The sequence below is a fragment of the Allosphingosinicella sp. genome (assembly GCF_036402135.1).
Classification (GTDB): Bacteria; Pseudomonadota; Alphaproteobacteria; order Sphingomonadales; family Sphingomonadaceae; genus Allosphingosinicella.
On record NZ_DASWTN010000027.1, the window covers coordinates 1 to 49,369 of the forward strand.

A 49,369-nucleotide genomic window follows, 5' to 3' on the forward strand; every position below is an offset into this window, starting at 1 on the left:
TCCGAGCGCGCGCAGGCAAACAGGCCGCGCCAGTCCGCTCCGCGCCCGGCGCCGCGTACCGCACCGCGCCCGGCAACGCCTCAGGTCCAGCCGGAAGCCAACGCTTCCTTGCCAACGGACGCCGGTATTTACTAACTGCGCGTCAGTTCCCGCTCGTTACGACCGACCCAATTTGAAGGACCTTCGATGCGCGCTGAAGCGCAAGCCCATGTCGATCAGATAAAGTCGGCGCTCGATCTCATTCGCCGGTTCCTCGACTGGGACCGCGCTCTGCGCCGCCTGGATGAGCTCAACCAGCGGGTTGAGGATCCGACGCTCTGGGACGACGCCAAGCAGGCGCAGGAGGTGATGCGCGAACGGCGGCGGCTCGACGAAGCGATCGGCGCGGCCAACGCGATCCAGAAGGAATTGGACGACACTACCGAGCTTCTGGAAATGGCGGAGGCGGAAGGGGACGACACGCTTGCCGACGACGCGGTCAACGCGCTTGCGGAGCTCGCCCAGCGGGCGGAGCGGGACAAGGTTACGGCTCTACTCGCGGGCGAGGCCGACGCCAACGACACCTATATCGAGATCAATTCCGGCGCCGGCGGCACCGAAAGCAACGACTGGGCGGGCATGCTGCAGCGCATGTACCAGCGCTGGGCCGAGCGGCACGGCATGAAGGTCGAGCTGATCGATTATCATGCGGGTGAGCAGGCCGGCATCAAGTCGGCGACCCTGCTCCTCAAGGGCGAGAACGCTTACGGCTATGCCAAGACGGAAAGCGGCGTTCACCGCCTTGTCCGCATCAGCCCCTATGACAGCTCGGCGCGCCGGCACACGAGCTTCGCCTCCGTCTGGGTCTATCCGGTGATCGATGACAATATCGAGGTCGAATATAACGAGAGCGATCTTCGTATCGACACCTATCGCGCATCGGGGGCCGGCGGGCAGCATATCAACACGACCGATTCAGCGGTGCGCATCACGCACTTGCCCACCGGTATCGTCGTCCAGTGCCAGAATCAGCGTTCGCAGCATAAGAACAAGGCCGAAGCCTATAACCAGCTTCGCGCCCGCCTCTACGAACTCGAACTTCAGAAGCGCGAGGCCGAGGCGAATGCGACCGCCGCCAGCAAGACCGATATCGGCTGGGGCCATCAGATCCGCTCCTACGTGCTCCAGCCCTATCAGCTGGTGAAGGATCTTCGCACCGGCGTTACCTCGACGTCGCCGTCGGACGTGCTCGACGGCGACCTGGACCCCTTCATGGCCGCCGCTTTGTCCCAGCGCGTGACGGGCGAGAAGGTCGAAGTGGAAGATGTCGACTAAGGTCGCGCTCCTTCCGCTGCTCTTGCTCGCAGGCGCGTGCGAGGCGCAGCCGGAACAGTCGCCCTTTCCGGAGCCGAACCGCCCCGTCGCGCCGATCGTATCGGCGAGCTATTCCGAAGAAGACACGCGCGACAGCGTTCGGGAATTCGATACGGTCGTCCGCTTGGCGGAGATCAGGGAAGGCATGTTCGTCGCCGACGTCGGTGCAGGCGAAGGCTATTACACCGTGCGGCTCTCGCCCCTCGTCGGACGCCGCGGCCGCATTCTCGCACAGGATATCATTCCCGAGACCCTCAACGACCTCGTCCGCCGCGTCCAGCGCGAGAATTTGGAAAATGTCGGGGTGAAACTGGGCAAGCCGCACGATCCGCTGCTTCCGGCGGGCTCGCTCGACCGGATACTTCTCATCCATATGTATCACGAGGTGGAGCGGCCGAGCGAATTCCTGTGGCACCTGCGCGACGGCCTCAAACGGGACGGCAGCGTCATCGTCGTCGACGCCGACCGGCCGACGGAGCGGCACGGGACGCCGCCTCGCCTCCTCCTCTGCGAATTTTCGGCCATAGGATACCAGCTGGTCCGCTTCGAGCGGCTTCCGGATTCCGAATCCTATTTTGCGAAATTCGAGGCAACCGAGCCCAAGCCGGAGCCCAAGGACATTCCGTCCTGCCAAGCCTGAACTAGAGCAGCCCCAAAGCTTTCAGGCTGCGGCAGTCACCGTCCTTTCCCATGATCAGATGATCGTGAAGTTCGATGCCGAGATTGTCGGCCGTCGTCGCAAGAATGCGGGTTGCGTCCATGTCGGCACCGCTCGGCGTCGGATCGCCGCTCGGATGATTATGGGCGACGATGAGGCCCATGCTGCCGAAACGCAGCGCGTCAGCTATGATCCCGCGGACCGGCAGCTCGATCTCGTCCTCGCCGCCTGCTTCCCCTTCAGTGGTGGCGATCAGTCGCCGATCGATGTCGAGATGCAGCACCACCACTTTCTCTCCCTCCAGCCGCCCGAAGAGCGGCGCCAGCACATCGGCAGCATCCTTGGCGGTCCTGATAAACACGGCGGCGGTTCTGCCACTGCCGGTCATTGGCTTCAGTTCGGGACTGCTCCCTTACGGAGTGAACCGAATCCTCCGTTGTGGATGAAAGTCATGGCGCCCTTGGAATGCACTTCGCCTGCCGCCATAAGCTTGTCCCCATGCAGGCCTATCACGACCTCCTCCAGCGCATCCTCGACGAAGGTGTGGAGCAAAGCGACCGCACAGGCACCGGCACGCTCTCCGTATTCGGCCATCAGATGCGGTTCGACCTGTCGAAGGGCTTCCCGCTCGTCACCACCAAGAAGCTGCACCTCCGCTCGATCATCATCGAATTGCTCTGGTTCCTGAAGGGCGACACCAATGTGGCGTATCTCAAGGAGAACAAAGTCAGCATCTGGGACGAATGGGCGGACGAGAAGGGCGATCTCGGCCCCGTCTACGGCAAACAGTGGCGCGACTGGGAGGGGCCGGACGGCAGTCATATCGATCAGATTGCGAACCTCATCGCCCTCATCCGCCGCGATCCGTCCTCACGCCGCCAGATCGTCTCCGCCTGGAACCCGGCCGAGCTGCACAAGATGGCGCTCGCCCCCTGCCACTGCCTGTTCCAGACGCAGGTCGCGGGCGGCAAGCTCCACCTCCAGCTTTATCAGCGGAGCGCCGACGTCTTCCTCGGCGTGCCGTTCAACATCGCCAGCTACGCGCTCCTCACCCACATGCTCGCCCAGCAATGCGGGCTTCGGCCCGGCACCTTCGTCTGGACCGGCGGCGACTGCCATCTCTACTCAAACCATCTCGAGCAGGCCCGCCTCCAGCTAAGCCGCGATGCCCGCCCACTGCCGACGCTCACCATCAAGCGGAAGCCAGACGGCATCGACCAATATGCCTATGAGGATTTCGAGATCGCCGACTACGATCCGCACCCGCACATCGCCGCGCCGGTAGCGGTGTGAGCGAACGCCAGATCCAGATCGTCGTCGCCCGCGCCGACAACGGCGTAATCGGCAAGGACGGCAAGCTGCCCTGGCACCTTCCCGCGGACCTCAAGCACTTCAAGCGGCTGACGCTCGGCACGCCGATGATCATGGGCCGGAAGACGTTCGAGAGCCTACCCGGCCTGCTCCCCGATCGGCGGCACATCATCCTCACCCGTGACCGAAGCTGGTCGGCGCCGGGAGTGGAGGCGGTGCATTCAGTCGATGAGGCGCTTCAGCGGGCGCCGTCCAATAGCATTTCCGTTGTAGGCGGCGCCGAGATTTTCGCGCTGCTCATGCCGTGCGCCACCGACTTCTACCTCACCGAGGTTCATTGTGACGCGGACGGCGACACTTCAATGCCTGCGCCTGATTCTGCGGATTGGCGCGAAGTCTCCCGTGAGCATCATCTGGCGGCGGACGGCCGCCCCGCCTTCAGCTTCGTCCATTTTATTCGACGAAGGTAGGGGTATCTTCGACCAGCGTCCTTTCTTCGGCTCGCCAAGGAGATAAGATCGCGGCAATCTAAACTGCCGGGGGATGACATGCGACAGTGGGGTGATTGGCTCGACCTTCTTGGCCGGGCGCTGCTTGGGACAACCTTTATCTACTGGGGCGCGCGCAAGCTGGTGGACGTGCTCGGCATCGGTGCGCCGGATCAAGGCGGCTGGACCGGCTACATGGAGGCGAGGGGTGTTGCCGGCGAGCTTCTGCCTCTCGTGATCCTGACGGAATTGGGCGGCGGGCTGCTTCTGCTGATCGGTTTCAAGAACCGCTATGCGGCCATTGCTTTGGCCGGCTTCTGCATCCTTGCAAACTGGTTCTTCCACACCGGCTTCGACCTCCCGTCACCGGTGGGGCACTTCAATTGGGTCATCTTCATCAAGAACTTCGCCGTTGCCGGCGGCCTGCTCGTTCTCGCCGGACGCGGCGCGGGCGCTTACAGCCTGGATGGACGCGTGGGCGCCCGCGGCCGGGAGAGTGTAAATGCCTGATCCGGCTCGGCTCTTGCGGCTTGCCGCAATGCTTGCCGCGGCGATTGCCGCCTCCGCAAGCGTAGCGCAGACCGCCGAGATAGAGCCTCTCCGGTTCCCCGAGCGAAGCTACGATGCTTTTGTCTCCGACGAGGTGGCGAACGCGCCATTTCGAATGCCTGAGCCAGCCTTCCGCCTCGATGCTCCGCAAGATGACTGGGCGCTGCTTCACTCTGCGAAAATCGCCGTAAATCGCATCGCCTAGCGGTCGGATGGGAACAGGATAACCGGCTTTCTGATGCAGCCGTCGGATGGCCGCGGAAAGCGCCCGGTGCTCATCTGGGCCCGCGGCGGCATCGGCGACGTCGCTCAAGGCGAAGGGCAGTTCGTGCAAATGGCCGGCTGGGTGAGGCGCGGCTATATCGTCATCGGCTCCATTATCGCGGCGCGGCCGGCAGTGAAGGATCGGACGAATTCTCCGGCCGCGACCTAAACGATATCAAGGCGCTGCTGCCGATCATCAGGAGCATTCCGCAGGCGGACGCTGACGCCATATTCGCGCTCGGTTTTTCGCGGGGCGGAACCATGCTCTACCGCGCGGTGGCGGATGGCCTCCCGGTAAAAGCTTTCGCCACGGGCGGCGGAGTGACGGACCTTGCCGACGCGGCCGCCGGCGGCCCGACCTCGCCGAACGGTTCAAGGACATGATGCCCGATTATGCGGCGGAAGCTGCAAGTAATTTCTGTGCCCGCTCTGCCACCTGCTGGCCGGAAAGGCTGAAGGCGCCCTTGCTGCTCGCCAATGGCGGCGCCGATCCGGTCGTGCCGCCGCAGCAGGCGGTCGGCTTGGCACACTGCTGGAGCAGGCAAAACGCCCCTATCGCATCGCGATCATCGGCCAGGCGGATCACGGCTTTACCGGCTATCGGCGCCAGCTGTTCGACCTCGCCGACTTCTTCTTCCGGGAGCAAGGTGCCCGGCCAGTGCTCGCTTACGCCTTGAAAAAACGCCCGGCATCGGGCTAGCCCCGCCGCATGGAGCGGCTGGACGGCGGCTCGGCGGTTCCTGAAGCGTTGCGCGGGGGCATCGTCGCGCTCGGCAATTTCGATGGATTTCATGCGGGCCACCAGGCGGTGGTGGGCCGGGCGGTCGAGCGCGCCCGGGCAGAAGCGCGGCCGGTGCTGGTCGCGACCTTCGATCCGCATCCGGTGCGCTACTTTAAGCCCGACGTCCCGCCCTTCCGACTGACGACGCTCAATCAGCGCGAGCGGCTGTTCGGACAGGCGGACGCTGACGCGATGCTGGTCTTCCGTTTCGACGCCGAGCTCGCCAACCTCACCGCCGAAGAATTTGTCGAGCAGCGCCTCGTGCAGCTAATCGGCGCGGCCGGGGTCGTGACCGGCGAGGACTTTACCTTCGGCAAGGGCCGCGGCGGCAATGTCGAGGTGCTGGAAAGCCTTGGCGCAAAGCACGGCCTCAGCGTGGATGCGGTGGCGCCGGTCTGCGACGGCGAACCGGTTTCGTCCAGCCGCATCCGCGAGGCGCTACAGGACGGCGTTTGCGAGACCGCCGCCCGGCTCCTCACCCGCCCCTTCGCGATTGAGGGCATCGTCGAACATGGCGATCAGCGCGGGCGGGAAATGGGCTATCCGACCGCCAATCTCAGCCTCGGGAAATATCTGCGGCCGAAGTACGGTGTCTATGCCGTGCGCGGGCGCTTGGCGGACGGACGCGTGCTGGAGGGCGCCGCCAACCTCGGCGTCCGCCCAACCTTTGACCCGCCAAAGGAACTGCTTGAGCCTTATTTCTTCGACTTCTCCGGCGACCTCTACGGCCACACGATCGAGGTCGAGCTGATCTCCTACCTCCGCCCCGAACACAAGTTCGAGGATATGGGCGCGCTCTCAGCGCAAATGGCGGCCGACTGCGAGGAGGCGAAGCGCCGCCTTGCCGCCGCGCGCCCTGTCGCCTAAGTCCGCCGCCAAATGTCCAAAAAGCCCGATTACAAAGACACGGTCTTCCTGCCGAAGACCGATTTCCCGATGAAAGCCGGCCTCGCGCAGAAGGAGCCGGCCATTCTCGCGCGCTGGGAAGAGGCGGACCTTTACGGCCAGCTTCGCAAGACCCGCGCCGGACGCGACCGCTTCATCCTCCACGACGGCCCGCCCTACGCCAATGGCGACATTCATATGGGCCATGCGATGAACAAGATCCTGAAGGACATCGTCGTCCGCTCGGCGAGCCTCCGTGGCTTCGATGCGCCCTATGTGCCCGGCTGGGACTGCCACGGCCTCCCCATCGAATGGAAGGTCGAGGAGCAGTATCGGAAAAAGAAGCAGGATAAGGACGAGGTGCCGGTCGCCCAATTCCGCGCCGAATGCCGCGCCTATGCCGACAAATGGGTGGGCGTGCAGCGCGACCAGTTCAAGCGGCTCGGTGTCATGGGCGAGTGGGGCGACCCCTATCTCACCATGAAATATGAGAGCGAGGCCGCAATCGCCGCCGAGCTCCTGAAATTCGCCGAAACCGGCCAGCTCTACCGCGGCGCCAAGCCCGTCATGTGGAGCCCGGTCGAAAAGACGGCTCTGGCCGAGGCGGAGGTGGAATATGAGGATATCACCTCCACCCAGATCGACGTGGCGTTCGAGATTGTCGAAAGCCCCATCCCGGAGCTGGTCGGCGCATATGCGGTGATCTGGACGACCACGCCTTGGACGATCCCGGTCAATCAGGCGATCGCCTATGGACCCGAGATAGAATACGTTCTTCTCGAGGAAAGCGACGGTCGCCGCTTCTTGGTCGCCGACGAGCTGGATGCCGCCTTTGGAGCCCGTGTGGCCGGACAGCTAGGCCGCACCACAACTTATAACCAGCTTTGGCAAGGAACAGGCGCTGATCTTGCCGGCACCGTCGCCCGCCACCCGATGCATCATCTGGGCGGCTTCTTTGCCAAGCCGCGTCCGCTGCTGCCGGGTGATTTCGTCACCACCGATCAGGGCACCGGCCTCGTCCATATGGCGCCGGATCATGGCGAGGACGACTTCCTACTTTGTAGGGCGCACGGCATCGACACTGTCTTCGCGGTGGAAGGCGATGGGCGCTATCGCAAGGATTGGGCATGGCTCGGCGGACAGGGCAGCGTCATCAACGCCAAGTTCAACGCGCCGGACGGGCCGATCTGCAGCGATCTGCGAGAAGCGGGAGCGCTGCTCGCCGCCTCGACGGACTTCCAGCATAGCTACCCGCATAGCTGGCGGTCGAAGGCGAAGGTGATCTTCCGCGCCACGCCGCAATGGTTCATTCCGATGGACGCAGCCCGCGGTGTTTCTTCCGATGCTTCAGGCGGAGAGCGCGGCGCCGGCGACAACAGCTCCGCGATGACGCTGCGCGACACGGCCCTCGCGGCCATCGATGAGACCCGCTGGGTTCCGGAAAAGTCGAAGAATCGCATCCGCTCAATGCTCGAAGGCCGTCCCGACTGGGTGGTCAGCCGCCAGCGGGCGTGGGGCGTGCCTATTGCGCTCTATGTGAACCGGAAGACCGGCGACTATCTCAGCGACCCGAACGTCAACGCCCGCATCGTTGATGCCTTCAAGGCGGGCGGCGCGGATGCCTGGTTCACCGCTGACCATCAGGCCCTGCTCGGGGGCGAATACAGCCTTGCCGACTATGAGCCAGTGAACGACATTCTCGACGTGTGGTTCGACAGCGGCTCCACCCATGCCTACGTCGTCGAGCAGCGCTATGGCGAAGGCACGCGCGCCAACGTCTATGTCGAAGGGTCCGACCAGCATCGCGGCTGGTTCCAGTCCTCGCTGCTCGAAAGCTGCGGCACGCGCGGGCGTGCGCCGTACGAGGAGGTCCTGACCCACGGCTTTGCACTCGACCAGAACGGGCGCAAAATGTCGAAGTCCATCGGCAATGTCGTCGATCCGCTCGCCATCATCCGCGACAACGGGGCGGATATCCTCCGCCTTTGGGTCGCCTCGACCGACTATTTCGAGGATGTCCGCATCGGCAAGGAGGTGCTGGCCGGCACGTCCGACGCCTATCGCAAGCTCCGCAACACCTTCCGCTACCTGCTAGGCGCCTTGAGCGACTTCACGGATGCGGAACGCGTCTCGCCTGCTGAGATGCCCGAACTCGAACGCTGGGTGCTGCACCGCCTCGCCGAGCTCGACGCGGAGCTTCGCGAAGCGGCGGAAGGTTATGAGTTCAACCGCTACACGCGGGCGATCACCGCCTTTGCGAACGACGATCTTTCCGCCTTCTTTTTCGATATCCGCAAGGACAGCCTCTATTGCGACGCGCCGACGGAGCCGAAGCGCCGCGCCTATCGCACCGTCCTCGACATCGTCTTCCACGCACTCGTCCGCTGGGTAAGCCCCATCCTCTGCTTCACCGCCGAGGAAGTGTGGGCCAGCCGCTATCCTGAAGGCGGATCGGTGCACCTCGAAACCTGGCCGGAAGTCGATCCCTCTTGGGAAGATGAACCTCTCGGGCGAAAATGGTCTCATGTTCGCGATCTGAGGGAGACTGTCACCGAAGCCATCGAACCTTTGCGGAGAGAGAAGATCATACGATCGAGTCTTGAGGCAGACGTAGATGTACGTGTGAAGGACGCGACTCTGGCCGAACGCGCTCAGTCAATCGATTTCACCGAGCTTTGCATCGTATCCAGTGCGCGGGTGACAGGATTTGCTGACGACACTGTCGAGGCAACAAGGTTGGTGGACGTGAAGAAAACCTCCAAAGAAAAATGCGGCCGCTGCTGGCGGCATCTGCCGGAAGTGGTCGAGGACGGCGCCCTTTGCGCGCGCTGCGAGGAGGTTGTGAATGGTTGAGACCGCGTCCGCTCTGCCGGCCGAGCGAACCGAGGGCGCGAACCACCGCACCATGGCGCTGATCATCGCCGCGATCGTCTTCGCCGCCGATCAGCTTACCAAATGGGTGGTGATCTCTGTGCTCGGGCTTCAGCAGAAGCTGGTGATCGACCTTCTCCCCTTCTTCGACCTCCGTTGGGTCGAGAATCGAGGTGTGTCGATGGGTTTCCTCACTGCCGACAGCGACACCGGCCGCTGGCTGCTGGTGGCGATGACCGCCGCAATCTCGATCGGCGTCTTCTTCTGGCTGTGGCGCGAAAGGAACAAGGGTGATGCAGTCGCCCTCAGCCTCGTGCTCGGCGGCGCTCTCGGCAATATCGTCGACCGAGTCCGCTACGGCTATGTCGCGGACTTCGCCGATCTGCATTTCGGCGATTGGCGGCCATTTTTGATCTTCAATGTCGCCGACGCTGCCATTACCATCGGCGTTCTGCTATTGCTCGTCCGCGCGCTCCTGACGCGCGAGAAGAAGGAAGTGTAAAGATGCGTATCGCGAAACTGGGTCTGGCCGTGACGGCCGCATCGCTCGTTGCCGGCTGCACCGGCGGCGCCGGCCTCCTCGGACGGGAGCGCCCGGACGAGTTCGCCGTCGCCCGCAATGCGCCGCTCGTCATCCCGCCCGATTTCGCGCTGACGCCGCCCGCTCCGGGCACCGTCCAGCCGGTCGGCGCCGACAGCCGCGCACAGGCGATTGAGGCCCTGTTCGGCGGTCCCGCGCCGCGCAGCAGCGCCGAACAGCAGATTTTGGGCCAAGCCGAGCGCGACCGCGCCGTGCAGGGCGCCCGCTCGGTCGCCGGCGACCCGAACACGACTGTCGTAGACAAGGGTCAGACCACCTCTACGATCCTTGCCGTGCCGGAAGGCTCGGGCCAGGAAGCGCGGGTCACGACGCCGCAATAAGCGGCTGCGATTAGGGTTTTCTTAGCCATCGCGCCCTAATTTCGGGCGCGATGTCGCATCAGCAGCATAGTTTCGAGGATAATGTCGCTTCCGACGCGGGGCGCCACCTCGCGCGCCTCCGCCACGTGCTCGGCCTCGTCGAGCAGATTGCCGGCCGGGCCAGCGCCAGCGCGGAAGACGCGCTCGATGAAAATGCTCGGATCAGCAGCGCCTACGAAGCCGCACCGCCGATCGCGCAGCGCCGCTTCGACACTTTGGTCGCCGAAGCCTCCTGCTGGGCCTCGTCGGGCGTCGACGCGCTCGCTTCCGCCAAGGACCCGCGCAGCCAGCCCCGCATCGCCGCCGCCCGCCTCGCCGACGAACTGGACCATTCGATCCGCCAGATGCGGAAGGTGCTCGGCCTCTAGGCCGGATAGAAGGACAGCGCTGCCTCGAGGTCCGCGATCAGATCGTCAGGATCTTCAAGCCCGATACTAAGCCGCACCATCGGCCCCGCCTGCTCCAGCTTCGTGACGCTCCGGATTCGCTGCGGATCGACGGGGAGGACGAGGCTTTCATAGCCGCCCCAGCTATAGCCGAGGCCGAACAGTTTGAGGCTTTCGACCAGGCGGGTACGATCCGTATCGCTGCCGCCGTTAAGCTCGAACGAGAACAGGCCTGACGCGCCTTTTAAGTCGCGGGTCCAAAGCTCGTGGCCGGGGCAGTCAGACAAGGCGGGATGCCGCACCCGCGCCACCTGCGGCTGCTCCTTTAGCCAGCGCGCTACCTTGAGAGCGCTTTCCTGATGCTGCCGCAGGCGGACCGCGAGCGTGCGAAGCCCTCTAGAACCCAGCCACGCGTCGTCCGGACTGACGGCATGGCCGATGTCGAAGACGGCGGTCTGCAGGCGCCCATACCATTCGGCATTCGCGGTGACGGATCCGAGCATCAGGTCGGAATGCCCGCCGACATATTTGCTGCACGCCATGATCGACAGATCGACGCCCGCCGCCATAGCGGGGAAGAAGAGCGGCGTCGCCCAAGTATTGTCGAGCAGGGTGACGATCCCCCGCGCCTTCGCCACGCGGCAGATGGCGGGCACGTCCTGCACCTCAAGGGTGAGGGAGCCGGGGCTTTCGAGGAAGATAGCCCGCGTCTTCTCGCCGATCAGGGCTTCGATGCCCTCGCCGACCAGCGGATCGTAATAGCGCGTCGTGACGCCGCTGCGCTTCAGCAGCGTGTCGCAGAAGCGGCGGGTCGGACCGTAGACGCTGTCCACCATCAGCAGCTCGTCACCCGCCGAAAGGGCGGCGGTGAGCGCCGCCGTGACCGCGGCAAGGCCGGTCGGGAGCAGCGCCGTCCCCGCAGCCCCCGGCTCCAGCTCCGTCAACGCCTCGGCCAGCGCCCAATGCGTCTCCGTCCCCTGCAGGCCGTAGTTGTGGACGCCTATCTTGGGTGATGCGGCGCGCATGTCGGCAACGCTGTCGAAAAGGACGGTCGAGGCGCGGTTCACCGGCGGGTTGACCAGCCGCCCCCGCCATTCCCTGCGGCGGCCGCCATGGACGATTTGCGTGTTCTTCTTCACGCCGCTCCCGTCGCTTTCGGCGTAGAAGGATCGGAACCCCACTCCGCCCAGCTACCGTCGTAAAGCTTCACATCCTCCTTGCCGAGAAGATGCGCCCCGAACAGCAGGACGGCCGCAGTGACCCCGGACCCGCAGGTCGCCACCATTGGTCTGGACAGATCGACGCCCGCCTGCTCGAACGCGCTGCGAAGTGCGTCGCCGCGCTTCCAGCTATTGTCGGGGCTGAAAAGTTCGGTCTGCGGTAGGCTGCGCGATCCGGGAATGTGTCCGCCCATCACGCCAAGCCGAGGCTCTGCTTCCTCTCCGGTAAAGCGTGGCGCGGGGCGAGCATCGACGATCTCGTGCGCGTCCGAATGGACGATGCCGCTCACATAATCGAGATCGGCCACGACGCTTTGGTCCAGCATCGGCGAGAAATGCGCGTGCCGGATCTGCCGGGAGCCACTTTCCAGCGGACGGCCCTCGGCCTTCCACTTCTGAAGTCCGCCATCGAGCACCGCCACATAATGGGCGCCGAACGTGCGCAGCATCCACCAAGCGCGGGCGGCGCTGTGCAGCGGCGAATTATCGTAGACGACGAAGCGACTGCCGTCGCCGAGGCCCAAAGTCTGCATCCGGCTCGCGAACTTGGCCTCGGGCGGCAGCATGTGCGGCAGCGGGCTCGCGCTGTCGACGATCTCGTCCAAATCCATGAAGACGGCGCCCGGAATGTGCTCCGTCTCATATTCGACGCGTGCGTCGCGGCCGGAGCCTGGAAGAAAGATGGTGGCGTCGATTACGCGGAGGTCGGATGCGCCGAGCTCGCCCGCCAGCCATTCCGTGGAGACGAGCGAGTCCATCTTCTCCCTCAGTTCTTCGCGAAGCGGCGGAAGAAGCTTTGCTGCAGCCATTGCGGCCGCTCCGCCGCATCGGCGACGCGGAGCGTCAACTCGGCCACGAAATCGTTGAGCCGGATCGCATCCTCCCGCGCGACCGGCTGCGACAGGTCGTCCGACGGCGCGTGATAATGGGTCGAGCGCCATTTGCGCTCGATCTCCGCCTCAGGAGTATCCTTCGCAAAGCCGAACTTGAACGCGAGTGCCGGAATGCCCTGGCGGATAAAGCTGTATTGGTCGGACCGGGTGAAGCTGTTCCGCTCCGGGAAGGGGTCGGGGACCAGCGGCAGCCCCATCGATTGGCCAACCTCGGCTGCGGCGCCGCCGAGGCTGCTTTCTTCAGCGCCCAAGGCGATCACGCTCCTCAGCGGGAAGATCGGCAGCGCCATATCGAAATTAAGGTTGGCGACGATCGATCCGTTCGGCACCGTCGGCCTCTGCGCAAAGTAGCTGGAGCCGAGCAGGCCCTTCTCTTCCGCGGTCACGAACACGAACAGGATCGAACGCTTCGGCCGCACCCGCCGCGACTGCAAGGTGCGCGCGATGTCGAGGAGGGTCGAGACGCCCGCCGCATTGTCGAGCGCGCCGTTATAGAGCGGATCGCCGTTGATCGGCGCGCTCATGCCGAGATGGTCGAGATGCGCGGACAGGACGACATATTCGTTCCGGAGCGCCGGGTCGTTCCCGGGAAGCATCGCCACGACATTGTTGGAGCTGACCAGCTTCCGGCTGCTGACGACGCTCGCCCTGAGGGACTGGTTCAGCTCGAAGCGCGGCACGGCCTTCGAAGCATCCGAAAGCGCCGCGATCTCGGCGAAGCTCCGGCCGGAGCGAACGAAGAGCTTCTCCGTCTCCTCCGGATTGAAGCTCGCGAAGAAGAAGTCGCTCTTGAGGTCGCGGATCGAAGGATCGGCGAAATACATGCCGGTCTGCGTCACCTGCGCCATGCTGCGTGACCAGGGCACCTCAACCGCTTTTGGCGTGGTAAGCGTGATGACGCCAACCGCGCCCCGTTCCTCGAGCAGCCGCAGGCGCTCGCCGCGCGCATGCGACTTCAGCGCGCCCGATATGTCTGCCGGACCGCCGCCGACGACGACTGCGATCTTTCCTTTGAGGTCGATGCCCGCGAAATCGTCATGGCCCGCCTCCGGCAGATGCAGGCCGTAGCCGAGGAACACGAGGGGCGCCTCGACACGCTGGGGCCGGGTGCCGCTCCGCGTGCTGATGATAATGTCCTGCGGGATCCGAAGCGGCGATGCCGCGCCGCCCGCGACCAGCGCCGCGCTCGACTGCTCGGAAGCAACCGACTGCTCCTCAAACGCGACCGACTGGAAATAGCCATTGTCGCCTGCCGGCTTCAGTCCCGCCGCGGCGGCCTGCCGCACGACATAATCTGCAGCGCGCTGATATCCCGGCGTGCCGGTCAGCCGCCCTTCCATATCGTCGGCGGCGAGGACCGAGACATCCTGCCACCACAGCCCGGCGCGCTGCTCGGGCGTCAGCGGCGGCACCGTCGCGCAGGCGGAAAGAAAAGGAATAAGGACGAGGGGGAAAGACAGACGCATAGAGGCTCCTAGATCTTCAGGAGAATTCACCGGTTCCTGATGAAGTTCCGGACGTCGCGGCTCAGCTTCACCCGGTCGTCGTCGCGGACGTACATCATGTGGCCCGACCCATAATATTGATACTCGATCCGGTCCTGCGGAATACCAGTCCGGCTGAGCGCATATTCCGCCGCAAAGAAGGGCGTGGCGAAATCGTAATAGCCCTGGCCGACGAAGATGCGCATGCCGCTGTTTTCGCGCAGCGCCTTGCCGAGATAGGGCGTGACGTTGAGATAGGCATTGGCGTCGCGCCCGCCCGGTATCTGCCAGTCCCAGGGCTGCACGTTGCCAATCGTGACGTAGGAGCGGTCGCTCTTATACTTGAGAGCATCCCGGATGTGCGCGTTGACGGCGGCGGTATAGCCGGCATCGATGCCATAGAAGCTTGGATCATTGTCCGGCGTCTCGCCCGCATTGTCATAGTCACGGCCGGTATAGCGGCTATCGAGACGGCCGATCGTAAGACCGCGGTCGCGGAGCAGCTCCTTGTAGAAGCGCGCGGGTTCCACCCGAAGGTTCGCCTGGTCGAGATAGGCTTCGGAAAGGCCGGTGAAGCGGGCAAGCTCGCGCCGGATGCGGGCATGCTCTTCAGGGCTGATGTTCTGCCCCTTCAGAAGCGCGGATGCATAAGGACCGATCGCGAACTGGCGCGCCTCCTCGACGAAACCTTCGATAGAGCTCGCTTCCGCCTTTCCGTGAAAGAGTGCGGTCGCGGCCATTGAAGGTACGTTGAGGATCGGGCCCAGTTCATTCCCCTGTGTGTCGGCCCCGGCCGCGAAATCGAGCACCGTGGAAATGAGGATGATACCGTTCAGCGACACGTCATTATAGGCGCCTTCGAGTACGTTCACGACAGCTGCGGAGCGGGTCGTCCCGTAGCTTTCGCCGCCGAGATATTTGGGCGAGTTCCAGCGGCCGTTATCGTTGAGCCAGAGTCTGATGAACTGGGCCACGGATTGAGCGTCCTTAGTGACGCCCCAGAATTCCTTCGGCTCCGTTTTTCCGAGCGCATGGCTGAAGCCGGTTCCGACGGGATCGATGAAGACGAGGTCGGTGACGTCGAGCAGCGAGTCGGGGTTGTCGACCAGGGGGTAGGGCGGCGCGCCGTCGTCGGTGCCGTCGGACGGGATTGCCACCCGCTTCGGTCCGAACGCGCCCATGTGCAGCCAAACCGATCCGGAACCGGGGCCGCCGTTGAACAGGAATGTGACGGGGCGGTTCGGATCGCGCGGCTCCTTCACATAGCTGACCGAGAAGATCGCCGCGCGCGGCGTGCCGTCTTCGGCGCGAAGGAAGGTTTCGCCCGCGGTCGCCGTATAGTTGAGCCGCTGGCCGCCGAAGATGCCGCCGTGGCGGGTGACGGAGACATTCGGCTGCCGCGTCGGCGCCGCGGTCTCCTTTTCCTCGCTTTTGGGAGCGGGGGCAGTCTGGGCAATTGCGGACGTGGAAAGGCAGGCAATAAGAGCGGCAAGAACGGCGTTGCGCATAAGGCGGCTTATCTCCTTCGGACGGCCCAGCTATTGCACGCAGGTTCGCCCGATGGAATAGAGCCGCTTCCATGACGCCCAAGCATCTCGGCCAGACCAGCAGCCTTCCCGCTTCTCCTGAAGAGGCGGTACTCGATTACGTGCCGAACCCGCGGCTCGGCTCGCTCTATCTGGTGCGGTTCGCAGCGCCCGAATTCACCTCGCTCTGCCCGGTGACGAACCAGCCCGATTTCGCGCATCTGGTGATCGACTATGCGCCCGGCGAGACAATCGTGGAATCGAAGTCGCTGAAGCTCTTCCTCGGCTCGTTCCGCAACCATTGCGGCTTCCATGAGGATGTCACCGTGGGCATCGGCCAGCGGCTGGCGGAAGAGATGAAGCCGCTCTGGCTTCGTATCGGCGGCTATTGGTATCCGCGCGGCGGGATGCCGATCGATGTTTTCTGGCAAACGGGCACGCCGCCGGAGGGCCTTTGGGTGCCGGAACAGGGCGTCGCCGCTTATCGCGGGCGCGGCTGAGTTGGCGAAGGAGCCCCGGATCGTCGTTCTGGGCGCCGGGTCCGTCGGCTGCTTTATCGGAGGCGTCTGGCGCGCGGACCGCGCAGATGTCGGCTTCATCGGCCGCGAGAATGTCTGCAACGAGATTAGCAAACACGGTCTGAGGCTAAGCGATCTTGAAGGTTGGAACGCCCAGCTGCCGCCTGGCGAGGTGAACTTCTCGACCAAGCCTGCGGCGCTGGCCAAGGCCGACATCGTCCTCCTTTGCACCAAGAGCAGCGGCACCGAAGCCGCGGCGAAGCAGATCGCCGTTCACGCGAAGCGGAAGCCTGCCGTGATCAGCTTCCAGAACGGCATCAGCAATGTTGACGTCCTTAAGAAGGCGCTGCCGAAGCTTCAGGTGCTGCGCGGCATGGTGCCGTTCAACATCGCGCACTTAGGGCAGGGGCGCTGGCACAAGGGCGTGGCGGGCGACCTTGTCGTGGAGGACAGCGCCGTCACGCGCGAGCTTGCCGCGCGCTTCAAGAGCGGCCCAGCGCGGGTGAAGCCCGGCATCAACATGGAGCGGATCGCCTGGGGCAAGCTCCTCATCAACCTCAACAACGCAGTCAACGCGTTGTCAGGCAAGACCCTGCTCGAACAACTCGGCCAGCGCGATTATCGTCGCGTCGTCGCCGCCTCAATGGTGGAGGCGCTGGAGGTGCTCGGCGCCGCGGGTATCGAGCCGGCGCAGCTCGGGCCCATTCCGCCCAAGCTGCTGCCGCACGCAATCGGCGCGCCCGACCTCGTCTTCAAGCACCTCCTGCTCCGCGTCCAGAAGATCGACGCCGATGCCCGCTCCTCCATGCATGACGATCTTGTCGCCGGCCGCGCGACCGAGATCGATCACCTGAATGGAGAGGTCGTGAAGCTCGCCGAAAAGATCGGACGGGATGCGCCCGTCAACCGCGCCATCGTCGATCTGGTGAAGCAGCGCGAAGCCGGCGTCGAACATCTCTGGAGCGCTTCAGACCTTCGCAAATATGTGCTGGAAGGCCATCGCGGCGCGGCAGGCTTCGGTTACTGAGGAAGAGGAGAAAGGCCATGATTACGCGGACGGCAAAAGCGCGCTATGAGGGAATGGGGAAAACCGGCAAAGGCTGGGTCTCGACGCAGTCCGGCGTGCTGTCGGAGCAGCGCTACGGCTTCGGAACGCGGTTCGAGAATGAGCCTGGCACCAATCCCGAAGAGTTGATCGCGGCGGCGCATGCTTCCTGCTTCACCATGGCCCTGTCATTCGCGCTGGCGAAGGAGGGGATCGACGAGGGCAGCCTTGAAACCACCGCGCGGGTGAAGCTGGACCAGGACGGCGAGGGTTTCACGGTTACCCGCTCCGATCTTGCTCTGACGGCCTCGGTGCCCGGCATCGAGGAAGCGCGGCTGAGAGCGCTTGCGGAAGGGGCGAAGGCGAACTGCCCGATCTCCAAGCTGCTCAAGGCCGAGATGACTCTCGACGTGGCCGTGGGCTGACGCCCTCCGGCCGGTCGCGATGTCAAGCGATTGAGGCAAAGGCACTTTCGGCCTTCCTTGTCGTGAACATCTGACCTAGCTTTGCCCCCTAGAGGCGAGCATTCGCCAGTATGTGAGGGGGAATATGGCTGCCACGCATCTGCGCGTTGCGCTCTGCGCCCTCCTCATCGCTCTCGGGCTAGCCGTAGCTGCCGGCTGGCTATTCGGAATCGAGCCACTGAAGTCGGTCGTGCCGGGCCTTTCAACCATGAAGTTCAATACGGCACTGGGCTTCATCGTTTTCGGCTTCGGCACGTTGGGGGCAGGGTCAGAGGATATTCAACGCAGGCGCCGCGCCGCTGGCGCCGGCGCCTTTCTCATTCTCCTCGGTCTTGTCACGCTTACCCAATATGTGAGCGGAGCCTCGTTCGGCATCGACGAACTTGTGGTGCGGGACACGGGCGTTCTCAGCGGTTCCGGCGTGCCGGGGCGCATGTCTCCGTTGACCGCGGTTGCTTGGCTCTCCCTCGGAGCGGCACTGGCGCTGGTCGCCGTGGGCCGAACGTCGGCCAGCATCGCCGCTGGCCATTTCCTTTCGCTCGGCGGCGGCTTCGTCGCGTTCCTCGCGGCGGCGGGCTATGCCTTTGGTGCCGAAGCTTTCTGGGAGATCGGCTTCTATACGGCCATGGCCTTCCATACCGCTGTCGGACTGATGGTTTCCGTCGCGGCGATATTGCTGACGCGTCAGGACGAAGGCTGGTTGGCGAGCCTCGGAGATGCGCCCGCGACTCGCGCCTTGTTCGTGAAGCTCATTCCGTTCGCGCTGCTGCTGCCGCTGGCGGTTGGGTTCCTGATCCTGATCGGCTCCGGCTTCGGCGCCTACAATGCGGCGTTCGGCCTCGCGCTGTTCGTGCCCTTCATGACCATCGCGCTTACCGCTTTGGCGCTGGTGCTTGCGAGGCAGGCGCGAGGATCGGAACTTGCCGCCCTGCAAGGCGCCGCCGCGCTCCGGCAGACCGAGGATCGCTATCGCCGCATTTTTGAGCAGACCAGCGACATCATCATCGCCGCAGATCTCGACCAGGTCATCACCGACTGCAACCCCGCAGCGGCTGAGGCGGTGGGCCTCAGCCGGGAAGAAGCGATCGGCAGGGGCATATCGGGATTTGTCTCGGCGGAAGATTTCGAACGGACCACCGCGATGCTCCGCCAGAAGTTGGAGGGCGGCGGCACGACACGCTATGACGTGAGGGTGCGCAACAGCAGGGGAGACTGGCTGTTCTGGGAGATCAATTCCGGTCTTACCTATGATGACGCGGGCATGCCGATAGGGCTCCACGTCGTCGGCCGCGACATTACCGAGCGGAAGCGCGCCGAGGAGCATCAGCGCCTCCTCGTCAATGAACTCAACCACCGGGTGAAGAACTCCCTTGCCGTCGTGCAGGGCCTTGCCCACCAAACGCTTCGAAATGGGAACGTCGATCCCGCAGTCCAGAGGAGCCTTGAAGGGCGATTGGCGGCGCTGGCGGCGGCCCACGACGTGCTCACCCGCGAAAGTTGGTGCTCCGCCTCCATGCGTGACATCATCGAAGAAGCGGTCGCCCTCTTCTGCAGCGACGGTAGGTGCAGCATAGAAGGCCCCGCGCTGCGGCTGAACCCGCGCGCCGCCGTGAGCCTGGCACTCGCTATCCACGAGCTGGGCACCAACGCCGCTAAATACGGAGCCTTTCAATCGGACGCAGGCCAGGTGGCGATCGAATGGAAGCTGATGGAAGGCCGGCTTATCTTCAGCTGGATAGAGCGGGGCGGCCCGAAGGTTGCGGTGCCTACGCGCCGCGGCTTCGGCACGCGCATGATCGAGCGCGGGCTGGCCGGGGAGCTGGATGGCGAGGTGGAGCTGAGCTTCGATCCCGAAGGCTTCCGCTGCGTCGTCTCGGCGCCGGCGCCAAAGATTCTGGAAGCCGCTTAGCTGGAAAAGCCGCTGAGGAAGGCCGCGACGTTCTCGCCCAGGGCGTCGACGGCATAGCCGCCTTCCATGACGATCAGGCACGGAAGGCCGAGACCGGCGATCTCGCGCGCGATGACGGGATAGTCGTCACGGCGCAGCGCGAATTTGGAGATCGGATCCTCATCGAAGGTGTCGGCGCCGTAGGAGACGATCAGGAAATCCGCGTCCCACCGCGGAATGGCATCCAGCGCCTGTTTCAGCGCGTCGAGATAGGCCGGACCCCTCGTCCCCTGCGGCAGGGGCAGGTTGAGCGTCGCGCCTTTGCCCGCGCCGATGCCGGTTTCGTCCGCATGGCCCCAGAAGAAGGGATAGTCGGTCGCGGGATCGGCGTGGATCGAGGCGAAGAAGATGTCGCCGCGATCGAGGAATATGTCCTGCGTGCCGTTGCCGTGATGATAGTCGATGTCGAGGATCGCGACCTTGCATCCGGCGTCCGCAGCCGTGGCGGCGGCGATCGCGGCATTGTTGAGGTAGCAATAGCCGCCGAGATAGTCCGCGCCCGAATGATGGCCGGGCGGGCGGCAGAGCCCGAAGGCGTTTCGCTCCTCACCCTTCAGCAGCGGAGCCAGCGCCGTAAGCGCCGTCTGCGCGCTCCAGTAAGCGGCGTCCCATGTCTCAGCAGTGATCGGCGTGCTGGCGTCGTAGCTGTAGCGGCCTAGTCGCGCGTCAATCCGGTCGAGCCGGATGTTCCTCCGTCCCACCACCGGCCAGGCATAGCCGATCGCATCGCCGGAGCGGCCGGCGGCAATCCAGTCGCGGTGCGCGGATTGCAGAAAGCCGAGATACTCATCGGTATGGATGCGCCGCAGCGGCTCCATGCCGAAATCCTCGGCCACATGGAAATCCCCAAGCCGCTCCACGATGATTTCCGCGCGGCGAGTCTTCTCCGCATGTTCCGCCCAGCTGCCGTTGTGGATTTCCTGGACCGGCGCATGGGCCAGCTGGCGCGGATCGAACGTCTTGAACATGGCGCCTAACGACCCTTGAACAGGCCGCCGAGGAGGCCGCGCACCAAAGCGCCCGCCACACGGTTGGTGAGCTGGCGCTGCACGGCGCGGCCGACTTGCCGGACAGCTTCCTCGTGGAGCGGCGGATTAGAGCGGCGCTCGCGCTCCGCCCTCGCCTTTTCTCGCTCGAACGCTGCTCGGTCGCGAGCCTCTTCCTTAGCGCGCTGGGCGGCTGCCTTCTCTTCCTCCGCTTCGGCCTTCTGCGCAGCGGCGGCGGCAGCGGCTTCCTCCATCCGCGCCTTCAGTACCTCTTCCGCGCTCTCCCGGTCGATCGGCGCATCATATTTGCCGGTCACCGGCGAGATGGACTGGATCACCGCCCGCTCACGCTCCGCCAGTGGACCGAGCCGCGAACGCGGCGGGCGGATGAGGGTCCGCTCGACTGGCGAAGGCGCACCATCCGGCTGAAGCACCGACACCAAAGCCTCGCCGACGCGAAGCTCGGTGATGGCGGTCTCCACATCCAGCTTCGGGTTGATGCGGAACGTCTCGGCGGCGGCCTTGATCGCCCGCTGGTCGCTCGGCGTATAGGCGCGGAGCGCGTGCTGGAAGCGGTTACCGAGCTGGCCCGCAACCTCCTCCGGAATGTCGATCGGGTTCTGCGTGACGAAGAAGATGCCAACGCCCTTCGACCGGATCAGGCGCACCACCTGCTCAATCTTCTCCTGCGGTCCGGGTGAGGCGCCGTCGAACAGCAGATGCGCCTCGTCGAAGAAGAAGACGAGCTTCGGCTGCGGCAGGTCGCCCGCTTCCGGCAGCTCCTCGAACAGATCCGACAGCAGCCACAGCAGGAAGGTGGCGTAAAGCTTCGGGCTCGCCATCAGCCGGTCGGCGGCAAGCACGTTGATGAAGCCGCGGCCCTGTTCGTCGGTGCGGATGAAGTCGCGAATGTCGAGCGCCGGCTCGCCGAAGAATAGGTTGCCGCCCTGGCTTTCGAGTTGGAGGATCTGGCGCTGGATCGCGCCCACAGTGGGCTTCGCGACATTGCCGTAACGGGCGGTATAGTCGGCGGCATTTTCCGCGACATGGACGAGGATCGCCTGCACATCCTCGAGGTTCAGGAGCAGCAGGCCCTGCTCGTCGGCGATGCGGAAGGCGATGTTGAGCACGCCTTCCTGCGTGTCGTTGAGGTTCAGGAGCCGGGCGAGGAGCAGCGGCCCCATCTCTGAAACCGTGGTGCGGATCGGGTGACCCTGGCTTCCGAACAGATCCCAATAGACGGCCGGATTGTCGCCATAGCTGTAGCCGGCGAGGCCGATCTCGGCGGCGCGGGCGGTGAGCGCGTCGTGCGCCTTGTCGGTGGGGGAGCCCGGCATACCGATGCCGGCCAGGTCGCCCTTCACGTCGGCGACGAAGACCGAAACGCCCGCTGTCGAAAAGCCTTCGGCCAGCATCTGCAGCGTCACCGTCTTGCCGGTGCCCGTGGCGCCGGCGATCAGGCCGTGACGGTTGGCGCGGGAAAGGTTGAGCCGCTGCGGCGCGCCGTCGGAGGAGGCGCCGATGAAAATGCTGCCTGCTTCATCCACTGACCCGTCTCCTTGCTGCCGCTCCTTCCTCTAGCGAGGGCGGAGCGGCAGGCAAGCGGATCAGCGGCGGGCAAGCTCCACGCCGACATATTGCGCCGGCAGGTTCTGCCGACGGACGAGCAGCATCACCGACGTGCGGCCGGCGGCGCGGGCCGCCTCAACTGCGGCGGCGGCTTCCTCCGGCGTGCGGGTGGCGCGCTGGTTGATCGAGACGATCACATCGCCGCGGGTAAGTTTAGTTCCGGCATCGCTCGACGGGTCCACCGACGCGACCACGACGCCGCGAAGGTTCACGTCGTTGAGGCGCAGCGAGCGCGCAATCTCCGGCGTCAGCGTCTGGACGGTGACGCCGAGGCTCTGGCGGGCGGCGCGCTGGCCGGTCGACTGGTCGGCTTCGGCAGGCTCGGTGACCTCTTGCTCCTGCTCGACACCGCTTTGGCGAGCGAGTTCCTCATCGGTCGGACGCTGGCCCACGACCGCGGTGACCGTCATCCGACGGCCGTTGCGGATCAGTTCGATCGGGACGCGGGAGCCGGGGGCAAGATTGGACACGATATAGGCAAGCGTCTCGTCCGGCGTGACCGGACGGTTGTTGATGGTGACGATGACGTCGCCCTGTTGGATGCCGGCCCGCTCGGCGGCGCCACCCGGGGTCACGGACCGGATGAGCTCGCCGCGATTCTTGGGGATGCCGAGCGCCTCGGCGAGCGCGTCGTCGATATCCTGCATGCCTACGCCGAGATAGCCGCGTTCCGGACGCTGGCCGCGACGGAGGGCATCGATCACGGGACGCGCCTGCTCAGCCGGAATGGCGAAGCCGACGCCGACATTGCCGCCGGTCGGAGAATACAGCGCGGTGTTGATGCCGACGACGTTACCGTTGAGGTCGAACAAGGGGCCGCCGGAATTGCCGCTGTTGATGGACGCGTCGGTCTGGATGTAGCGGTCGTAAAGGCCGGCATTGAGGTTGCGGTGCAGCGCCGAGACGATGCCGGCGGTGACGGTGCCGCCGAGGCCGAATGGATTGCCGATCGCCACCACCCAGTCGCCGACGCGGGTCTGCGTCGAATCGCCGAAGCGGACGAACGGAAGGTTGTTCGCGCGTATCTTTAGGAGCGCGAGGTCGGTCGTGGCGTCGCGTCCGACCAGTTCCGCCTCATATTCCTTGCGGTCGGCCAGCGTGACGGTGATCTGTTCCACCGTCGCATTGCTGCGCGCAGGGGCAACCACGTGGTTGTTGGTGACGATATAGCCGTCGGCGGAGATGATGAAGCCGGAGCCGAGCGAGGTGCCGCGCTGGGTGATGGTGTTGTCGGCGCCGCCGCCGTCCTGTTGCGGAACGACGCCGAACTGGCGGAAGAATTCCTCCATCCCTGGCGGAATGGCGCGCGAGCGGTTGATGGTCACGCTCTGCTTGGTCGAGATGTTGACCACCGCCGGCTGAAGCCGCGCCGTCAGGTCGGCAAAGCTCATCGGGGCTCCGGCCCGCGGCGGAGCGGCGGCCATGGCGCCCGGCTCGTTCTGCGCCGTCTGCGCGAAGCTCGGCTGGAAGGTCAACGTCGCGGCGGTGCCACCGAGAAGCAGGGCTGCGGTGATGCCATAAGCGTAACGCACGGTGTCGATCTCCTCACATGTTCTTTGCCCGGTCGGGCGGCCCGGACGGGTCCAGATCAGGCCCGTCAGGCTAGATTCCGCGGCTGAACGAGATTTGAATAACGCATGCCGCGGCCAGCCGTGCCGCGACAATTGTCACCTCCGCCCGCTGAACTCCTTCAAATATTCGTTCTGCGGCGAAAGGATGATGCTGGACTTGCCGACCGGCTGTCCCGAACCATTATCGACGAAGCTCGTCTCATAAGACTGCATGGCCCGGTAGAATTCGTAGAAGTCCGGGTCCTTGCCGAAGGCATCCGCATAGGTGCGGGCCGCTTCCGCATCGGCCTCGGCGCGGATAATCTGCGCCTGCTTCAGGCCCTGTGCGCGGATCGAGCGCGCCTCCTGCTGGCGCGCCGTCTGCATCCGCTGATAGGCGGATTCGAGCGGCGTACCGTCGGGAAGGTCGGCGCGCTTGATGCGCACGTCGATGATCTCGGCGCCATATTGGCGGGCGACGCGATTGAGGGCATTCTGAATATTGTCCATCATCTGCCCCCGCTCGGGCGACAGCAGGGCGGCGAAAGGCCTTTTGCCGAGCTCGTTGCGAAGCGCGGAGCCGAGGATCGGTCGAAGCTGGTCGCTCACCCGCTCCTCCGTGCGCGCGGAGATGTACATCCGCACGGGATCGACGATGCGGTAGCGCGCGAAGGCGTCGACCTGCAGGCGGAGCTGGTCGGTCGAAAGCACCTGCTGCCGGTCCATCGGGATCGACAGGATGCGCTTGTCGATCCAGTGAATCTCCTCGACGAACGGGATCCGGGCGATCAGGCCCGCGCCGGTATTCCCGAACGGAACGCCGGCTTGATAGCGGTTGACGGTCCGGTCCACGTCGCCGAAGCGGACGATCACCGCCTGCCGGGTTTCCGGGACGACCGAAAAGGTGCTGCCGATCACGATCAGCAGGAGGAGCGCCAGGAAGCCGAGCGCGATCGGGTTGCGGCCGAGGCGGGCGATCATCGGGCCGCTCCTTCCTGCGCGCGGCGCTGGACTTCGGGGAGCGCGAGATAGGGCGTCACGCCGGGCGCCTCGACGATCGTCTTGTCCACGCGGGAAAGAACCTTTTCCATGGTTTCATAATACATGCGCCGCCGGGTGACTTCGGGCGAAAGGCGGTATTCCTCATACACCTTGTCGAACGCCGCTGCTTCGCCCTGCGCCTTGGCAGTGAGCTGAAGCGCATAGGCGCGGGCATCGTTGATATAGGATTGCGCCTGCTGCTGCGCGGCCGATACTTCCTTGAAGGCGTCGTTGACCGCAGCGGGCGGATCGGACTGCTTAATCGCGACGCCCTGCACGGTGATGCCCGAGTTATAATCGTTGAGGAGCTGCTGCATGGTCTGCTCGACGCGCTGCTCGATCTCGCTCCGGCCGGCGCCGATTGCATCGTCCAGCGAAACGCCGGCAACTACCGCGCGCATCGCGCTTTCGGCGACTTCGCGGATCGTCTCCTCCGGGTTCGAGATCTGGAACAGGTATAATTCCGGATCGGAGATGTTCCAGCGCACCGAATAAGCAAGGTCGATGATGTTCTGGTCGCCGGTCAGGATCAGGTTCTCGCTCGACGCGTCGGTCGATCCGATGTCGATCGTGCGGATTTCCTCGACATCGATCTTCTGCACCCGGTCGATCGGCGCTGGAAGCGTCATCGCGATGCCGGGGCTAAGGGTCGAAGAATAGCTGCCGAGCCGCGTCACCACGCCGCGCTCCTGCGGACCGATCCGGTGGAAGCTGGTGAAGAGCAGCCAGAGGATAAGGAAGATGCCGAGGCCGTAAAGCCAATAGGGCCTGCCGCCGCTCTCAGGGAAGCGGCCGCCGAACCTTTCCTTGCTCTTCTTCAGGAAGTCGTCGAGCGAGGTGACATTGCCGGTCGTGCCGCCACCGGCGGGCTTCTTCCCGCGTGGGGGTTGGCCCCAGGGATTGCGAGGACCGCCACCTCCGCCGCCGCCCGCATCTCCCGAGCCGCCGCCGGAGCCCCATGGACCGCCGCGATTCTCGTTCATCATGGCGCCGATGCGCGCGCCCCACCCGAAAAATCTGCTCATGGAACCTTTATAGGAATGCCGCCTCAGGAAAAACAGTGGCATTGCCCCCGAACGGGATTATCCGCTGCCGCGATGAGCGAGAATCTTCTGAAAGCGTTGGAGGCGAGCGCCGGCGGCCGCGCGATGGCGCCGCGGCTCGCCAACGGTGTCGCAAGCCTGGTGCTCGACGTGACCGGGCTGGATGCAGGCGCACGCGCTGCCCTAGAGGCGCGGGTGCGGGACGCCCTCCTTCGCTCGCCGGAGGTCACCGATGTCCGCATCGTCCAGACGGCGGACAAGGTTGCCCGCACCGCCATTGCCATCGGCAGCGGCAAGGGCGGCGTCGGCAAATCCACCCTTTCCGCCAACCTCGCGGTGGCGCTCGCCCGCTCGGGCAAGAAGGTCGGCCTCGTCGACGCCGACATTTACGGGCCCTCGCAGCCGCGCATCATGGGCAACAGGGAGAAGCCCGAGGCCGTCGGCAAGCAGATCGTGCCGAACGAGAGCTTCGGCGTCCGGATGCTCTCCATCGGCCAACTGGTTGAAGGCGACACAGCCCTCGCCTGGCGCGGGCCCATGGCGTCCAATGCTTTGGGGCAGCTGATCGAAGGCGATTGGGGCGACGCCGAAATCCTCATCATCGACCTGCCGCCAGGCACGGGCGACGTCCAACTCTCGCTGCTCCAGAAGTGGAAACCGGCGGGCGCCGTGGTGGTGTCGACCCCGCAGGACCTGGCGCTGATCGATGCCACCAGGGCGATCGACCTGTTCCGCAAGATGCAGGTGCCGTTGCTTGGCCTCGTCGAAAATATGTCGGGCTATGCCTGCCCCCATTGCGGCGAGGTGAGCGACCCCTTCGGCGCGGGCGGCGCGGAGGCGGCGGCCAAGGCGCTGGAGATACCGTTCCTCGGCCGGGTGCCGCTGCGGCTTTCGATCCGGCAGGCGTCGGATGCCGGCACCCCGCCGGCGGCAGGAGAGGGCGAGGATGCGGCAATCTTCAGGGAGATTGCCGAGCGGCTGCTGGAACAGCTTCCCCGCCGCTGAGGTTGACGCAGCAGGAGGACCGACAATGCCACTCACCGACGAACGCGACATTGCCGAGCTTCTGGCCAACACCCGCACCATCGCCATGGTCGGCGCGTCGGACCGGCCCGACCGGCCCAGCTACGGCGTCATGAAGTTTCTGCAGGATTGGGGTTACCGCGTAATCCCGGTCAATCCGCAGATCACCGGCGAGCATGTGCACGGCGAATATGTCTGGCGGGAGCTTGCCCAGATTGGCGAACCGATCGACCTCGTTGACATCTTCCGCCGTCCTCAGGCCGCCGGCGAGGCGGTGGACGAGGCGATCGCAGTGGGCGCAAAGGCGGTCTGGATGCAGATCGGCGTCGTCAACGAGGAAGCCGCCGCCCGCGCCGAAGCGGCCGGCCTCAAGGTCGTGATGGACCGCTGCCCGAAGATCGATATTCCGCGTTTCGGCGTGCCGCGGATCGCTTAGGCGCCCGCCACCGTCATCCCGTCGATCCGGATCGTCGGCACGTTGATAGAGCGGCGGAACTCAAGGTCGCTCGCCGGCGTCAGCGCCCGGAACATGTCGATCAAATTGCCCGCGATGGTGATCTCGGCGACCGGCGGCCCTATCTCGCCATCTTCGATCAGGAAGCCGGAAGCACCGCGGCTATAGTCGCCGGTCACCGGATTGACGCCCTGGCCGATCAGCTCCGTTACATAGACGCCGCGCTTGATATCCTTGAGCAACTCAGCCTTGGACATGCTGCCCGGCTCCATATGAACGTTGGTCGCCGAAGCACCCGGCGCGCCGCCGATGCCGCGCGTTGCATGCCCGGTCGGCTGGAGCCCCAATTGCCGCGCCGAGGCGCTGTCCATCAGCCAGCCGGTGATCCGCCCGTCCTCCACCAGGTTGCGTGCCCGCGTCGCAAGGCCTTCGCCATCGAACGGCTTGGAGCTGAGCCCCCGCCGCCGGTGCGGATCGTCGCGGATAACGATCCCGGGCGCGAACACCCGCTCCTCCTTGCGTCCGAGCAGGAAACTGGTCTTCCGGGCGATGGCGCCGCCCGTCATCGCGCCGAGCAGATGGCCGACAAGGCCAGATCCGACGCGCGGGTCGAACACCACCGGTATCGCCCCGCTCGGCACCCGCGCCGGGTGGAGGCGCGCCACGGCTCTTTCGCCAGCAAGCCGTCCGACCGCTTCTGGCGCATCCAGATCTTCCAAGTGACGGACGCTGTGCGTTGCGTAGTCGCGCTGCATGTTGCCGCCGCTGCCGGCGATGACGCTCGCCGACAGGCTGTAGCCGCTGGTCGAATAGCCGCGGCAGAAGCCGTGGCTGGTGGCGAGCGCGATTACCGAGCGCCCCGCGCTCATGCTCGCGCCCTCGCTGTTGGCAACGCCGTCGATCGCCCGTGCCGCTTCTTCCGTCGCGAGCGCCTGTGCCTTCAAGTCGGTCGGCGAGGGATCGCGCCCGTCATCACCGTCGACATCCGGGCCGCCGCTCCGCAGCAGCAGCTCTTCGGGCGCGAGCCCGGAATAGGGGTCCTCCGGCGCTTCCTTCGCCATCGCCGCCGCGCGCTCGACCAAGGCGGCAAGTGCGTCGCCGGAAAGGTCGGAGGAGGAAACACTGGCCGAGCGCCGCCCGAGGAAGAAGCGAAGCCCGATCTCCTCGCCCTCGGATCGCTCCACATCCTCGAGCTCGCCCAGGCGCACCTGGATGCCTGTGGAGCCGTCACCGACATAAAGGACGTCGGCGGCATCGGCCCCCGCGCGGCGGGCGGCTTCGATGAGGGCGGCGGCCTTGGCTTCGGCCTCTTGGACGCTGAGCATCAGGGGCGCTTAGCGGGCCCCTCCGTAAAAGCAAATGCTTAGACGGAGGCACCGACGACGAGGCAGGCGAGGAACATCAGCAGCCCAGCAAAGCGATTGGAACGGAATTTATATAGCGCGTCCGTCCCATCCTCCTGCCGCAACGTTGCCACCTGCCAGACGAGGTGAACTGCCACGGGAATGAGCGCGGCGACCGCAAGCATCTCCGCCCGCACCTGCCAGATCGCCGCGCTCCACAGCGCCAGTGCGAGGAGGTAGAAAAGAGCGACCCCCGCCCGCGCCTTGCTTCCCAAGGCCAGCGCCGAGGATTTGACGCCCACTAGCGCATCGTCCTCCCGGTCCTGAAGCGCGTAGATCGTGTCGTATCCAATCACCCAGAACACCGATCCAGCCCAGAGCAGCAGGGCAGGCAGTTCCATTTCGCCGCGCACCGCCGGCCATCCGACGAGTGCGCCCCACGAGAAGACCAGCCCAAGCCACGCCTGCGGCCACCATGTGATCCGCTTCATGAAAGGATAGGCGGCGACCAGGGCAAGGCTCGCCAGCGCCATGATCTGCGCAGTCCGCTGAAGCTGCAGAAGCACGACAAGCCCGATCAGGCTCAGCGCCACCAGTAAAGCCCATGCCCCTTTTAGGGGCACCCGCCCGCTGGCAAGCGGCCGAAGCCGCGTTCGCTCCACCCGCGCGTCCAAATTCCGGTCGACGATGTCGTTATAGACGCAGCCCGCGCTCCGCATGGCGAACGCGCCGAGCCCGAGCCACAGGATGAGCGCAATGCCGCGCACCCCCACGCCCGCCAACGCCACGCTCCAGGCGCAGGGCCAGAAGAGCAGCCACACGCCGATCGGCCGGTCGAGCCGCATCAGCGAGGCGTAAGGCCGCATCGGCCGCGGCAGCGCGCCGATCAGCCCGCGCCGCTCGCTGTCGGGAACGATGTCTGCATGCGTGTCGGGCGGCATGCCTTATCCTTACGTGTGTCAGGGGCGAAGTCGAGGGGCGGGCGGAACATGCGCGGCACGCTTCCGTTCACCGGCCATGGCCAGAGCAGACGATCCGAGCAAGGAGCTTCCCCGCGATCTGGTGGCGAAGCCGCAGATATCCCTCACGGGTTCGGTCGGTCAGGACACCTTGCAGGCCTTTCGCGATCAGCTTGCGACGGCCGAAGAGGGCGAAGGGTCGATCGCCCTGGAGCTCACCACATCCGGCGGCGACGCCGAAATGGGCCGTCGCATGGCGCTCGAGGTCAGGCTGGCGCGGGAGCGCCTCGGCCGCCGCCTCATCTTCATCGGCAAGACCGAAGTCTATTCGGCGGGCGTCACCATCATGAGCGGCTTCCCGCCGGAAGACCGCTACCTCACTGCCGACACCCAGCTCCTCATCCATTGCCGCAAGCTCGAAAAGGAATTGCAGCTGGAGGGCCCGCTGAAAGCCAGCCGCATCCGCGTGCAGCAGCTCATCTCCGAAATCGACGCCAGCCTGGAACTGGAGCGGGAAGGCTATGACGACCTCATCAGAGGCAGCGACGTGACATTCGAGGAGGTGGAGGAGAAGGCGGAGAAAGGCTGGTATCTCCGCGCCGACGAGGCGTTGGCGCGCCGACTGATTGCCGGAGTGGTCTAGCCGCCGTAGAGCGTCTCCATGCCCGCTACGCCCGCATGGCCTCCGTCCAGCCTCCCTCGTCTCTATGTGGAGCAGCCTCTCTCGGAAGGTGAGACGCTGACGTTGGACGGCGCGGCGGCGAATTATCTCGGCGCAGTGCTGCGGCTTCAGGCGGGCGATCAGGTGAAACTGTTCGACGACCGCACGGGCGAATGGCTGGCGGGGGTGGCGGAAGCGGGGAAGCGGCGCGTGTCGCTCCGCGTCGTGCACCATCTGCGCGAGCGAGAGGCGGTGCCGGATTTCTGGCTGCTATTCGCGCCGATCAAGAAAGGCCGAATCGACTGGATCGTCGAAAAGGCGACCGAGCTCGGCGCGGCGCGGCTGGTGCCGGTGCTGACGCAGCGGACCATCGTCAATCGGGTCAATATTGACCGCCTCCGTGCCCACGCCGTCGAAGCCGCCGAGCAATGCGAGCGGACCGCGCTCCCCGAACTTGCCGAACCGCAGAAGCTGCAGGCGCTCCTCACATCATGGCCGGCGGAACGGACTTTGTTCTTCGCCGATGAGAATGGCGGCGAGCCTTTGCTTCAGGTTGCGGCCGAAGGCCCAGCGGCCATCCTGATCGGGCCTGAAGGCGGCTTCACCGGAGAGGAGAGGGCGGCGATCCGCGCCCTGCCGCAGGCGCGTGCCGTTTCGCTCGGCCCTCGCATCCTCCGCGCCGAAACGGCGGCGCTGGCGGCGTTGAGCCTCTGGATGGCTGCCGCCGGCGACTGGAACAGGGCGGCGGAAAGGTAGCCTGACGAAACCGGCTGGCGAGGATTCGTCGGCGCGGCTACACGGACCCGCAATGACTACGCGCGCCGCCTCCGACGCCTTTGATCCGCCGATCGAAAGCCGCAACGATCTCCTCCGCCCCTTCACCAAGGGCGAGAAGCCGAAGGCCGCTTGGCGGATCGGCACCGAGCATGAGAAGTTCGTCTACCGCCGCGAGGATCATCGCGCGCCCGCCTATGACGAGCCCGGCGGCATTCGCGATCTCCTGATGGCGATGACCAAATATGGTTGGTCGCCGGTCGAGGAGGGCGGCAACGTTATCGCTCTGTCGGGACCGGACGGCACCGTTAGCCTCGAACCGGCCGGCCAGCTCGAATTGTCCGGCGCGCCGCTCGAACATCTGCACCAAACCTGCGCGGAGGCAGGGCGCCACCTCAACCAGGTGAAGGCGGTGGGAGACGAACTCGGCGTCAGCTTCCTCGGCCTCGGCATGTGGCCGGATAAGACCCGAGAAGAGCTGCCGATCATGCCCAAGGGCCGCTATGCGATCATGCTCCGGCATATGCCGCGCGTTGGCAGCCTCGGTCTCGACATGATGCTGCGCACCTGTACCATTCAGGTTAATCTAGACTATAGCTCTGAAGCCGATATGGCGCGTAAGTTTCGCGTCGGCCTCGCTCTTCAGCCGCTCGCTACCGCGCTGTTCGCCAATTCGCCGTTCAAGGAGGGGCAGCCGAACGGCTTCCTCTCCTACCGCAGCCACATCTGGTCCGACACCGATCCGCATCGCACCGGCATGCTGCCCTTCGTCTTCGAGGAGGGGTTCGGCTACGAACGCTATCTCGACTACGCCCTCGACGTGCCGATGTATTTCGTCTTCCGCGACGGCAAATATATCGATGCGGCGGGCCTTTCCTTCCGCGACTTCCTGGATGGCCGTCTCTCCGCTCTTCCGGGCGAGAAGCCGAGGCTTTCCGACTGGGTGGATCATCTCTCGACCGCTTTTCCCGAGGTGCGGCTCAAGAGCTTCCTGGAAATGCGCGGCGCCGACGGCGGTCGCTGGAACCGCATCTGCGCGCTTCCGGCGCTCTGGGTCGGGCTCCTCTACGACCAGACGGCGCTCGACGCCGCTTGGGACGAGGTGAAGCACTGGACGCTTGAAGAGCGGCAGGCGCTCCGCGATTCCGTACCGAAGCTCGGGCTCTCCGCCCGGGTGCCGGGCGGCGGCACGCTTCAGGATCTGGGCAAGCGGGTGCTCGACATCGCGGGGGCGGGCCTGAACGCCCGTGCCTATCTGAACGGCGCCGGTGACAATGAAGGCGGCTTCCTCGACCCGCTTCGGGAAATCGTCGCCCGCGGCAAGACTCCGGCTGAAATGCTGCTCGAGCGCTACCATGGCGATTGGGCCGGCGACGTCAGCCAGATCTACGAAGAACAAAGCTTCTGATTATAGCGCCGTAACTGGTTTTTAAGGCTCGGCAGCCTATCACCCTCTCAAAGACTGCAGCAGGGTTCGATGGGCCAAGAAAATATCATGCATTCGGCAGACCCGACGGAGGAGACGATGTTCTCCTTCTCGGACAAGGCGCCTCCGCCGCAGGAAAATGGCGGCGGCTACGCCCGGCGCCTCACGACCCTCCGTGTCGGCACGATCACCATCGACGGCCGGCGCGAGCTTTGCCTCATCCGCAACATCTCGGCGGGCGGGCTTCGCGCGCACGTCTATTCCCCGCTCGACAAGGGGCAGAAGGTCGCGGTCGAACTCAAGACCAATCAGCAGACCCAGGGAACGGTAAGCTGGATCCAGGACAATAGCGTCGGCATCGAATTCACGACGCCGATCGACGTCGAAGAACTGCTTGCGGCGCAGGCGGGCGGGGACGGCGCCTTTACTCCGCGTATGCCGCGGGTCGAGGTGGACCGGCTTGGCGAGCTTCGCATCGGCGCGCGCATCTATCCGATCAACACTTGCGACATATCGCAGGGTGGCGTGCAACTTGAGATCGATACGCCGCTACGCGTCGGCGATGCCGTCGTTCTGACGCTGGAAAAATGGCGGCCGATCCAGGGCGTCGTTCGCTGGTATTGCGAAGGGAAGGGCGGCATCTCCTTCAACCAGGTGATTCCCTTTCAGGAACTGATGGGCTGGCTTCGAGGCAGCAAGGCCGCCTGAAGTTCACTATCCGGGTATCGGTGACAGGCTTGTAGCGCGCCGTTAGAAGGCGCCATGACCGTCACGATCCGACCTGCCGTTACCGCGGCCGACCGCCGCGCCTTCGTCGATCTCGCCTGGGCGCTCTACGCGGACGATCCCAATTGGGTGCCGCCGCTGAAGAGCGAGGTGCACGGCCTCCTCGACCCGAAGAAGAACCCCTGGTTCGAACATGCCGAAGCGGCCTTCTTCCTCGCTGAGCGGCGCGGAAAGCCGGTTGGACGTATCTCGGCGCAGGTGGACCGGCTGGTGCTGGAAGCGCCGCCGGAGCAGGGCATGGGACCCGGCACCGGCCAATGGGGCATGTTCGAGGCGGCGGACGAAGAGGCCGCGGCGTCGCTCATCGCGCGGGCCGAGCAGTGGCTCCGCGACAAGGGCATGACGCGGGCGCAGGGGCCGTTCAGCCTCTCCATCTGGGACGAGCCGGGGCTGCTGGTCAAAGGCCACGATCATGCTCCGACGGTGATGATGGGGCACCACAATCCGGCTTATCAGGCTTGGGTCGAAGCGGCCGGTTACAAGGGCGTGAAAGACCTCGTCACCTACGAACTCGACATCACCTACGATCCGCCGCCGCTGGTCCGGCGCCTGCTGACGTCCGGCGGGCGCGACCCCAGCATCGTCATCCGCAAGGTCGACAAGTCGAAGTTCGACGCGGAGGCCGCGATCATCCTCGGCATCCTCAACGACGCCTGGTCCGACAATTGGGGCTTCATCCCGCTGACCGATGCGGAGATCGCCTATGCGGGCAAGAAGCTGAAGCCGATCGTGTTCGAGGACCTCATCCGCATCGCCGAGGTGGACGGCGAACCGGTCGCCTTCATGATCACCCTCCCCGACCTCAACGAGCTGACGCGGGACCTTAATGGCAGCCTCCTCCCCTTCGGCTGGGCGAAATTGCTCTGGCGCCTCCGGAAGCCGAAGGTGCGGACGATGCGCGTGCCGCTGATGGGCGTCGTGAAGAGGCTGCAGTCATCGCGTCTAGCGGGGCAGCTCGCCTTCATGATGATCGAGCGGATCCGCCTGGCATCGGTCGCGAACTATGGCGCGACGCGGGGCGAGATCGGCTGGATCCTGGAAGACAATAGCGGGATGGTGGCGATTGCGGATGCGCTCGTCACGAATATAAACAAGGTTTACCGCGTCTACGAAAAGCCGCTTTAGGCGAGCAGCCGGCGGCAGACCGCATCGAGCTTCGCCAGCAAGGCGGGGTCGCGCGCGGCAGGCGTGGTAATGACTGCCGTGTCGAGGGCGGTGTCGATGGGTGACGCCTCCCGCTCCGCAGGCAGCGCCTTCGCAAGCTCCACGATCAGGCGCCGGGCCGTTTCGGCATTGGCCATGAGCTGCGCGATGATCGCGGAAACCTCCACCGCTTCCTCGCCCGTCCGCCAGCAATCGTAATCGGTGACCATGCCGACGAGCGCGTAGGGAAGCTCCGCTTCGCGGGCGAGCTTGGCTTCGGGCATGGCGGTCATGCCGATCACGCCGCAGCCCCACTGGCGGTAGAGCTCGCTTTCCGCACGTGAGGAGAATTGCGGCCCCTCCATCGCGAGATAGGTGCCGCCCCGCGCCACGTCCGCGCCCGCCGCTTCGGCGGCCGCGGCGGCCAGGGCGGACAGGCGCGGGCAGACCGGATCGGCCATAGAGACGTGAGCGACCATGCCGGGGCCGAAGAAGCTCTTCTCCCGCGCGAAGGTGCGGTCGATGAACTGGTCGACGACGACGAAGCGCCCCGGCGCCAGCTCCTCCCGGAGCGAGCCGACCGCGGAGATGGCGATAAGATCGGTGCATCCCGCGCGCTTCAAGGCATCGACATTGGCGCGGGCGTTGACGTGGCTCGGCGGGGTGCGGTGGCCGCGTCCATGCCGGGGGAGGAAGACGAACTTCACGCCGGCGATGCGCCCGGTCAGCAAGGCGTCCGACGGCCGTCCCCAAGGCGTGTCGACCTCCACCCATTGCGCATCCTCGAGCGCATCCACCTCATAAAGGCCGGAGCCGCCCACGACACCGATCGTCCATTCGCTCAAGAGCGTGTTCCTCACTGGGTTCTGACGTCGTTCCCGTTTATCAGGTGGAGAACCGAGGCTCGATGGCTAGGAGACTTACTCTCGCCAGAGCAATTTATTTTTTAATACAGCCATTGCGAGACGCCATAACGGCTCGATGACGAGCTGCAACTACAGGGTTAAAAGATTGAGGCGGCTGGTGGAGCTGAGGGGAATCGAACCCCTGACCTCTGCAGTGCGATTGCAGCGCTCTCCCATCTGAGCTACAGCCCCGCGCCTTCGAAACAGCCGCCGAAGCATGCTCCGGCCTGACTGGCGAGGCGGTCCAATAGCCGCGCCTTACACCCGATGCAATCCGCCATTTCGTTTCGTCTGCGGCCCCGAACGTACTGGCCTGAGCGCCGGAACGGGCGCCATTTCTCCCTCGTTCCACCTCCCGATCGCGGCCGCCGTGCGGCTCCCGCTCGCGCGCCGCGGCTCCAGACAACGACAAGGAGAGGTTTCATGGACGACCGTTATGGCGACAACAGGCGCGGCGGCCGCGAAGGCGGACGGAACGAGCGCGGCTTTTTTGAGCGCGCGGGCGAGGAAATGAAGAGCTGGTTCGGCGGCGACGACAATGACCGCGAGCGCGGCATGGGCGGCGGCCGGAGCGACGATCGTCATGGCGATAACCGCTACCAGGGGTCGCACAATTTCGGCGGCGGCTTCGGCAACCAGACCGGCGAGAGCTGGAACCGCGACCGGCCGGGCGTGAGCTACGGCGACAGCAATCGCTCCTCCAGCGGCGGCTGGGGCAGCGAGCATGGCAGCCGCGACTGGGAGCGCGAGCGTTCGAGCAGCAGCCGCGGCCAGGATCATGATTGGAACCGCGGCCGGCACGGCGACAGCGACTGGGGTGCGGCATCGAACAGCCGCTCCGAAAGCCGCTACGGTAACACCGGCGGCGGCGATAACAATTGGCGCGGCCGGGACGATGATCGCTCCGAGCATCGCTACGGCGACTTCAGCTCCGCCGGCGGCGGCGGTGGCGGCGGTGCGGAAGTATTCGGCGAGCCGATGCAGGGCGGTACGTCCGGCTTCGGCGGCGCGCCGGATCACGGGCGTCGGTTCGACCGGATCGACCCGGGCCATGTGGGAACGCAGGGCGCGCATCCGATGTCCTCGCCCGTGGGCGGCGCCTATGGCGCGGGCTACGGCGTGCAGGCTGACGGCGGGGCGGGCAGCTCGGCGCGCTACGGCATGAGCCAGAGCAGCTTACGCGGCGATCAATTTGGGTCGCGCGGCGGCATGGGCGGCGGCTCGCAGGGCCAAGGCGGTTCGCAGGGAAGCCAGATGCGCTCGGGCGGCATGGCCGGCGGCGCAATGGGCTCCATGGGCGGCGGCCAGCGGCAGCACGATCCGCATTATCATGAATGGCGGAGCCGGCAGATCGAATCGCTGGACCGCGACTATGACGAATATCGCCGCGAGCATCAGTCGAAGTTCAACGACGACTTCGGCAACTGGCGGACGAAGCGCGGCGAGCAGCGCTCCTCGCTCGGCCGGATCACCGAGCATATGGAAGTGATGGGCTCCGACGGGCAGAAGATCGGCGTCGTCGACAAGGTGGCGGGCGACCGCATCATCCTGACCCGCAACGACGAGAATGCGGGCGGCGTCCACCATTCGATCCCCTGTTCCTGGATCGAGAAGGTCGAGGACAAGGTGACGGTCAACAAGAGCCGCGAGGAAGCGATGCGGCAGTGGCGGGACGAGGACCGCAACCGCGCCCTGTTCGAACGCGATGAAGGCGAGAACAGGGGCGGCGGCGAAGGGCCGCATATCCTCAATCGCAGCTTCTCCGGCACCTACGGCCGGGACGACTGATCCCCGAGCGGGATAGGAGAGGAGGCCCGGGCGGAAACGTCCGGGCCTTTTCTTATGCGCTCCCTCTGTTAGGTTTCGAACCGAAACGAGGAGAGTGAAGATGGCGAGCACCCGCGCGTGGATCCTGAAGTCGCGGCCCACCGGCATGCCGGACATGGGCAATTTCGAGCTTCGCGAGCGGGAGCAGGAGGCGCTCGGCGAAGGCAGGGTCCGCGTCGAAAACAGATGGCTGTCGGTCGACCCCTACATGCGGGGCCGGATGAACGACGTGAAAAGCTATGTGCCGCCGTTCGAGGTTGGAAAGCCGCTGGAAGGCGGCGCCGTCGGCAAGGTGATCGAGAGCCGGTCGCCGCATTTCAAGGAAGGCGACACGGTCTTCCACATGTACGGCTGGCGCGATCAGGCGGTGGGTCCGGCGGAGAAGTTCAACAAGGTGCCGCCGCTCGGCGTGTCGGACGAGCAATGGCTGGGCAATCTCGGCCTGACCGGCGCCACTGCCTATTTCGGCCTGCTGCGGGTTGCGGCGGCGAAGGAGGGCGACACGGTGTTCGTCTCCGCGGCGGCGGGCGCCGTGGGATCGGCGGTGGTGCAGATCGCCAAGGCGAAGGGGATGACCGTGATCGGCTCCGCCGGCGGCGAAGAGAAATGCGCGTGGGTGCGGGAAATCGGGGCCGATGCAGCGATCGATTACAAGGCGGGGCCGGTGGTGAAAGGGCTGATGGAAGCGGCGCCCAAAGGCATCGACGTTTATTTCGACAATGTCGGCGGCGAGCATCTGGATGCCGCGTTCGCGACTGCCCGCAACAATGCCCGCTTCGCGATCTGCGGGATGATCGACGCCTATAACGGGGCGCCGCAGAGCTTCCGTTACATGGCGCGGGTAATCGCGGCCCGCATCCAACTGAAGGGCTTCATCTACACGGACTATCTGCCGGAGATGGGCGACTTCTACCGCGACATGGGCGGTTGGGTCGCGTCGGGCCAGGTGAAGAGCCGCGAGACGATCCACGAGGGGCTGGAAGCGACGCCGCAGGCGTTCCTCGATCTCTTCACCGGCGGCAACACCGGCAAGATGCTGGTCCGGCTATGATGATTCCGCCGCGCGCCTGACCTCATATTCAGGTTCGCGCTGACGGACGATGTCGATCGCCTCGGAGAAGCGGAGGACGAACGCCGTCTCGCCGCCGCCGTCCATCACCTCGACGGTGGAGCCGAGGTCGAGCCTGCCGTCCATCACCTCCTCCGCCATCTGGGTCCGAGCGATGCGGATCGCCGTCCTGTGCGCGGCGGCGAGGTCGCGAAGATCGAGCCCTTCAGGGTCTTCAAGATAGTCTTCGCCGATGCGCGTGTGGAAGAAGTAGGCTGGCATAAAACCTTTTATTTCGATCGAGGCAGGGACCCGTCCCTTGCCCATTTTTGGTTAAGATGAACTTTCCCGTCGCTGAACGAAAGCGGCTTTAGCGTATCTCGTCGAGCCGCAGCCCCCGCGTCTCGCGGGCGAGCAGTGCGCTGATCCCGCTGATCGCGCAAGCGATGCCGACATAGAGGGCGACCGGAAGCGCGGAATCGTACGCCTTGTAGAGCGACAAAGCGATGATCGGCGCCAATGAGCCCGCGACGATCGAGGTGAGCTGATAAGCGATCGACACGCCCGAATAGCGGATGCGGGTTGGGAACAGTTCGGTGATGAACGCCGCCTGCGGCCCGTACATGGCGCTGTGGAGGACGAGGCCGATGACGATGGCGAGGATGATCGCGCTATTGTCGCCGCTGCCCAAGAGGCCGAACATGACGAAGCTCCAGACGGCGAGCCCCAGCCCGCCGAACGCATAGACCCAGCGGCGGCCGATCCGGTCCGACAGCAGAGCGAAGAGCGGGATGGCGAAGAACTGCACCGCCGCGCCGATCAGCAACGCGTTAAGGGCGGTGCTGCGGCTCTCCGCGGCGACGTCGACCAGATAGGTGAGCGTGAAGACGGTGAGGATATAGTAAGAGATATTCTCGCCGACGCGGAGGCCGGCGCCCAATAGCACCGCCTTCGGCCGCTCGCGGAACACGTCCATGGCGGGAAGCTTCGGCGGGATTTCGGATTCATCCAGCGCCTGCTCGAACATCGGGCTCTCCGACACGCGGTTGCGGATGTACCAGCCGACCACGACCAGAAGCGCGGAGAGGAGGAACGGCACGCGCCAGCCCCAGGCGAGGAAATCCGTCTCGCTCTGCATCTGCGACATGAGGGCGAGGATGCCGGCGGAAAGCAGGCTTCCGGCCGCAACGCCCGCCTGCGGCCAGCTTGCCCAGAAGCCGCGGCGTCCGGCATCGCCATGCTCGGCCGCCATCAAGACCGCGCCGCCCCATTCACCGCCGACCGCGAAGCCCTGAACCAGGCGGAGGAGGATGAGGAGGATCGGCGCCCAGATGCCGATTTGCGCGTAGGTCGGAAGGCAGCCGATCAGGACGGTGGCGACGCCCATCAGGATGAGGCTGAGCATCAACAGCCGCTTCCGCCCGATCCGGTCGCCATAATGGCCGAAGACGATGCCGCCCACCGGCCGCGCGACGAAGCCGAGCGCATAGGTGGCGAAGGAGAGGAGCGTCCCCGTCAGCGGATCGTAGCTTGGGAAGAAGAGCTTGTTGAAGACGAGCGCGGCGGCGGAGCCGTAGAGGAAGAAATCATACCATTCGATGGTGGTGCCAATGAGGCTCGCCCCCACCACGCGCCCGAGCGGCGTCCTTTCCTTCGCAGCTTCAGCCATGCCCCTCTCCCTCAAGCTTTTGCCGCATGGCTAAAGCCTCTTCCGCCGCCGCGCCAGAGGGCGAAAGGTCACACTAAGGCCACACCAAAACGTGAGCGGCGGCGGCGCGGCGCCATTTCCTACGCCCGCCGCCTTGGAGAGTCCGTAAAGTCCGTGTCCTACGCATACGCACGCCTGCGCGCGCGAGGCAGGCGGGAAAGCGGGAGACGAATTCAGGTGCGGAAGGCGGGCGCCGATCATCGACTAGGGTAGATCAGGCGAAACCCTATTCTTCAAGCTATGGGTGTTGACATAGGGTGGCATCAGAGCCCGGCTGAAATAGCAGCAGCCCAACTGATTAGCTTTTCCGCGTTCGCTTGACACGGACCGGGCCCTTTTTCGCCGCAGGCTGCGGTAAAGCCCCTAACCGCTCCTCCAGCTTCATCATTATCGTCTTCAAGCGATTTGTCGTTTGTCCAAGACCCACCTTGTAATCACCGCTTAAACGCAAATTCTGGAATAGCATTGAAAATGAGCTTTTCTCCGAAGCACCATATTCACCAGACAGCTTTTTGACTTCATCTGAATACAGCGCTTCGAAGGTCTTGCCCTTCAGTTTTGGATCCAAATCAGCAATCGTGATCACTTGCTCAGCTGAGAGCAGGTGATGATCTCTATAACGCTTGACGCTTTTCTGCCCCTCAGCGTCATCATCAAGCATGACTATAAAGCGCGTGCCTAGGCCTCGCAGGAGACTAATTAGAGTGCCCGCCTCGCTGGCAGAGGGAGCAGGGATCACGGTGACGCCCTTGAGAGCCTCCAATCTGGTTTGAAAATAGCTGAGCGGATGAAAATCATATTTTCCTTCAACAATGACCGCCCGCTCGCCGGGTACTAAGGGGCCAAAAGTGAATTTCAGAGCATCAAGTGCAGGTTGGAAGTAAGAAACTCGCTCAGGATAATCAGCAACGAATCTTCTGTACCGGGTCACTCCCACATCCGTGTCTTTCTGTGAGAACCGCAATCCAGAGTCCTCATTTTCAAAATCAATCGCCTTATTTTCGACGATATAAGCTTTTTCTAATGTCATTGGGTCTATCATGTAATGACTGTGCGTTGAATAGATAATATACTGATCACCTTGCGCAGTTTTGCTGAAGCTCTCCAGCAGTTTTATCTGAGCTTGCGCGTGAAGATTAGATGCGGGCTCATCAAATAGGAATATTGTACCTCTCTCATTACTCCTACTACGTCTGAACTGTGTGAAGAGAAGGAAGGTGAAGAACCATCGAAATCCTAGCGATCTTTGATGGAGAGAATAATCATGTTCTCCATCATGAATGAGAAGCTGGAGATAAGGTATATTACCCCGCTCTGGATCAATATCCCAATCAATCTTAACACTCTTGTCCTGAACAGCCTGCTCGAAGATTCTGTTCCATGCGGAAAACACAGTTCTAGATATAGCACCAGCCAAACGATTTACAGATGCGTCTATTGACCTTTTCTCGTCTTTTTTCCTGAATATCTGATAAAATCCGAATGGGTCGTTCTCCATCCCCTCACGATGGCGGGATATTTTCTCTACTATATGCCTCTCGATCGAAAGGTTATCATCAAGCGAGTCCGCAACGTCCTGCAAAACCTGTCGGAAATAATTATTTACAGTTGCGTCCTCTGCCTTTTCCCAGTCGGTTAGGTCCTCAAGATATATTCTCTCCGGCACATTGAAAAGAAAGGTAGGAAAGTACACTATCCTCGGAAATCGTGCGACCACGAAGTCGGTTGCTAGGCTCCAAACTTCCCGTGTGTCGCTAGTACCTCCTTCTGCCGTGTAGACGCGACCACCGATTTTCTTGAGAAACTTAGGCGTGAACTGCCAAAGCGTCTGCGTTTGAATGTGATCGCCATCTTTAAATCTATATACTCGGCGAACTCTAGTCGTGCGTGGGCATTCATCTTTTATAAGATAGTACCCCATTCTACGGCGCAGATGGTCGGCTAAGTCGTTGACGTCATCCTCGTCTAATAGTGCTTCTGATCTTATACTAATCTCGCCGGTGAAATTTCCCTTTTTAGACATTGGAAGCAGGTCTATCAAACTCTGCTGGGCTGATACGGTTTTAACTATCGAAGATGTTTGCTCATCGACGGATACGAAGTGAGACATAGCTTCCAGAATAGTGGTTTTACCGCTTTCATTAAGCCCAATCAGAGTGACGATGTTGCCCGGCGCTTTCGTCAGCACTTCAATAGTTAAATCTTGAATGCCTTTGAAATTCTCGATTTGAAATTGCACTAATTTCATGCCGGCCCTCCTACCGCTTGGCTCATGTCTTCATGCAAGGGGACATCAGTCAAGAGGCGCCTTCGATCTGCGCGAATTATTAAGTTGAGAAACGTCACCGTTTTGGACGGCATACTTAAGGATACCGCCGCTCAGGCCAATTCCCTCACTCGCTCCCCGACCTTCCGCAAATCCTCCACGAACCTTGCATATTCCTCCTCGCGGTTGTCGCGGACGCGGAGGAGGAAGCTGGGGTGGACGGTGACCCAGGTTTCGCCGCCGTCCAGCGCCTGCTGCGGCGCTCCGCGAAGGGCTGAAATCGTCACGTTCTTGCCGAACAGGGAGCGGGCGGCGGTGGCGCCGAGCGCAACCGTGACCGGCGGGCGGATGAGGGTGCGTTCCTGTTCGATCCACCAGCGGCAGGCGGTGATCTCGCCCGCATCGGGCTTCGAATGGATACGGCGCTTGCCGCGGCGTTCGAACTTGAAGTGCTTCACAGCATTGGTGACGTAGGTGGCGGCGCGGTCGACGCCCGCCTCCGCCAGCGCACGATCGAACAATTGCCCGGCCGGGCCGACGAAGGGCTTGCCGGCAAGATCCTCCTGATCGCCCGGCTGCTCGCCGACGAACATGATCTTCGCATCGAGCGGGCCTTCGCCGAACACGGTCTGCGTGCCGCATTTGTGGAGATCGCAGCGGGTGCAGGCGCGGGCGTCCACCACCAGAGCCTCCCACGCGGCGAGCATGTTGCCGCCGGGCTCGACACGCCGCTCCGCCTCGACCGCGCGGGCGAGGCCGCCGGAAGCCGCCTTTGCCCGTGACTTTTCGACCATCTCCGCCTCGCGTGCCTGGGCGCCTGCAATCAGCTCCCCCACCAACGCGGTCTCCGGCATGTTTTTCCAATATTTCTTCGGCATCTCCTTGGTCATCGCCTTCACCTTCACCCGCGCGGGATTGAAGATGGAGGCGTAATAGGTCTTCCACACCTCCTCGACCGGATCGCCGGAGGGCGCCTCCGATTTGGTGGCGCCGGGGCCTTCGGAGAGGGTTTCGCCGTCCCAGTGGATCGAGACTTCCGGCGTCAGGATCGACCAGCGCATCGAGGCGAAGCGGCGGACGAAGAAGCCGGCATTGGTGCGGACGATGTGATGGTCGGGCTCGAACCATGCGACGAAACGCGTGCCGCCTTCGTCCTCCACTTCGCGGAAGCGGACGAAGGCGCGCATCTTGTGGATGTCGCGCCGCACCTCCTTCGCCAGCGCCTCGAGGCGGCGGACGAGCGGGTCGGCGCTGTCTTCGAGCGCCCGCGGCTGCCGGCGGAGGCGGAGGAGCATCGTGTAGAGAAGCGAGAAGCGCTCAGGATCCGAATGGCAGATGACGGAGCGGGCGAGCTCGACGAACGGGCGCGGGACGGAGAAGGCGGGGGCATCGGCGGGGTCCAGCACCGCCTCGTCGCCGAACAGGTCGGCCGGCTGTTCGCCGACCTGCCAGGTTATTTCGGCCGGCGGCACGCGCGCGGCGGCGAGTGCGCGGGCGGCATTTCGCCAGCCGTCGAAATCTTCCTCATTTTCCAGCAGAGCGACGCGCATCAGGCACGCGAACGCCCAGGACGCGATTTAGCCGCGGCCGAACGCATTCAGATTTTCGGCGACGATCACCCAGCCGGACGGGCGCCGCTGCCAGACGCGCACGTAAGGTCCGCGCACGTCCTTCCCCGCCTCGGACCAGTTTCCGTAGCCATAGGTCCAGGCGAAGTCGCCCGCCGCGGAGATGCCGCCGCCTTCGGGCTTCATCGCAAGCTGGCGGGGGCGGGCGGCAAGCGCCGCGCGGGCGGCCTCAGGGCCGACGGCGGGCGTGATGCTGAGCCCGAACAGGTGCGCATCGGGCGCGAGCCGTTCGGTGAGGGCGGAGGTGTCGCGGGCCATCGCCTGGCCGAGCTCGGTGTCGAGCGCGAGCACCTCCTGCCAGGCACTGTCGGGATTGGTGGGGGCGGCGGTGGAGACCGGCATCACCAGCACGTCGTCGCCCTGCTTGCTGACGGGGGCGACGGTGCTTGCGCCCGTGCCCTGATCCAGCACCCATTTCCAGGAGCCGTCGGCCTGCTTCTTCCAGATGGTGAAATAGCCGCCATAGGATTTGCCGCCGTAGATGGCCGGGCCGGTGGTGAAGCCGAGGTCGCCGGAACGGGCGGCGCCGGCATAGATGGGCCACCAGACGATCTGGCCGGTGTTGTCGCGGTCGGGCCAGCCGGCGAGATCGGTTTTCACATTAACGACGCCCGCGGGCCGGACGGCGACGCCATCATCCGCGGAATATTCGAGAAAGGCCTGCTTCACCGACACCTGCTGGTGACGGGCGGCGAAAGCGCGTTCGGCGGCGATGACGGGCGCGGCCAGTTCCTCGCTGCTCAGCGACGGCGCCATCGTGGTGCAGGCGGTGGTGGCCAAAGCGGCGGCGGCGATCATGAGATTACGAAGCAAGACGGTTCCTCCCCACAGAGACGGCGGGAAGGTGAACCATCCCGCGCCCGCTGTCCATCGGGCGCGATCAGGTGCCGAACAGCTCAAGCTGCTTTTCGGGCGCGGTCAAGCGGCGCCTCAGGTCGGCGCGATCGGTGAGGGCGCCGGGCCGCCAGCCTTCGGCGCAGATGAAGGGGCGGATTTTGGCGACGGAGACGGTGAGGCGGCCGATATCCTCGAGCCGCAGCCGCCGCCATTTGCGGGAGCGGACGATCGCGTCCACCGCCTTGACGCCGAGGCCGGGGACGCGGAGCAGCATCTCGCGCGGGGCACGGTTCACGTCGACGGGGAATTGCTCGCGAAACTTCAGTGCCCAGGCGAGCTTCGGATCGATGTCGAGCGGCAGCATGCCGGTATCGTCCGCCGCCTCCACCACTTCCTTCGGCTTGAAGCCGTAGAAGCGCATCAGCCAGTCGGACTGGTAGAGCCGGTGCTCGCGCATCAAGGGCGGGCGCTGCAGGGGGAGGACGGTGCTCGCGTCCGGGATCGGCGAAAAAGCCGAATAGTAAACGCGGCGGAGGCGGAAGCGGTCGTAAAGCGTCGAGGCACGGGTGACGATGTCGCCGTCCGTCGCAGCGTCGGCGCCGACGATCATCTGCGTCGACTGGCCGGCGGGCGCGAATTTGGGCGCGGACTTGAAGCGCGTTTTGGCGTCGGCGCCTTCTTCGATGGCCGACTTCATCCCCCTCATCGCGCCTTCGATGCTGGCCGTGTCCTTTTCAGGGGCTAGGCGCTTCAAGCCTGTTTCGGTCGGAAGCTCGACATTGATCGACACTCGGTCGGCATAAAGGCCGGCTTTGTGGATCAGCTCCGGATCGGCATCGGGAATGGTTTTGAGGTGAATGTAGCCGCGGAAGTCGTGATCCTCGCGAAGGCTTCGCGCCACCTCGACGATCTGCTCCATCGTGTAATTGGATGAGCGAATGATGCCGGAGGAGAGGAACAGCCCCTCGATATAATTGCGCTTGTAGAAAGCGAGGGTGAGGTCGACCATCTCCTTCGCCGTGAAGCGGGCGCGGCGGACGTTCGAGCTCTTGCGGTTGATGCAATAATGGCAGTCGAAGATGCAGCTGTTGGTCAGCAGGATCTTGAGGAGCGAGATACAGCGGCCGTCCGGCGCGTAGGCGTGGCAGATGCCCATGCCTTCGGTGGAGCCGATGCCCTTGCCATCCTTGCTGTTCCGCTTCGCGGTGCCGGACGAGGCGCAGCTCGCATCATATTTGGCCGCGTCCGCCAAAATTGCGAGCTTCTCCCGGGTATCGAGCTGAGCCATGCGTTCTATCTATGTTCCTGATTTCGTAAAGTCCATGGCTGCGCTAAAAGAAAAAGGCTTGCGCGCTGTTACAAATGTGGCATCGTGGCGGTAATCAGCTTCGAGGTGAGTCTTCGATGATCAAGAACCTGCCGCGCCGCGAGCGCGAAATCTTCGAAATCCTTTTGAGCCTCGGTGAGGCGACAGCCACCGACATCCGCAAGGCGATGCCCGATGCGCCCAGCCATTCGGCGGTCCGGACGATGCTGACCCGGCTCGAGGCGAAGGGAGTCGTGACGCACCGGACGCAGGACCAGGCATACGTCTATAAAAGCGTGCCGCGGCCCGCGAAGGTGCGGGAATCGGCGCTTCAGAGCCTTGTCAAAACCTTCTTCGACGGTTCGGCTGTCAGCGCGGCGACCGCGCTCCTCGGCCTTTCCAAGACGATGAAGCCGGAGGAGCTCGAAGCGCTCCAGAAGGCGATCGACGAAGCGAAGGAGCGCCAGTCATGAACTTTTCCTTCTTCCTGGAAATGGCCTGGAAATCCGCGCTGATCGCGGGCGGCGCATTGCTGCTCGTCGCGCTTCTCAAATCCCGCGCGCCGGCCGACCGCGCAGATCTCCTGCGCTTGGCAGTGGGGCTCCTGCTGCTGCTTCCCTTCGTGTCGTTGCTGCTCCCGGCGCTGCAGGTCGAAATGGCCGCCAATCCCGAAGCTGCGCAGACGATCGACCTTGCAACCTTGGCGGCGCTGCAGGCGCAGGCTGCGGCCTATTCGGCGCCTGCGGCCGAGGCCAAGGGCTTCTGGGTCGATCCCGCTGCGCTTCTCGCCATGCTCTATACCGGCGGCGTCCTGATCTTCGGCATCCGTCTCACCGCGGGCCTTCTGACGCTCCGCCGCTGGACGGCCGCTGCTTCCGATCTCGCCGACCGCCGCTGGGCGCATAGCTTCGAGCGCATCCGGGACGAGGCCGGCGCGCCGGAGAAGCTGAGACTGCTCGTTTCGGACGAGGCGCCCTCCCCGCTCAGCTGGGGCTATTTCCGCCCTGTTATCCTGATCGACCGCGAATCCATGGACCGCGATGAGGATGTGGAGGCGATCCTCGCCCATGAGACGGCGCATGTTGTCCGCGGCGACTGGCTGACTTTGATGCTCGCCCGGCTCGCCGTCGTGCTTTTCTGGTTCAACCCGCTGGTCTGGATCCTGGAGCGCACCATGGTGCAGCAGGCCGAGGAAGCCGCCGACAGCTATGCGCTGGATGACGTCGAGCCCGCTCGCTACGCCCAGACTTTGCTCAACTGCATGCAGCATGCGCGCGGCGCCGCACTTCCGGCCAACAGCATCGGTGCGAGCGGCCTGTCCCGTCGCGTGAAAGCGGTGCTGGAAGGCCGCCGCACCCCCACCGGCTCGGTCTGGAGCCTCAGCGCCATGGTCGCGACGATCGCCTTTGCCGCGCCGGTCGCGGCGCTGGAGCTCACCGAAGCCGCCCGGGAAGGCGCACCGGCTCCTCTTGCGCCGCTCGCTCCCGCTGCGAGCGCAATGCCTGCTGCGAAGCCTGTGCCTGTTGCCGCGAAGGCAGAGACTGTGGCCGCTGCCTCCGTAGCGGCCGTCGCACCTGTCGCTGAAGCCGCGATCGTCACGGCAACCACCGCTGCGCCGGCGCCAGAACCAACGCCGATGGCGATCGTCACGTTCGAAAATTCCAAGGCGAAGCCCGTCCGCTTCGCCCATGTCAGCGCCTCCGCCATCGCCCAGGCCAGCGACATCGATATCGACGAGCGCGAGATCGCCCTCGCCGTCGCCGAAGCCCAGCGCGAGGCGCAGAGAGAAGCCGCGGAGGCCCAGCGCGAGGCACTGCGCGAAGCCGCCGAAGCACAGCGCGAGGCGCAGCGTGAAACCGCCCACGCGCTTCGCGAGACGAAGCGTGCTCGCCAGCAAATGGCCTGGAACATGGCCAAGGGTGCGGCCGACATGGAGCGCGGCGCCAAGGAAATGGAGCGCGGCGCCGAGCACATGCGCTCCGAAGCGAAGAAGCTGCGGTCCAGCCGTTCCTATCGCGAGAAGGTGATCGCCGAACATGCCGCGCGAGGCGAGCACACCACGCATGAGGAGCTGATCAAGGCAGCCAACGGCATGGAGAAAGGCGCCGACGGGATGCTGAAAGGCGCCGAAGGAATGCGTCGGGGCGCGAAGCAGATGCGCCGCCAGTACAGCCACTGATCTTCGAAGGGCGGCGGACCCGATCCGCCGCCTTTTCCGTCCGCAGCCGTAACCATCGCGCCGGGCCGCAACCTTAAGGCGGCGAACAGCGGAACGGCGCCATGACGTCACCCGTTGAATTTCCACGCGGGCGCACACCCCCGCGCCCTGGGAATCCAAAGGAGATGTCTCAAATGGCAGACGATCGCTATCGCGGCCGCGAAGGCGGCTACAATCGCAGCAATTCCATTTTCGGCGACGAGGACCGCGACCGCCAGGGCTATGGCGGCTACAGCAGCATGGAAAATCGCGACCAGGGCGGCTTCGGCGGCGGCCTCAGCGGGCGCGACAATGAACGCGGCTTCTTCGAGCGCGCGGGCGAGGCGGTAAGCAACTTCTTCGGCGGCGATGAGCAGGACCGTGGCCATTCGCAGCAGGGCAGCCGAAGCAATTACGGCGATTACGAGCGCGGCCAGAACCGCAGCTACGGACAAGGTTCGCAAAGCTACGGCCGGGGCTCGCAAAGCTACGGACAAGGCGGCTCCAGCGGGCACCGCGATTATGCCGGCAGCTACGAACGGAGCTATGGCGGCAGCAGCGGCGGCAGCCGTGACTATGGCAACGATTACGGAACGCGCGGCGGCGGATCGTCGGGCGGCGGCGTCCAGAGCTGGGGCCAGGCCAATGAAGGCCAGAGCTGGCGCGGGAATGAGCAGCGCTCCCAGAGCGGCCAGGGCTTCATCGGCGGAAGCAGCAGCGACCGCAGTGAAAGCTGGGGCGGCGGCAGCGACTGGCAAACCGGCCAGGGCGGCTCTTCGGGGCCGCAGCGCGGCGGCTCTTCCCCCTTCGACGATCATTATCGCAGCTGGCGCGACCAGCATATCAGCCAGCTCGACCGCGATTATGAGGATTATTGCCGCGACCGGCAGCAGCAGTTCGAAAGCGAGTTCAGCACGTGGCGCCAGGGCCGCAGCCAAGGCGGCCAAACGGGCCAGAGCGGCCAGACAGGCAGCGCGAGCACCAGCATGGGCGGCCAGAGCGAAGGCACCGGCACCATGACCAGCTCGAGCAGCACCGGGTCTTCGGGCGCCATGGCGTCGGGCGGCGCGACCGAAAGCAGCGGCAACAGCATGTCGGCCTCTGAAGCCAGCACCGGCAGCAGCGGCACGAGTGCCAGCACGGGCAGCAGCGCAGGCACCGGCCGCGGCCGCTCCAAAACCCAGACCAATCAATAAGCGCGAGAGCAGGCGCGGCTCCGCCCGGA

Annotated in this window: 47 protein-coding genes and 1 tRNA gene; 27 read left to right on the top strand and 21 right to left on the bottom strand. The window is 64.6% G+C overall.

The window, feature by feature from the left end:
• The first annotated feature begins 186 nt into the window (after window positions 1-186).
• On the top strand, window positions 187-1,314 hold the full coding sequence (gene prfB, locus VGD10_RS07390) for a peptide chain release factor 2 (RefSeq protein ID WP_331040167.1): 1,128 nt from the start codon (window positions 187-189) through the stop codon (window positions 1,312-1,314).
• Entirely contained in the window at window positions 1,304-1,993 is a 690-nt protein-coding gene (locus VGD10_RS07395) for a class I SAM-dependent methyltransferase (RefSeq protein ID WP_331040168.1), read from the top strand. The genes prfB and VGD10_RS07395 overlap by 11 nt, the downstream gene beginning before the upstream one ends.
• A 1-nt stretch (window position 1,994) precedes the next feature.
• Here VGD10_RS07395 and VGD10_RS07400 read toward each other — a convergent pair whose 3' ends face one another.
• Window positions 1,995-2,372, bottom strand: coding sequence for a JAB domain-containing protein (locus VGD10_RS07400; RefSeq protein ID WP_331040169.1), 378 nt, complete (start codon window positions 2,370-2,372; stop codon window positions 1,995-1,997).
• A 137-nt stretch (window positions 2,373-2,509) separates the two neighbouring features.
• Here VGD10_RS07400 and VGD10_RS07405 point away from each other — a divergent pair, with 137 nt between their 5' ends.
• The 4 genes from VGD10_RS07405 (at window position 2,510) to VGD10_RS07420 (ending at window position 4,792) form a co-directional block, all read left to right on the top strand.
• The gene (locus VGD10_RS07405; RefSeq protein WP_331040170.1) at window positions 2,510-3,304 is read left to right on the top strand and encodes a thymidylate synthase; all 795 of its coding nucleotides are present in this window, start codon (window positions 2,510-2,512) and stop codon (window positions 3,302-3,304) included.
• Window positions 3,301-3,792: a dihydrofolate reductase gene (locus tag VGD10_RS07410; protein WP_331040171.1), complete on the top strand. Its 492-nt coding sequence runs from the start codon at window positions 3,301-3,303 to the stop codon at window positions 3,790-3,792. The genes VGD10_RS07405 and VGD10_RS07410 overlap by 4 nt, the downstream gene beginning before the upstream one ends.
• A 78-nt stretch (window positions 3,793-3,870) precedes the next feature.
• The gene (locus VGD10_RS07415) at window positions 3,871-4,320 is read left to right on the top strand and encodes a DoxX family protein (protein WP_331040172.1); all 450 of its coding nucleotides are present in this window, start codon (window positions 3,871-3,873) and stop codon (window positions 4,318-4,320) included.
• A 277-nt stretch (window positions 4,321-4,597) separates the two neighbouring features.
• Window positions 4,598-4,792: a hypothetical protein gene (locus VGD10_RS07420; RefSeq protein ID WP_331040173.1), complete on the top strand. Its 195-nt coding sequence runs from the start codon at window positions 4,598-4,600 to the stop codon at window positions 4,790-4,792.
• 222 nt (window positions 4,793-5,014) lie between these two features.
• On the opposite strand, the gene VGD10_RS07425 is transcribed toward VGD10_RS07420, so the two are convergent.
• The gene (locus VGD10_RS07425) at window positions 5,015-5,503 is read right to left on the bottom strand and encodes a hypothetical protein (RefSeq protein WP_331040213.1); all 489 of its coding nucleotides are present in this window, start codon (window positions 5,501-5,503) and stop codon (window positions 5,015-5,017) included.
• Here VGD10_RS07425 and VGD10_RS07430 point away from each other — a divergent pair.
• Genes VGD10_RS07430 through VGD10_RS07450 form a run of 5 tightly spaced genes read left to right on the top strand, consistent with a single transcriptional unit; the run spans window position 5,384 to window position 10,488 of the window.
• On the top strand, window positions 5,384-6,271 hold the full coding sequence (locus VGD10_RS07430) for a bifunctional riboflavin kinase/FAD synthetase (RefSeq protein WP_331040209.1): 888 nt from the start codon (window positions 5,384-5,386) through the stop codon (window positions 6,269-6,271). The genes VGD10_RS07425 and VGD10_RS07430 overlap by 120 nt on opposite strands.
• A 12-nt stretch (window positions 6,272-6,283) precedes the next feature.
• Window positions 6,284-9,142, top strand: a complete 2,859-nt coding sequence (gene ileS, locus VGD10_RS07435) for an isoleucine--tRNA ligase (RefSeq protein WP_331040174.1) — start codon at window positions 6,284-6,286, stop codon at window positions 9,140-9,142.
• Window positions 9,135-9,662 (top strand): signal peptidase II, encoded by a 528-nt coding sequence (gene lspA / locus VGD10_RS07440; protein ID WP_414639511.1) that lies wholly within the window; start codon window positions 9,135-9,137, stop codon window positions 9,660-9,662. The genes ileS and lspA overlap by 8 nt, the downstream gene beginning before the upstream one ends.
• A gap of 8 nt (window positions 9,663-9,670) precedes the next feature.
• On the top strand, window positions 9,671-10,081 hold the full coding sequence (locus VGD10_RS07445) for a DUF3035 domain-containing protein (RefSeq protein WP_414639513.1): 411 nt from the start codon (window positions 9,671-9,673) through the stop codon (window positions 10,079-10,081).
• Between the two features lie 50 nt (window positions 10,082-10,131).
• A complete protein-coding gene (locus VGD10_RS07450) occupies window positions 10,132-10,488 on the top strand; it encodes a hypothetical protein (RefSeq protein WP_331040176.1) in 357 nt (118 codons plus the stop codon).
• Here the strand turns inward: VGD10_RS07450 and metC are convergent.
• Genes metC through VGD10_RS07470 form a run of 4 tightly spaced genes read right to left on the bottom strand, consistent with a single transcriptional unit; the run spans window position 10,485 to window position 15,611 of the window.
• Window positions 10,485-11,645, bottom strand: a complete 1,161-nt coding sequence (gene metC / locus VGD10_RS07455; protein WP_331040177.1) for a cystathionine beta-lyase — start codon at window positions 11,643-11,645, stop codon at window positions 10,485-10,487. The genes VGD10_RS07450 and metC overlap by 4 nt on opposite strands.
• The gene (gene sseA, locus VGD10_RS07460) at window positions 11,642-12,484 is read right to left on the bottom strand and encodes a 3-mercaptopyruvate sulfurtransferase (protein ID WP_331040211.1); all 843 of its coding nucleotides are present in this window, start codon (window positions 12,482-12,484) and stop codon (window positions 11,642-11,644) included. Before sseA ends, metC begins: the two co-directional genes overlap by 4 nt.
• Window positions 12,485-12,492: 8 nt before the next feature.
• Entirely contained in the window at window positions 12,493-14,085 is a 1,593-nt protein-coding gene (locus tag VGD10_RS07465; protein ID WP_331040178.1) for a M28 family metallopeptidase, read from the bottom strand.
• A 26-nt stretch (window positions 14,086-14,111) separates the two neighbouring features.
• The gene (locus tag VGD10_RS07470) at window positions 14,112-15,611 is read right to left on the bottom strand and encodes a S10 family peptidase (RefSeq protein WP_331040179.1); all 1,500 of its coding nucleotides are present in this window, start codon (window positions 15,609-15,611) and stop codon (window positions 14,112-14,114) included.
• Window positions 15,612-15,682: 71 nt separating this feature from the next.
• On the opposite strand from VGD10_RS07470, the gene queF reads away from it, so the two are divergent.
• The 4 genes from queF (at window position 15,683) to VGD10_RS07490 (ending at window position 19,565) form a co-directional block, all read left to right on the top strand.
• A complete protein-coding gene (gene queF, locus VGD10_RS07475) occupies window positions 15,683-16,129 on the top strand; it encodes a preQ(1) synthase (RefSeq protein ID WP_331040180.1) in 447 nt (148 codons plus the stop codon).
• A 1-nt stretch (window position 16,130) separates the two neighbouring features.
• Window positions 16,131-17,174, top strand: coding sequence for a 2-dehydropantoate 2-reductase (locus VGD10_RS07480; RefSeq protein WP_331040181.1), 1,044 nt, complete (start codon window positions 16,131-16,133; stop codon window positions 17,172-17,174).
• Window positions 17,175-17,191: 17 nt separating this feature from the next.
• Window positions 17,192-17,617, top strand: a complete 426-nt coding sequence (locus VGD10_RS07485) for an OsmC family protein (RefSeq protein WP_331040182.1) — start codon at window positions 17,192-17,194, stop codon at window positions 17,615-17,617.
• Window positions 17,618-17,741: 124 nt separating this feature from the next.
• Window positions 17,742-19,565, top strand: a complete 1,824-nt coding sequence (locus tag VGD10_RS07490) for a PAS domain S-box protein (RefSeq protein ID WP_331040183.1) — start codon at window positions 17,742-17,744, stop codon at window positions 19,563-19,565.
• Here the strand turns inward: VGD10_RS07490 and VGD10_RS07495 are convergent.
• From VGD10_RS07495 to hflK, 5 genes are all read right to left on the bottom strand, one after another.
• On the bottom strand, window positions 19,562-20,572 hold the full coding sequence (locus VGD10_RS07495; protein WP_331040184.1) for a histone deacetylase family protein: 1,011 nt from the start codon (window positions 20,570-20,572) through the stop codon (window positions 19,562-19,564). The two genes, VGD10_RS07490 and VGD10_RS07495, sit on opposite strands and share 4 nt — an antisense overlap.
• A 5-nt stretch (window positions 20,573-20,577) precedes the next feature.
• The gene (locus VGD10_RS07500; protein WP_331040185.1) at window positions 20,578-22,137 is read right to left on the bottom strand and encodes a helicase HerA-like domain-containing protein; all 1,560 of its coding nucleotides are present in this window, start codon (window positions 22,135-22,137) and stop codon (window positions 20,578-20,580) included.
• 60 nt (window positions 22,138-22,197) lie between these two features.
• Window positions 22,198-23,751, bottom strand: coding sequence for a Do family serine endopeptidase (locus VGD10_RS07505; protein ID WP_331040186.1), 1,554 nt, complete (start codon window positions 23,749-23,751; stop codon window positions 22,198-22,200).
• A 135-nt stretch (window positions 23,752-23,886) separates the two neighbouring features.
• Window positions 23,887-24,750: a protease modulator HflC gene (locus VGD10_RS07510; RefSeq protein ID WP_331040187.1), complete on the bottom strand. Its 864-nt coding sequence runs from the start codon at window positions 24,748-24,750 to the stop codon at window positions 23,887-23,889.
• Entirely contained in the window at window positions 24,747-25,835 is a 1,089-nt protein-coding gene (gene hflK, locus VGD10_RS07515; protein ID WP_414639512.1) for an FtsH protease activity modulator HflK, read from the bottom strand. The genes VGD10_RS07510 and hflK overlap by 4 nt, the downstream gene beginning before the upstream one ends.
• A 72-nt stretch (window positions 25,836-25,907) precedes the next feature.
• Between hflK and VGD10_RS07520 the strand changes: the two genes are divergently transcribed.
• On the top strand, window positions 25,908-26,858 hold the full coding sequence (locus VGD10_RS07520; RefSeq protein WP_331040188.1) for an Mrp/NBP35 family ATP-binding protein: 951 nt from the start codon (window positions 25,908-25,910) through the stop codon (window positions 26,856-26,858).
• Window positions 26,859-26,883: 25 nt separating this feature from the next.
• Window positions 26,884-27,312 (top strand): CoA-binding protein, encoded by a 429-nt coding sequence (locus tag VGD10_RS07525; RefSeq protein ID WP_331040189.1) that lies wholly within the window; start codon window positions 26,884-26,886, stop codon window positions 27,310-27,312.
• Here VGD10_RS07525 and VGD10_RS07530 read toward each other — a convergent pair.
• Both VGD10_RS07530 and ubiA read right to left on the bottom strand, forming a co-directional pair.
• Window positions 27,309-28,655 carry a TldD/PmbA family protein gene (locus VGD10_RS07530; protein WP_331040190.1) on the bottom strand — a complete coding sequence of 449 codons (1,347 nt, stop codon included), beginning with the start codon at window positions 28,653-28,655 and terminating at the stop codon, window positions 27,309-27,311. The genes VGD10_RS07525 and VGD10_RS07530 overlap by 4 nt on opposite strands.
• 38 nt (window positions 28,656-28,693) lie before the next feature.
• Window positions 28,694-29,614 (bottom strand): 4-hydroxybenzoate octaprenyltransferase, encoded by a 921-nt coding sequence (gene ubiA / locus VGD10_RS07535; RefSeq protein WP_331040191.1) that lies wholly within the window; start codon window positions 29,612-29,614, stop codon window positions 28,694-28,696.
• Between the two features lie 76 nt (window positions 29,615-29,690).
• Between ubiA and VGD10_RS07540 the strand changes: the two genes are divergently transcribed.
• From VGD10_RS07540 to VGD10_RS07560, 5 genes are all read left to right on the top strand, one after another.
• The gene (locus VGD10_RS07540; RefSeq protein WP_331040192.1) at window positions 29,691-30,275 is read left to right on the top strand and encodes a peptidase S14; all 585 of its coding nucleotides are present in this window, start codon (window positions 29,691-29,693) and stop codon (window positions 30,273-30,275) included.
• Between the two features lie 18 nt (window positions 30,276-30,293).
• Window positions 30,294-31,049, top strand: a complete 756-nt coding sequence (locus tag VGD10_RS07545; RefSeq protein WP_331040193.1) for a 16S rRNA (uracil(1498)-N(3))-methyltransferase — start codon at window positions 30,294-30,296, stop codon at window positions 31,047-31,049.
• Between the two features lie 52 nt (window positions 31,050-31,101).
• On the top strand, window positions 31,102-32,475 hold the full coding sequence (locus tag VGD10_RS07550) for a glutamate--cysteine ligase (protein WP_331040194.1): 1,374 nt from the start codon (window positions 31,102-31,104) through the stop codon (window positions 32,473-32,475).
• Window positions 32,476-32,562: 87 nt separating this feature from the next.
• Window positions 32,563-33,201: a PilZ domain-containing protein gene (locus VGD10_RS07555; RefSeq protein ID WP_331040195.1), complete on the top strand. Its 639-nt coding sequence runs from the start codon at window positions 32,563-32,565 to the stop codon at window positions 33,199-33,201.
• A gap of 54 nt (window positions 33,202-33,255) precedes the next feature.
• A complete protein-coding gene (locus VGD10_RS07560; protein WP_331040196.1) occupies window positions 33,256-34,404 on the top strand; it encodes an N-acetyltransferase in 1,149 nt (382 codons plus the stop codon).
• Here VGD10_RS07560 and VGD10_RS07565 read toward each other — a convergent pair.
• Window positions 34,401-35,267: an S-methyl-5'-thioadenosine phosphorylase gene (locus tag VGD10_RS07565; RefSeq protein WP_331040197.1), complete on the bottom strand. Its 867-nt coding sequence runs from the start codon at window positions 35,265-35,267 to the stop codon at window positions 34,401-34,403. The two genes, VGD10_RS07560 and VGD10_RS07565, sit on opposite strands and share 4 nt — an antisense overlap.
• 176 nt (window positions 35,268-35,443) lie before the next feature.
• A tRNA-Ala gene (locus VGD10_RS07570) sits at window positions 35,444-35,519 on the bottom strand.
• A 231-nt stretch (window positions 35,520-35,750) separates the two neighbouring features.
• On the opposite strand from VGD10_RS07570, the gene VGD10_RS07575 reads away from it, so the two are divergent.
• On the top strand, window positions 35,751-37,115 hold the full coding sequence (locus VGD10_RS07575) for a DUF2171 domain-containing protein (RefSeq protein ID WP_331040198.1): 1,365 nt from the start codon (window positions 35,751-35,753) through the stop codon (window positions 37,113-37,115).
• 100 nt (window positions 37,116-37,215) lie between these two features.
• Complete coding sequence (locus VGD10_RS07580) at window positions 37,216-38,205, top strand: NADP-dependent oxidoreductase (RefSeq protein WP_331040199.1); 990 nt, start codon at window positions 37,216-37,218, stop codon at window positions 38,203-38,205.
• Here VGD10_RS07580 and VGD10_RS07585 read toward each other — a convergent pair.
• From VGD10_RS07585 to VGD10_RS07610, 6 genes are all read right to left on the bottom strand, one after another.
• Window positions 38,200-38,484, bottom strand: coding sequence for a DUF6894 family protein (locus tag VGD10_RS07585; protein ID WP_331040200.1), 285 nt, complete (start codon window positions 38,482-38,484; stop codon window positions 38,200-38,202). The genes VGD10_RS07580 and VGD10_RS07585 overlap by 6 nt on opposite strands.
• A gap of 88 nt (window positions 38,485-38,572) precedes the next feature.
• On the bottom strand, window positions 38,573-39,871 hold the full coding sequence (locus VGD10_RS07590; protein ID WP_331040201.1) for an MFS transporter: 1,299 nt from the start codon (window positions 39,869-39,871) through the stop codon (window positions 38,573-38,575).
• A 337-nt stretch (window positions 39,872-40,208) separates the two neighbouring features.
• A complete protein-coding gene (locus VGD10_RS07595) occupies window positions 40,209-42,158 on the bottom strand; it encodes an ATP-dependent nuclease (protein ID WP_331040202.1) in 1,950 nt (649 codons plus the stop codon).
• Window positions 42,159-42,289: 131 nt separating this feature from the next.
• Window positions 42,290-43,726 carry a UdgX family uracil-DNA binding protein gene (locus VGD10_RS07600; RefSeq protein ID WP_331040203.1) on the bottom strand — a complete coding sequence of 479 codons (1,437 nt, stop codon included), beginning with the start codon at window positions 43,724-43,726 and terminating at the stop codon, window positions 42,290-42,292.
• 27 nt (window positions 43,727-43,753) lie between these two features.
• The gene (locus tag VGD10_RS07605) at window positions 43,754-44,617 is read right to left on the bottom strand and encodes a nuclear transport factor 2 family protein (RefSeq protein ID WP_331040204.1); all 864 of its coding nucleotides are present in this window, start codon (window positions 44,615-44,617) and stop codon (window positions 43,754-43,756) included.
• Window positions 44,618-44,684: 67 nt separating this feature from the next.
• On the bottom strand, window positions 44,685-45,929 hold the full coding sequence (locus tag VGD10_RS07610) for a putative DNA modification/repair radical SAM protein (protein ID WP_331040205.1): 1,245 nt from the start codon (window positions 45,927-45,929) through the stop codon (window positions 44,685-44,687).
• A 116-nt stretch (window positions 45,930-46,045) separates the two neighbouring features.
• Between VGD10_RS07610 and VGD10_RS07615 the strand changes: the two genes are divergently transcribed.
• The 3 genes from VGD10_RS07615 (at window position 46,046) to VGD10_RS07625 (ending at window position 49,340) form a co-directional block, all read left to right on the top strand.
• Window positions 46,046-46,420, top strand: coding sequence for a BlaI/MecI/CopY family transcriptional regulator (locus VGD10_RS07615; RefSeq protein WP_331040206.1), 375 nt, complete (start codon window positions 46,046-46,048; stop codon window positions 46,418-46,420).
• Window positions 46,417-48,126: a M56 family metallopeptidase gene (locus VGD10_RS07620; protein ID WP_331040207.1), complete on the top strand. Its 1,710-nt coding sequence runs from the start codon at window positions 46,417-46,419 to the stop codon at window positions 48,124-48,126. Before VGD10_RS07615 ends, VGD10_RS07620 begins: the two co-directional genes overlap by 4 nt.
• A gap of 173 nt (window positions 48,127-48,299) precedes the next feature.
• Window positions 48,300-49,340, top strand: a complete 1,041-nt coding sequence (locus tag VGD10_RS07625; RefSeq protein ID WP_331040208.1) for a hypothetical protein — start codon at window positions 48,300-48,302, stop codon at window positions 49,338-49,340.
• Window positions 49,341-49,369 lie beyond the last annotated feature (29 nt).

Excerpts from the sequence above, each read along its gene's own strand:
- VGD10_RS07405 (WP_331040170.1), top strand. The coding sequence starts at position 2,510 with ATGCAGGCCTATCACGACCTCCTCCAGCGCATCCTCGACGAAGGTGTG.
- VGD10_RS07465 (WP_331040178.1), bottom strand. The coding sequence starts at position 14,085 with ATGCGTCTGTCTTTCCCCCTCGTCCTTATTCCTTTTCTTTCCGCCTGC.
- VGD10_RS07495 (WP_331040184.1), bottom strand. The coding sequence starts at position 20,572 with ATGTTCAAGACGTTCGATCCGCGCCAGCTGGCCCATGCGCCGGTCCAG.
- VGD10_RS07545 (WP_331040193.1), top strand. The coding sequence starts at position 30,294 with ATGCCCGCTACGCCCGCATGGCCTCCGTCCAGCCTCCCTCGTCTCTAT.
- ileS (WP_331040174.1), top strand. The coding sequence starts at position 6,284 with ATGTCCAAAAAGCCCGATTACAAAGACACGGTCTTCCTGCCGAAGACC.
- VGD10_RS07395 (WP_331040168.1), top strand. The coding sequence starts at position 1,304 with ATGTCGACTAAGGTCGCGCTCCTTCCGCTGCTCTTGCTCGCAGGCGCG.
- VGD10_RS07575 (WP_331040198.1), top strand. The coding sequence starts at position 35,751 with ATGGACGACCGTTATGGCGACAACAGGCGCGGCGGCCGCGAAGGCGGA.
- VGD10_RS07600 (WP_331040203.1), bottom strand. The coding sequence starts at position 43,726 with ATGCGCGTCGCTCTGCTGGAAAATGAGGAAGATTTCGACGGCTGGCGA.
- prfB (WP_331040167.1), top strand. The coding sequence starts at position 187 with ATGCGCGCTGAAGCGCAAGCCCATGTCGATCAGATAAAGTCGGCGCTC.
- VGD10_RS07525 (WP_331040189.1), top strand. The coding sequence starts at position 26,884 with ATGCCACTCACCGACGAACGCGACATTGCCGAGCTTCTGGCCAACACC.
- VGD10_RS07425 (WP_331040213.1), bottom strand. The coding sequence starts at position 5,503 with ATGCGGATCGAAGGTCGCGACCAGCACCGGCCGCGCTTCTGCCCGGGC.
- VGD10_RS07420 (WP_331040173.1), top strand. The coding sequence starts at position 4,598 with ATGCAGCCGTCGGATGGCCGCGGAAAGCGCCCGGTGCTCATCTGGGCC.
- VGD10_RS07520 (WP_331040188.1), top strand. The coding sequence starts at position 25,908 with ATGAGCGAGAATCTTCTGAAAGCGTTGGAGGCGAGCGCCGGCGGCCGC.
- sseA (WP_331040211.1), bottom strand. The coding sequence starts at position 12,484 with ATGGACTCGCTCGTCTCCACGGAATGGCTGGCGGGCGAGCTCGGCGCA.
- VGD10_RS07590 (WP_331040201.1), bottom strand. The coding sequence starts at position 39,871 with ATGGCTGAAGCTGCGAAGGAAAGGACGCCGCTCGGGCGCGTGGTGGGG.
- VGD10_RS07620 (WP_331040207.1), top strand. The coding sequence starts at position 46,417 with ATGAACTTTTCCTTCTTCCTGGAAATGGCCTGGAAATCCGCGCTGATC.
- VGD10_RS07470 (WP_331040179.1), bottom strand. The coding sequence starts at position 15,611 with ATGCGCAACGCCGTTCTTGCCGCTCTTATTGCCTGCCTTTCCACGTCC.
- VGD10_RS07415 (WP_331040172.1), top strand. The coding sequence starts at position 3,871 with ATGCGACAGTGGGGTGATTGGCTCGACCTTCTTGGCCGGGCGCTGCTT.
- VGD10_RS07490 (WP_331040183.1), top strand. The coding sequence starts at position 17,742 with ATGGCTGCCACGCATCTGCGCGTTGCGCTCTGCGCCCTCCTCATCGCT.
- VGD10_RS07585 (WP_331040200.1), bottom strand. The coding sequence starts at position 38,484 with ATGCCAGCCTACTTCTTCCACACGCGCATCGGCGAAGACTATCTTGAA.
- VGD10_RS07550 (WP_331040194.1), top strand. The coding sequence starts at position 31,102 with ATGACTACGCGCGCCGCCTCCGACGCCTTTGATCCGCCGATCGAAAGC.
- VGD10_RS07560 (WP_331040196.1), top strand. The coding sequence starts at position 33,256 with ATGACCGTCACGATCCGACCTGCCGTTACCGCGGCCGACCGCCGCGCC.
- hflK (WP_414639512.1), bottom strand. The coding sequence starts at position 25,835 with ATGAGCAGATTTTTCGGGTGGGGCGCGCGCATCGGCGCCATGATGAAC.
- VGD10_RS07450 (WP_331040176.1), top strand. The coding sequence starts at position 10,132 with ATGTCGCATCAGCAGCATAGTTTCGAGGATAATGTCGCTTCCGACGCG.
- VGD10_RS07540 (WP_331040192.1), top strand. The coding sequence starts at position 29,691 with ATGGCCAGAGCAGACGATCCGAGCAAGGAGCTTCCCCGCGATCTGGTG.
- VGD10_RS07595 (WP_331040202.1), bottom strand. The coding sequence starts at position 42,158 with ATGAAATTAGTGCAATTTCAAATCGAGAATTTCAAAGGCATTCAAGAT.
- queF (WP_331040180.1), top strand. The coding sequence starts at position 15,683 with ATGACGCCCAAGCATCTCGGCCAGACCAGCAGCCTTCCCGCTTCTCCT.
- ubiA (WP_331040191.1), bottom strand. The coding sequence starts at position 29,614 with ATGCCGCCCGACACGCATGCAGACATCGTTCCCGACAGCGAGCGGCGC.
- VGD10_RS07610 (WP_331040205.1), bottom strand. The coding sequence starts at position 45,929 with ATGGCTCAGCTCGATACCCGGGAGAAGCTCGCAATTTTGGCGGACGCG.
- VGD10_RS07485 (WP_331040182.1), top strand. The coding sequence starts at position 17,192 with ATGATTACGCGGACGGCAAAAGCGCGCTATGAGGGAATGGGGAAAACC.
- VGD10_RS07555 (WP_331040195.1), top strand. The coding sequence starts at position 32,563 with ATGCATTCGGCAGACCCGACGGAGGAGACGATGTTCTCCTTCTCGGAC.
- VGD10_RS07510 (WP_331040187.1), bottom strand. The coding sequence starts at position 24,750 with ATGATCGCCCGCCTCGGCCGCAACCCGATCGCGCTCGGCTTCCTGGCG.
- lspA (WP_414639511.1), top strand. The coding sequence starts at position 9,135 with ATGGTTGAGACCGCGTCCGCTCTGCCGGCCGAGCGAACCGAGGGCGCG.
- VGD10_RS07625 (WP_331040208.1), top strand. The coding sequence starts at position 48,300 with ATGGCAGACGATCGCTATCGCGGCCGCGAAGGCGGCTACAATCGCAGC.
- VGD10_RS07530 (WP_331040190.1), bottom strand. The coding sequence starts at position 28,655 with ATGCTCAGCGTCCAAGAGGCCGAAGCCAAGGCCGCCGCCCTCATCGAA.
- VGD10_RS07615 (WP_331040206.1), top strand. The coding sequence starts at position 46,046 with ATGATCAAGAACCTGCCGCGCCGCGAGCGCGAAATCTTCGAAATCCTT.
- VGD10_RS07580 (WP_331040199.1), top strand. The coding sequence starts at position 37,216 with ATGGCGAGCACCCGCGCGTGGATCCTGAAGTCGCGGCCCACCGGCATG.